The 57671-nt window shown below is 62.0% G+C and carries 47 protein-coding genes and 1 pseudogene (1 of these 48 running past the window's edge); 18 read left to right on the forward strand and 30 right to left on the reverse strand.

The genetic code is table 11. The annotated features are described in order from the left end of the window. Positions 1-110: 110 nt before the first annotated feature. The 12 genes and pseudogenes from ACODSV_RS22935 to ACODSV_RS22990 all read right to left on the reverse strand — a co-directional run bounded on the left by ACODSV_RS22935 (position 111) and on the right by ACODSV_RS22990 (position 16395). Positions 111-2882, reverse strand: a complete 2772-nt coding sequence (locus ACODSV_RS22935) for a hybrid sensor histidine kinase/response regulator (protein WP_024073163.1) — start codon at positions 2880-2882, stop codon at positions 111-113. 102 nt (positions 2883-2984) lie between these two features. After that, positions 2985-4277, reverse strand: coding sequence for a phosphoribosylamine--glycine ligase (gene purD / locus ACODSV_RS22940; protein ID WP_024073164.1), 1293 nt, complete (start codon positions 4275-4277; stop codon positions 2985-2987). 145 nt (positions 4278-4422) lie between these two features. Further along, complete coding sequence (gene purH, locus ACODSV_RS22945) at positions 4423-6030, reverse strand: bifunctional phosphoribosylaminoimidazolecarboxamide formyltransferase/IMP cyclohydrolase (RefSeq protein WP_024073165.1); 1608 nt, start codon at positions 6028-6030, stop codon at positions 4423-4425. Between the two features lie 81 nt (positions 6031-6111). Beyond that, positions 6112-6432, reverse strand: a complete 321-nt coding sequence (gene fis / locus ACODSV_RS22950; protein WP_002555375.1) for a DNA-binding transcriptional regulator Fis — start codon at positions 6430-6432, stop codon at positions 6112-6114. Continuing rightward, positions 6429-7442 (reverse strand): tRNA dihydrouridine synthase DusB, encoded by a 1014-nt coding sequence (dusB, locus tag ACODSV_RS22955; RefSeq protein ID WP_150055889.1) that lies wholly within the window; start codon positions 7440-7442, stop codon positions 6429-6431. The genes fis and dusB overlap by 4 nt, the downstream gene beginning before the upstream one ends. Positions 7443-7627: 185 nt before the next feature. Further along, on the reverse strand, positions 7628-8881 hold the full coding sequence (locus tag ACODSV_RS22960; protein ID WP_150095407.1) for a DUF3426 domain-containing protein: 1254 nt from the start codon (positions 8879-8881) through the stop codon (positions 7628-7630). Positions 8882-8911: 30 nt separating this feature from the next. Next, the gene (gene prmA / locus ACODSV_RS22965; protein WP_024073168.1) at positions 8912-9790 is read right to left on the reverse strand and encodes a 50S ribosomal protein L11 methyltransferase; all 879 of its coding nucleotides are present in this window, start codon (positions 9788-9790) and stop codon (positions 8912-8914) included. A 278-nt stretch (positions 9791-10068) separates the two neighbouring features. Beyond that, complete coding sequence (accC, locus tag ACODSV_RS22970; RefSeq protein WP_024073169.1) at positions 10069-11430, reverse strand: acetyl-CoA carboxylase biotin carboxylase subunit; 1362 nt, start codon at positions 11428-11430, stop codon at positions 10069-10071. Positions 11431-11447: 17 nt separating this feature from the next. Beyond that, positions 11448-11909, reverse strand: coding sequence for an acetyl-CoA carboxylase biotin carboxyl carrier protein (gene accB, locus ACODSV_RS22975; RefSeq protein WP_024073170.1), 462 nt, complete (start codon positions 11907-11909; stop codon positions 11448-11450). 24 nt (positions 11910-11933) lie between these two features. Further along, entirely contained in the window at positions 11934-12389 is a 456-nt protein-coding gene (aroQ, locus tag ACODSV_RS22980; RefSeq protein WP_150056270.1) for a type II 3-dehydroquinate dehydratase, read from the reverse strand. A 321-nt stretch (positions 12390-12710) separates the two neighbouring features. After that, positions 12711-13226: pseudogene (locus ACODSV_RS22985) on the reverse strand (methyl-accepting chemotaxis protein); the annotation flags it as partial. A 1498-nt stretch (positions 13227-14724) separates the two neighbouring features. Further along, positions 14725-16395 (reverse strand): response regulator, encoded by a 1671-nt coding sequence (locus ACODSV_RS22990; protein ID WP_024073173.1) that lies wholly within the window; start codon positions 16393-16395, stop codon positions 14725-14727. Positions 16396-16695: 300 nt separating this feature from the next. Between ACODSV_RS22990 and ACODSV_RS22995 the strand changes: the two genes are divergently transcribed. The 4 genes from ACODSV_RS22995 (at position 16696) to speA (ending at position 20944) form a co-directional block, all read left to right on the forward strand. After that, positions 16696-17763, forward strand: coding sequence for a DUF2333 family protein (locus ACODSV_RS22995; RefSeq protein ID WP_024073174.1), 1068 nt, complete (start codon positions 16696-16698; stop codon positions 17761-17763). Positions 17764-17765: 2 nt separating this feature from the next. After that, positions 17766-18302 (forward strand): NUDIX hydrolase, encoded by a 537-nt coding sequence (locus tag ACODSV_RS23000; RefSeq protein WP_041160831.1) that lies wholly within the window; start codon positions 17766-17768, stop codon positions 18300-18302. Between the two features lie 214 nt (positions 18303-18516). Next, positions 18517-18888 (forward strand): translation initiation factor Sui1, encoded by a 372-nt coding sequence (locus tag ACODSV_RS23005; protein ID WP_017849660.1) that lies wholly within the window; start codon positions 18517-18519, stop codon positions 18886-18888. 142 nt (positions 18889-19030) lie between these two features. Next, complete coding sequence (gene speA / locus ACODSV_RS23010; protein WP_024073176.1) at positions 19031-20944, forward strand: arginine decarboxylase; 1914 nt, start codon at positions 19031-19033, stop codon at positions 20942-20944. Between the two features lie 49 nt (positions 20945-20993). On the opposite strand, the gene ACODSV_RS23015 is transcribed toward speA, so the two are convergent. Both ACODSV_RS23015 and ACODSV_RS23020 read right to left on the reverse strand, forming a co-directional pair. After that, positions 20994-22382: a M91 family zinc metallopeptidase gene (locus ACODSV_RS23015; protein ID WP_190304785.1), complete on the reverse strand. Its 1389-nt coding sequence runs from the start codon at positions 22380-22382 to the stop codon at positions 20994-20996. Positions 22383-22628: 246 nt separating this feature from the next. Continuing rightward, positions 22629-23972: an MATE family efflux transporter gene (locus tag ACODSV_RS23020; RefSeq protein WP_150054460.1), complete on the reverse strand. Its 1344-nt coding sequence runs from the start codon at positions 23970-23972 to the stop codon at positions 22629-22631. Between the two features lie 252 nt (positions 23973-24224). Between ACODSV_RS23020 and ACODSV_RS23025 the strand changes: the two genes are divergently transcribed. After that, the gene (locus ACODSV_RS23025; protein WP_150054459.1) at positions 24225-29126 is read left to right on the forward strand and encodes an alpha-2-macroglobulin family protein; all 4902 of its coding nucleotides are present in this window, start codon (positions 24225-24227) and stop codon (positions 29124-29126) included. A gap of 184 nt (positions 29127-29310) precedes the next feature. Here the strand turns inward: ACODSV_RS23025 and ACODSV_RS23030 are convergent, their stop codons facing one another. Continuing rightward, on the reverse strand, positions 29311-29601 hold the full coding sequence (locus ACODSV_RS23030; RefSeq protein WP_024073180.1) for a hypothetical protein: 291 nt from the start codon (positions 29599-29601) through the stop codon (positions 29311-29313). Positions 29602-29785: 184 nt separating this feature from the next. On the opposite strand from ACODSV_RS23030, the gene pbpC reads away from it, so the two are divergent. From pbpC to ACODSV_RS23055, 5 genes are all read left to right on the forward strand, one after another. Continuing rightward, complete coding sequence (gene pbpC / locus ACODSV_RS23035) at positions 29786-32146, forward strand: peptidoglycan glycosyltransferase PbpC (RefSeq protein ID WP_454844010.1); 2361 nt, start codon at positions 29786-29788, stop codon at positions 32144-32146. A 109-nt stretch (positions 32147-32255) separates the two neighbouring features. Beyond that, entirely contained in the window at positions 32256-32564 is a 309-nt protein-coding gene (locus tag ACODSV_RS23040) for a MazG-like family protein (protein WP_024073182.1), read from the forward strand. Further along, positions 32557-33306, forward strand: coding sequence for a methyltransferase (locus ACODSV_RS23045; protein WP_150054056.1), 750 nt, complete (start codon positions 32557-32559; stop codon positions 33304-33306). The genes ACODSV_RS23040 and ACODSV_RS23045 overlap by 8 nt, the downstream gene beginning before the upstream one ends. A gap of 24 nt (positions 33307-33330) precedes the next feature. Next, positions 33331-33933 carry a DUF4136 domain-containing protein gene (locus ACODSV_RS23050; protein WP_069075183.1) on the forward strand — a complete coding sequence of 201 codons (603 nt, stop codon included), beginning with the start codon at positions 33331-33333 and terminating at the stop codon, positions 33931-33933. A gap of 44 nt (positions 33934-33977) precedes the next feature. Then, positions 33978-34535 carry a DUF4136 domain-containing protein gene (locus ACODSV_RS23055; protein WP_150054055.1) on the forward strand — a complete coding sequence of 186 codons (558 nt, stop codon included), beginning with the start codon at positions 33978-33980 and terminating at the stop codon, positions 34533-34535. Positions 34536-34559: 24 nt separating this feature from the next. On the opposite strand, the gene ACODSV_RS23060 is transcribed toward ACODSV_RS23055, so the two are convergent. Then, on the reverse strand, positions 34560-35408 hold the full coding sequence (locus ACODSV_RS23060) for a MaoC family dehydratase (RefSeq protein WP_150054054.1): 849 nt from the start codon (positions 35406-35408) through the stop codon (positions 34560-34562). Positions 35409-35410: 2 nt separating this feature from the next. Continuing rightward, complete coding sequence (locus ACODSV_RS23065) at positions 35411-36763, reverse strand: 3-oxoacyl-ACP reductase (protein WP_024073187.1); 1353 nt, start codon at positions 36761-36763, stop codon at positions 35411-35413. A gap of 114 nt (positions 36764-36877) precedes the next feature. On the opposite strand from ACODSV_RS23065, the gene ACODSV_RS23070 reads away from it, so the two are divergent. Then, entirely contained in the window at positions 36878-38155 is a 1278-nt protein-coding gene (locus ACODSV_RS23070; protein WP_150095374.1) for an acetyl-CoA C-acetyltransferase, read from the forward strand. 134 nt (positions 38156-38289) lie between these two features. Next, a complete protein-coding gene (locus tag ACODSV_RS23075; RefSeq protein WP_024073189.1) occupies positions 38290-39189 on the forward strand; it encodes a PA4780 family RIO1-like protein kinase in 900 nt (299 codons plus the stop codon). Positions 39190-39369: 180 nt separating this feature from the next. Here the strand turns inward: ACODSV_RS23075 and cueR are convergent, their stop codons facing one another. From cueR to ACODSV_RS23090, 3 genes are all read right to left on the reverse strand, one after another. Further along, positions 39370-39771 carry a Cu(I)-responsive transcriptional regulator gene (gene cueR / locus ACODSV_RS23080; RefSeq protein WP_069077361.1) on the reverse strand — a complete coding sequence of 134 codons (402 nt, stop codon included), beginning with the start codon at positions 39769-39771 and terminating at the stop codon, positions 39370-39372. Between the two features lie 2 nt (positions 39772-39773). Next, positions 39774-41975 carry a heavy metal translocating P-type ATPase gene (locus ACODSV_RS23085; RefSeq protein ID WP_150055520.1) on the reverse strand — a complete coding sequence of 734 codons (2202 nt, stop codon included), beginning with the start codon at positions 41973-41975 and terminating at the stop codon, positions 39774-39776. A gap of 65 nt (positions 41976-42040) precedes the next feature. After that, positions 42041-42421 carry a hypothetical protein gene (locus ACODSV_RS23090; protein ID WP_150055519.1) on the reverse strand — a complete coding sequence of 127 codons (381 nt, stop codon included), beginning with the start codon at positions 42419-42421 and terminating at the stop codon, positions 42041-42043. A 147-nt stretch (positions 42422-42568) separates the two neighbouring features. On the opposite strand from ACODSV_RS23090, the gene ACODSV_RS23095 reads away from it, so the two are divergent. Both ACODSV_RS23095 and ACODSV_RS23100 read left to right on the forward strand, forming a co-directional pair. Next, positions 42569-42766, forward strand: coding sequence for a heavy-metal-associated domain-containing protein (locus ACODSV_RS23095; RefSeq protein ID WP_069075180.1), 198 nt, complete (start codon positions 42569-42571; stop codon positions 42764-42766). Positions 42767-42852: 86 nt separating this feature from the next. Further along, entirely contained in the window at positions 42853-44052 is a 1200-nt protein-coding gene (locus tag ACODSV_RS23100; protein ID WP_150055518.1) for a multidrug effflux MFS transporter, read from the forward strand. An 8-nt stretch (positions 44053-44060) separates the two neighbouring features. Here the strand turns inward: ACODSV_RS23100 and ACODSV_RS23105 are convergent, their stop codons facing one another. The 3 genes from ACODSV_RS23105 to ACODSV_RS23115 all read right to left on the reverse strand — a co-directional run bounded on the left by ACODSV_RS23105 (position 44061) and on the right by ACODSV_RS23115 (position 45837). Next, positions 44061-44243 carry a hypothetical protein gene (locus ACODSV_RS23105; RefSeq protein ID WP_150055517.1) on the reverse strand — a complete coding sequence of 61 codons (183 nt, stop codon included), beginning with the start codon at positions 44241-44243 and terminating at the stop codon, positions 44061-44063. Positions 44244-44388: 145 nt separating this feature from the next. Continuing rightward, a complete protein-coding gene (locus tag ACODSV_RS23110; protein WP_069075179.1) occupies positions 44389-45402 on the reverse strand; it encodes a zinc-binding alcohol dehydrogenase family protein in 1014 nt (337 codons plus the stop codon). A gap of 141 nt (positions 45403-45543) precedes the next feature. Next, positions 45544-45837 carry a putative quinol monooxygenase gene (locus ACODSV_RS23115; RefSeq protein WP_024073197.1) on the reverse strand — a complete coding sequence of 98 codons (294 nt, stop codon included), beginning with the start codon at positions 45835-45837 and terminating at the stop codon, positions 45544-45546. A gap of 117 nt (positions 45838-45954) precedes the next feature. Between ACODSV_RS23115 and ACODSV_RS23120 the strand changes: the two genes are divergently transcribed. From ACODSV_RS23120 to ACODSV_RS23130, 3 genes are all read left to right on the forward strand, one after another. Further along, positions 45955-46881: a LysR family transcriptional regulator gene (locus ACODSV_RS23120; RefSeq protein WP_024073198.1), complete on the forward strand. Its 927-nt coding sequence runs from the start codon at positions 45955-45957 to the stop codon at positions 46879-46881. Positions 46882-47018: 137 nt separating this feature from the next. Next, positions 47019-47714: an ArsR/SmtB family transcription factor gene (locus ACODSV_RS23125; RefSeq protein ID WP_150056072.1), complete on the forward strand. Its 696-nt coding sequence runs from the start codon at positions 47019-47021 to the stop codon at positions 47712-47714. A gap of 116 nt (positions 47715-47830) precedes the next feature. Continuing rightward, positions 47831-49201 (forward strand): MFS transporter, encoded by a 1371-nt coding sequence (locus ACODSV_RS23130; RefSeq protein ID WP_024073200.1) that lies wholly within the window; start codon positions 47831-47833, stop codon positions 49199-49201. A 75-nt stretch (positions 49202-49276) separates the two neighbouring features. On the opposite strand, the gene ACODSV_RS23135 is transcribed toward ACODSV_RS23130, so the two are convergent. Then, positions 49277-50230 carry an adenosine deaminase gene (locus ACODSV_RS23135; RefSeq protein WP_150056073.1) on the reverse strand — a complete coding sequence of 318 codons (954 nt, stop codon included), beginning with the start codon at positions 50228-50230 and terminating at the stop codon, positions 49277-49279. 193 nt (positions 50231-50423) lie between these two features. Here ACODSV_RS23135 and ACODSV_RS23140 point away from each other — a divergent pair, with 193 nt between their 5' ends. Next, positions 50424-51512 carry a calcium:cation antiporter gene (locus ACODSV_RS23140; RefSeq protein WP_024073202.1) on the forward strand — a complete coding sequence of 363 codons (1089 nt, stop codon included), beginning with the start codon at positions 50424-50426 and terminating at the stop codon, positions 51510-51512. A 62-nt stretch (positions 51513-51574) separates the two neighbouring features. On the opposite strand, the gene ACODSV_RS23145 is transcribed toward ACODSV_RS23140, so the two are convergent. The 6 genes from ACODSV_RS23145 to ACODSV_RS23170 all read right to left on the reverse strand — a co-directional run. Further along, positions 51575-52933 (reverse strand): 8-oxoguanine deaminase, encoded by a 1359-nt coding sequence (locus ACODSV_RS23145; protein ID WP_150054562.1) that lies wholly within the window; start codon positions 52931-52933, stop codon positions 51575-51577. A gap of 184 nt (positions 52934-53117) precedes the next feature. Continuing rightward, entirely contained in the window at positions 53118-53804 is a 687-nt protein-coding gene (locus tag ACODSV_RS23150; RefSeq protein WP_150054563.1) for an SDR family oxidoreductase, read from the reverse strand. Between the two features lie 388 nt (positions 53805-54192). Continuing rightward, positions 54193-54774, reverse strand: a complete 582-nt coding sequence (locus ACODSV_RS23155) for an IMPACT family protein (protein ID WP_024073205.1) — start codon at positions 54772-54774, stop codon at positions 54193-54195. Between the two features lie 12 nt (positions 54775-54786). Then, positions 54787-55446, reverse strand: a complete 660-nt coding sequence (locus ACODSV_RS23160) for a TetR/AcrR family transcriptional regulator (RefSeq protein ID WP_024073206.1) — start codon at positions 55444-55446, stop codon at positions 54787-54789. Between the two features lie 87 nt (positions 55447-55533). Then, complete coding sequence (locus tag ACODSV_RS23165; RefSeq protein ID WP_150054564.1) at positions 55534-56928, reverse strand: uracil-xanthine permease family protein; 1395 nt, start codon at positions 56926-56928, stop codon at positions 55534-55536. Between the two features lie 88 nt (positions 56929-57016). After that, on the reverse strand, positions 57017-57671 hold the 3' portion of the coding sequence (locus ACODSV_RS23170) for a LysR family transcriptional regulator (protein WP_024073208.1). The gene runs 266 nt beyond the window's last position; only the last 655 of its 921 coding nucleotides appear in the window; the start codon falls outside the window, past its right edge — the gene reads right to left on this strand; the stop codon is at positions 57017-57019.

Below are 57671 nucleotides of genomic sequence, written 5' to 3' on the forward strand. Positions count from 1 at the left end.
TTGGGGCTGCTGCGCAGCCCAACGCGGGGCAAGCCCGCTCGCCACAACAAGCCCGTTCGCCACAACGAGCGGGCTTGCCACAACAGCGCTATCTGCCGGGTGTTCAGCGTTCAGGACGGGGCGTGTTCCGGGCGTTGTTGACGCTGCGCCACCCAGAACTCCACCAATTCGCGCAGTTGTGACAGCTCTACCGGCTTGGCCATATGCCCGTCCATTCCGGCCTGGCGTGCGCGTTCTTTATGTTCCGAGAGGATGTGCGCCGTGAGAGCGACGATCGGCGTGCGGATGCGTTGGTGGCTGACCTCCCACGCACGCAATTGCTGGGTCGCCGAGAAGCCGTCGAGGATCGGCATTTCACAGTCCATCAATACCAGGTCGTAGCGCTGGGCTTTCATCGCTTCCAGGGCTTCTTCGCCATTGCTGGCGGTGTCCGGGTTGAGGTTGAGCTTACCCAGCATGCCGCGGATCACTTTGGTGGAGATGCTGTTGTCTTCTGCGACCAGGATGCGGAAATCACTGGGCACGGTGACAGGCGCTGGCACGCTCAGGGGCGCGCGGGGCTGTACATTGCCTTTGCTGCGCTGGGTCAGCTCGTCGGCCAGGGTGGTCTTGAGGGTATAGCCGGCCACCGGCTTGGCGAGGATGCGCTTGATCCCGCAATTGCGCGCAATGATCTTGCTCGGCGCGTTGCTGATGCCGGTGAGCATGATCAGCAGGATGTCGTGGTTCAGGCTCGGATCTTCCTTGATTTTCGCCGCCAGTTGCATGCCGGTCATGCCCGGCATGTTCTGGTCGAGCAGCACCACATCGAAGTAATCACGCAGGTGCGCCTTGGTGCGCAGCAGCGCCAGGGCTTCCTTGCCCGACGGCACGGCGCTGACGTTGAGGCCCCAGGCGGTGCATTGCTGCACGAGCACTTTGCGGCAGGTGTCGTTGTCGTCCACCACCAGTACCCGCGCGCCCTTGAGCGGGCCATCGAGGTCGGAGGTCGGGTGCTCCAGGCGTTCCGGGTCCAGCGGCAGGGTCAGCCACAGGGTGCTGCCCTGTTGCGCGCCACTCTTGATACCAAATTCGCCATTCATCAACAGGATCAGTTGGCGTGCGATCACCAGGCCCAGGTGGCCGGTCAAGCGCGTCTCCGACAGGAAGTTCTTGCTGTGCAACTCACTGTGCAGCAACGCGTCGCGCTCGGCGGCTTCCATCGGCAGGCCGCTGTCTTGTACGGCAATGCGCAGGCGCGGCTTGGTGCTGCGTTCGTCCAGTGCCACGACGATCAGCACTTCACCTTCGTCGGTTTTCTGCAGGGCGTTTTCCAGCAGGCTCAGCATCGCCTGGCGCAGGCGTGTCGGGTCGCCGCTGATCACGCGCGGCACTTGGGGCTGGATAAAACTGATCAGCTCGACGTTCTGCTGCTCGGCCTTGGCGCGGAAGATGCTCAGGCAATCTTCGATCAGGGCATTCAGGTCGAACTGCACGTCGTCCAGTTCGATTTGCCCGGATTCGAGCTTGGAGATATCGAGAATCTCGTTGATCAGCGTGAGCAGTTCATTACCGGCGCTGTGAATGGTCTGCACATAGTCGCGCTGCTTCACCGACAGAGGCGTGCCCAACAGCAGTTCGGTCATGCCCAGCACGCCGTTCATGGGGGTACGGATTTCGTGGCTGATTTTCGCCAGGAACTCGGCCTTGGCGGCGATTTCGGCATTGCTGGCGGCCAGGTCGCGGCTGACACTGAAGCGTTTTTCGACAATCGCGCGCTGGCGCTCGCCCAGGGCCAGGCTCATCAGCAGGCCGCTGAGGCAGACAAACCCGAGCAAGGTGATGATCAGGCCTTGGGGTGCTACCAGTGTCAGACCGAGCAGGGCGGGCAGGATGATCAACGTGCCGATGTTGAATACGACCATCGCCGCCACGAACAGCCGCGCCGGGCGGTAGCCTTTTTGCCAGTGGTAGGCCGAGACAAACAGCATGCTCAGGCCCGCCAGCGCTACCAGGACGTAGGTGATGATGTTCAGCGGCAGGGTATTGACGAACAACAGCAACAGGCCACACAGCACGATCAGCAGGATGTCGGCCATCAGCAGCTTGTTCAGCGGGTGCGGGCCCAGGGGCATGAAGAAGCGGTAGGCAAACATCAGCCCGCAGGGTGCAGTCAGCAGAAGGGCGAGGTAGGCGCCTGGCGTCTGGATCGCGTGCCAGTCGGGCAGCCATGGCCCCACCAGGTTGAGCAGCAGCGCCAGGCTGAGCATCAACAAGCCTTCGCACGCAGCCAGCCACAGGCTGCTGCGCGAGCGGTGGTAGGCGAAACGTGTGAGGTTGTGCAGGATCAACATCAACAGGCAGCCGAACAGCAGGCCATAGATCAGCGTCTGGTTCTGGTCGGCGGCGGCCAGGACGGCCGGCTCCAGGGTGATGTAGGGGCGCAGTTCGTGTTCCGAGACCAGGCGCAGGTACACCTCGAGGGGCTTTTGGCTCTGGGGCATCGGCAGCATGAAATCGCTGCTGGGCAACGGGCGTTCCGCCTGGGGCTGGCGGGTGCCGGTGCTCTGTTGTTCGATCAGGGTGTCGCCGTCCAGCACATAGAGGCTCAGGTGTGAGACGTCCGGGGCGAATATGCGCAGCACTTGCTCGTGCTTGCCGGGCTGCAGCTTGAAACGTACCCACAACGCACCGTCCGGCGCGGCGGCGGTAATCCGGTCCAGTTCGATGGGGCTGAATTGATTGGTGTAGCGCGAAGAACGGATGTCGCTCAGTTGCAGGTCGGCCTGTTCATCAAGCAATACCGCCCAGCCACTGCCTTGCGCGGCGGCCTGGGCCGGGAACAAGCAGAGCAGTGTCAGCAGACTGACAGTAAAACCTATGGCGATCCTGAGCCAGCGCACGGCGAAATCCCTTCGTAGGTTGATGCACGGTTAACTATGCGCGGGGAGGCCTGTATACGGCAAGGGCCAGAGGCCCTTGCCTAACCGAACGGATAGCTAGTGTTACTGGTTTTCGCCACGTTCGCGTGCAATGGCGCGATAACCGATGTCCGTGCGGTAGAAACAGCCTTTCCAGTCGATCTTCGCCGCCAGCTTGTAAGCCTGTTGCTGCGCAGCGTCGACACTGGCACCCATCGCGGTAGCGCACAACACACGGCCACCCGCGGTGACAACCTTGCCATCCTTGAGCGCGGTGCCCGCATGGAACACCTTGCCTTCCAGCGTAGCAGCCGCGTCCAGGCCTTCAATCACATCGCCTTTGGCGTAGTCGGCAGGGTAGCCGCCGGCTGCCAGCACGATGCCGACGCTCGGGCGTGGATCCCACTGTGCTTCAACCTTGTCCAGCGCCTGGGCGAGGGCGGCTTCCACCAGCAGCACCAGGCTCGATTGCAGGCGCAGCATCACGGGTTGGGTTTCCGGGTCACCGAAGCGGCAGTTGAACTCGATGACTTTCGGGTTGCCGGCCTTGTCGATCATCAGGCCGGCGTACAGGAAGCCGGTGTACACGTTGCCTTCGTCGGCCATGCCGCGCACGGTTGGCCAGATCACTAGGTCCATGACGCGCTGGTGCACCTCGGCGGTCACCACCGGGGCTGGGGAGTAGGCACCCATGCCGCCGGTGTTCGGGCCGCTGTCGCCGTCGCCGACGCGCTTGTGGTCCTGGCTGGTGGCCATCGGCAGTACGTTCTTGCCGTCGACCATCACGATAAAGCTGGCTTCTTCGCCGTCGAGGAACTCCTCGATGACCACGCGCGAACCGGCATCACCAAACGCGTTGCCGGCGAGCATGTCGCGCACCGCGTCTTCGGCTTCCTGCAAGGTCATGGCGACGATCACGCCTTTACCGGCGGCCAGGCCGTCGGCCTTGATCACGATCGGTGCGCCTTTTTCACGCAGGTAGGCCAGGGCCGGCTCGATCTCGGTGAAGTTCTGGTAGTCGGCGGTCGGGATCTTGTGGCGCGCCAGGAAATCCTTGGTGAAGGCTTTCGAGCCTTCCAGCTGGGCCGCGCCAGCGGTTGGGCCGAAGCAATCCAGGCCGCGGCTGCGGAACAGGTCCACGACACCGGCAACCAATGGCACTTCCGGACCGACGATGGTCAGGGAGACGTTTTTCTCGGCGAAGTCGGCCAGTTGTTCCAGGGCCAGTACGTCGATGGCGACGTTTTCGCACTTGGCTTCGATGGCGGTACCGGCGTTGCCGGGGGCGACGAAGACTTTCTGGACGCGTGGGTCCTGGGCAACTTTCCAGGCCAGGGCGTGTTCACGGCCACCGCTGCCAATGATCAAAACATTCATGTCAAAAACCTCGAATTCTGTAGGCGCCGCAAAAGCGCTTTATGTGGGAGGGGCTTGCCCCCGATGAGGTTTGTCAGTGGGTATATCCATGATTGACACACCGCTATCGGGGGCGAGCCCCCTCCCACATTTCTATTGCGTTGGATCAGTGACGGAAGTGGCGCATGCCGGTGAAGACCATGGCGATGCCGGCTTCATCAGCGGCGGCGATCACTTCGGCGTCACGCATCGAGCCGCCCGGTTGGATCACGGCAGTCACGCCAGCTTTCGCGGCATTGTCCAGACCGTCGCGGAACGGGAAGAACGCATCGGAAGCCATCACTGAACCGGCGACCTGCAACCCGGCGTGTTCGGCCTTGATCGCGGCGATACGCGCCGAGTTCACGCGGCTCATCTGGCCGGCGCCGACACCGATGGTCTGGCGGTTCTTGGCGTAGACGATGGCGTTGGACTTCACATACTTGGCCACTTTCCAGGCGAAGATCAGGTCGTTGATTTCCTGCTCGGTCGGCGCGCGCTTGGTCACTACCTTCAGGTCAGCGCTGCTGATCATGCCAATGTCGCGGCTCTGGACCAGCAAGCCGCCATTGACGCGCTTGTAGTCCCAGGCAGCGGCGCGTTCGGCCGACCACTCGCCGCAGGCCAGCAGGCGCACGTTGGCTTTCGCGGCAACAATGGCGCGGGCTTCTTCGCTGACGGAGGGCGCGATGATCACTTCGACGAACTGACGCTCGACGATGGCCTTGGCGGTCTCGGCGTCCAGTTCACGGTTGAAGGCGATGATGCCGCCGAAGGCCGACTCGGTGTCGGTGGCGTAGGCCAGTTCGTAGGCCTGGCGAATGCCGCCTTCAGCGTCAGGGCTGACGGCCACGCCGCATGGGTTGGCGTGCTTGACGATCACGCAGGCGGGCTTGACGAAGCTCTTCACGCATTCCAGCGCGGCGTCGGTATCGGCCACGTTGTTGTAGGACAGCTCTTTGCCTTGCAGTTGGGTCGCGGTGGCGATGCCCACTTCGGCCGGTTTGGCTTCCACGTAGAACGCCGCGCTCTGGTGCGGGTTCTCGCCGTAGCGCATTTCCTGGGCCTTGATGAACTGGCTGTTGAAGGTGCGCGGGAACTGGCTGCGGCCTTCAGTGCTCAGGGTTTCGGCGGCCTGGTTCACGGTGCCCATGTAGTTGGCGATCATGCCGTCGTAGGCGGCAGTGTGTTCGAACGCCTTGAGCATCAGGTCGAAACGCTGGGCGTAGGTCAGGCCACCGGCCTTCAGGCTTTCCAGCACTTGGGCGTAGTCGCTGGCGTTGACCACGATCGCCACGTCTTTGTGGTTCTTGGCCGCCGAGCGCACCATGGTCGGGCCGCCGATGTCGATGTTCTCGATGGCGGTCGGCAGGTCACAGCCTGGCTTGTTGATGGTGGCTTCGAACGGGTAGAGGTTGACGGCCACCAGGTCGATCGGCTTGATGCCGTGTTCGTTCATGATCGCGTCGTCGACGCCGCGACGGCCGAGGATGCCGCCATGGATTTTCGGGTGCAGGGTCTTGACCCGACCGTCCATCATTTCTGCGAAACCGGTGTAGTCCGCGACTTCTACTGCGGCCACGCCGTTGTCCTGCAGCAGTTTGAAGGTCCCGCCCGTGGAGAGGATTTCCACGCCCAGGGCTTCCAGCCCCCGGGCAAATTCGAGGATCCCGGTCTTGTCGGAAACACTGATCAAGGCGCGGCGGATCGGCAGGCGGGTAGTCTGGTCGGTCATTTCAATTTCCATCAAAAGCAAAGGAGTCAGCAAAAAAGGCGACCGGTTTTACGCGGGCGCCTTTCTGGTTGGATTGAATGCTTACAGCAAATCGTATTGTTTGAGCTTTTTGCGCAAGGTGCCACGGTTGAGGCCCAGCAGCTCACTGGCTTTGGTCTGGTTGCCCTTGACGTAGTTCATCACGCTTTCGAGCAAGGGTGCCTCGACTTCGGAGAGCACCAGGTTGTACACGTCCGTGACGGAAGCGCCCTCAAGGTGGGCGAAATAATTGTGCAGCGCCTTCTCGACACTCCCGCGAAGGGTCTGGCCTTCTTCGCTCGGCGTGTTGAGGTGCTGTTTCAAATTGACGTTGTCGCTCACGGGTGTTGTTCCACTCACTAAAGTCTCGGTCATCATCGTCATGCGGCCACCCCCTTTCCGTCCCCTGTCCCCAGGCTCTTGTAACGTTCGCTGAAGAACTCACGAACGTTGGCGCACTGTGCTTCCGTATCATCCAAACGATTGAAGTGGGCGCGGAACTCCCTGGCGCCCGGCAGGGTTGCGAGATACCAGCCGACATGCTTGCGAGCAATGCGTACTCCCATCACGTCTCCATAGAAGGCGTGCAGGGCGGCCAGATGCTCTAGCAGAATACGTTCCACCTCGATCAACTCCGGTGCCGGCAGGGTTTCGCCCGTACGCAGAAAATGCTCGATCTCACGAAAAATCCATGGTCGCCCCTGGGCGGCCCGGCCAATCAACAGGCCATCGGCACCGGTTGCGTGCAGCACGCGCCGGGCTTTCTCGGCTGAATCGATATCGCCATTGGCAAACACCGGCATCGACACCGCCTGCTTGATCGCGGCAATGGTGTCGTACTCGGCTTCACCGGTGTACAGATCGGCGCGGGTGCGGCCATGTACCGCCAGCGCTGCAATACCCGCCTGTTCGGCGATCTTCGCCACCGTCAGGCCATTCTTGTTGTCCCGGTCCCAGCCGGTACGAATCTTCAGGGTCACCGGCACATCCACTGCGGCGACAACGGCCTGCAGGATCTCGGTAACCAACTGCTCATCCTTCAACAACGCGGAACCGGCGGCCTTGTTGCAAACCTTCTTGGCCGGGCAGCCCATGTTGATATCAATGATCTGCGCACCCAGCTCCACGTTGGCTCGGGCCGCATCCGCCAGCATCTGTGCATCTCCACCGGCGATCTGTACCGAGCGGGGCTCGGGATCACCTTCGTGGATCATGCGCATCCGCGATTTGCGGGTGTTCCACAAGCTCATGTCGCTGGTGACCATTTCCGAGACTACTAGACCCGCGCCCAAACGCTTGCACAGCTGACGAAAGGGCTGGTCGGTGACGCCCGCCATGGGGGCGAGAATCAAGCCATTCTGCAATGTGTATGGGCCGATGCGTACCGCCGACATAGGACTTCCCTGTTGTGGGGCCGGATCATTAGAGTTCGAAAAAGGGTTGGCATGATACCCGCTCTCGATGACTGGATAAAGGCTGAATTGGATAAAATCTGAACAGTTATTTCTTTATCGCCACCGGTTTGGTCGCCGGTGACTCAGTCTGGAATCTGTCGTAAAGCTTCGCTGCGTGAACCGATTCACTCGGGCGAGTGGAAGCTCAGGCTGTAATTCACGGCTTTGTTGCCCGGATCGAGGATGTCCAGGGAGATATGGATCGGCGTCTGGGAGGGCATTTCGCTCACCCCGGCCAGCTCGCCACTCAGGTATTCGGCGGGCTTGAAGCGACGACTGGCGATCAGGCCGCCGTTCAAATCGGCAAAGCGCAGTTCCAGCAGCGGGAATGGCTGGGAAAACGTCGCGCGGTTATAGATGATCGCGTCCACCACCAGCGCCCCGGCGAAGTCCGGATGGCTGCGTACCACCAGGTTGCTGCTCTTGATATGGGCGATATCGACGCGCGACGGCACGGTGCAGCCCAATGTCGGGCATAACTGCTGGAACCATGGGCGGTAGGCGTCCTGGCGGGCCAGGTCGTCGAATTGATAGGCGATGTACTGGCCGGCTAGGCCGGCGGCGGCGATCAGCACCAGCAACAGCCAGATCAGGCGACGGCCCCAACCCGACGGGCGTTTCTGCGCGTAGAGGTGCAGCGGGTCGTCTTCCAGGTCCTGGAGGACATCGTCGTGGGCACCGGTCTCGGCGCGCGGGCGTTTGCGGCGGGGCAGGGGGCGTTCTTCGGGGGCTGCCGTGTCTGCTTCGTCGGTAATGGGGGTGACGGGCGGGTCGAGTTCAGCCGCGTCATGGGTGGCATGCAGCGGTGGTTCGTCATCGATATCGTCCATGCTGAATGACATGGACGGTTCGGTGCGCTGTCGGGGCGCCGTTGCCTTGGCTGGCTCAGGCTCGTCTTCAGCGGCTTGGGTGCGTTCTTCAGGCGGCTCGCTGAACAGGCTGGCGGCCCACTTTTCTTCCTCGGCCTTGACGGTATCGCGGCTGGCGCTGAGGGGCTCTTCTTTTTGCCGGCGGTCGGAGCCGGGTTGGCGACGCTCCGCACCCACCGGCTGGGTGTGCTGAATCTCGCGGCGTTCCAGCTTGGCCAGTTCTTCGTCCAGGTCCAGGTTATCCAGGTCCAGCTCTTCGGCTGTCCACTGCTTCTGGCTGATTGCCCGTGTTGTCTCGGGCGCTGCCTGCGGGGCTGGCTCAAGGGCCGCCGGTGGTTCCACAGCGGCGGCGGGCGCGTGGGCGCGCTGCTCGAGTAACTGGCGAGCGGCGTTGAACACTTGCAGGCACGAGCCGCAGCGCACTACGCCGCGGGCCACGCTCAACTGAGCGTGGTTGACGCGAAAGCGCGTTTGGCAATGCGGACATTGGGTGACGAAACTGTCGGTCATGCGGCCATCCGATTCAGGCAAGCGCTCATTCTAGCGCCGACGCCCGCTGATGCGTACCCAGCCATCACGGTTTGCGATCGGATCCAGCTCGAAATCCTTGGCGTAGGCGGCGGCGACGTCTTCGCCTTGCTCGGCGAGGATGCCCGACAGCGCCAGGCGGCCACCCGGCTTGACCAGGCTCGACAGTTGCGGCGCCAGGGAGACCAGCGGGCCGGCGAGGATATTGGCCACCAGCACATCGGCTTGCACCTGGGGCAAGTGCTCCGGCAGGTACAGTGGGAATTTGCCTTCAGGGATGTTGTTGCGCCCGGCGTTGTCGCGGGAGGCTTCCAGGGCTTGCACGTCGATATCGGTGCCCACGGCTTCCTTGGCGCCCAGCAGCAGGGCGGCAATCGCCAGGATCCCCGAGCCGCAGCCGAAGTCCAGCACGTGGCTGTCGGTCAGGTCCTGGCCGTCCAGCCATTCCAGGCACAGGGCCGTGGTCGGGTGGGTGCCGGTACCGAAAGCCAGGCCCGGGTCGAGCAGCAGGTTGACTGCATCCGGCTCAGGGGCGGCATGCCAGCTTGGCACGATCCACAGGCGCTGGCCGAAACGCATTGGCTGGAAGTTGTCCATCCAGCTGCGTTCCCAGTCCTGGTCTTCGATCACTTCACTGTGGTGCTCTGGCAGCGGGCCACCGGTGAGCAGTTCCATATGGGCGAGGACGGCGGCGGCATCGGTGCCGTCTTCGAACAGGGCGAGCAGATGGGTATGGGACCACAGCGGGGTGGTATTGAGTTCCGGCTCGAAGATCGGTTGGTCTTCGGCGTCCATGAACGTCACCGACACCGCGCCCACTTCGAGGAAAGCGTCTTCGTAGGTTTCGGCTTGTTCTGGGCTGATGGCGAGGCGGACTTGCAGCCAAGGCATGGCGGGCACCTTTGAATAAAAATGAGTGTGCGACGAGCGAGGTCGCGAAAGCGCGCAAGTTTACGCCAGCGAACAGCAGAAGACGACACTACTGACTGCACGCCGGTCAAATGTGGGAGGGGGCTTGCCCCCGATGCAGTGTGTCAGTCTCAGTATCTGTCACTGATCCACTGCTATCGGGGGCAAGCCCCCTCCCACATTTGGACTGTGTACATTTTCAAAGTAGAGGGCCCACAAACAACAAAGCCGCCCGAAGGCGGCTTTGTTGGGTGGAGCACTTACTGGTTGGCCAGCTTGTGTTCCAGGTAGTGAATGTTCACACCACCTTCGCAGAAGCCTTCATCGCGAACCAGGTCCCGATGCAGCGGGATGTTGGTCTTGATGCCGTCGACCACGATTTCGTCCAGGGCGTTGCGCATACGGGCCATGGCCTCGTCGCGGGTGGCGCCCCAGGTGATCAGCTTGCCGATCAACGAGTCGTAGTTGGACGGGACCTTGTAGCCGCTGTACAGGTGCGAGTCGACGCGAACGCCGTTGCCGCCTGGGGCATGGAAGTGCTTGACCAGGCCTGGGCTCGGGATAAAGGTCTTCGGGTCTTCGGCGTTGATCCGGCACTCCAGGGAGTGGCCGTGGATCTTCACGTCGTCCTGGGTGAAGGACAACACGTTGCCGGCGGCGATGCTCAGCATCTCCTTGACGATGTCGATACCGGTGACCATCTCCGAAACCGGGTGCTCTACCTGCACGCGAGTGTTCATCTCGATGAAGTAGAAGCGACCGTTCTCGTAGAGGAACTCGAAGGTACCGGCGCCACGGTAGTTGATGTCGATGCACGCCTTGACACAGCGCGCCAGGACTTCCTGGCGGGCTTTCTCGTCCAGGCCCGGTGCTGGTGCTTCTTCCAGTACCTTCTGGTGACGACGTTGCAGCGAGCAGTCGCGATCACCCAGGTGGATGGCGTGGCCCTGGCCGTCAGACAGAACCTGCACTTCCACGTGACGTGGGTTGGTCAGGTACTTTTCCAGGTAGACCATCGGGTTGCCGAACCAGGCGGCAGCTTCCGAGCGGGTCTGCTTGGCCGCTTCGATCAGTTCTTCTTCCTTGTGCACCACGCGCATGCCGCGACCACCACCGCCACCGGCGGCCTTGATGATCACCGGGTAACCGACTTCGCGACCAATGCGCAGGGCGGTTGCCTCGTCTTCAGGCAGCGGGCCGTCGGAGCCAGGCACGGTGGGTACGCCGGCGGCGATCATGGCGTCCTTGGCCGAGACCTTGTCGCCCATCAGGCGAATGGTTTCGGCTTTCGGGCCGATGAAGGCAAACCCGGATTTTTCCACCTGTTCGGCGAAATCGGCGTTTTCCGCGAGGAAGCCGTAGCCCGGGTGGATGCCATCAGCGCCGGTCACTTCAGCGGCCGCGATGATGTTCGAGACTTTCAGGTACGAGTTCGTGGCCAGTGGCGGGCCGATGCAGATGCTTTCGTCCGCCAGTTTCACGTGCATCAATTCGGTATCGGCCGTCGAGTAAACAGCGACGGTCTTGATGCCCTCTTCCTTACAGGCGCGCAGGATACGCAGCGCGATCTCGCCGCGGTTGGCGATCAGGACTTTTTGCAGTTTCTTCGCAGGTTTCAACATCGAAGGCGCTCCGCGGTTCAAACGATGGTGAACAGCGGCTGGTCGTATTCAACCGGCTGACCGTTTTCTACCAGGATGGATTCGACGACGCCGGCTTTTTCAGCGGTGATGTGGTTCATCATTTTCATCGCTTCCACGATGCAGATGGTGTCGCCCACTTTCACGGTCTGGCCTACTTCAACGAAGGCTGGCGAGGTCGGTGCCGGGGTGCGGTAGAACGTACCGACCATTGGCGACTTGACCACGAAGCCGTTCAGCGCTGGCGCGGCCGGTGCGGCTGGAGCAGCGGCAGCAGCAGGTGCGGCGGCCGGCGCGGCAGCAGGTGCCGGTGCTTGCATTTGTGGTGCGTAGAACTGTTGGGCCGGGGTCTTGCTGTGACGGCTGATCCGTACGGACTCTTCGCCTTCCTTGATTTCCAGCTCGTCGATACCGGATTCTTCCAGCAGTTCGATCAGTTTCTTAACTTTACGGATATCCATGAATCATCAACTCCCAAGGGTCGGTCAGGGGCGCTTGGCCTGTTCTTCAAGCTGTTCCAGGGCGGCCTCCAGGGCCAGTCGGTAACCGCTGGCGCCAAGGCCGCAGATCACTCCTACCGCTACGTCGGAGAAGTAAGAGTGATGGCGGAAAGGTTCGCGTTTGTGCACGTTGGACAAATGCACTTCGATGAATGGGATGCTCACCGCCAGCAACGCGTCACGTAATGCAACGCTTGTATGCGTAAAAGCGGCGGGATTGATCAGGATAAAGTCCACGCCTTCGTCGCGCGCGGCATGGATGCGATCAATCAATTCGTACTCGGCATTGCTTTGCAGGTAGAGCAAATGGTGGCCGGCATCACGGGCCCGTCGTTCCAGATCGAGGTTGATCTGATCGAGGGTCACTGCCCCGTAGACGCCCGGTTCACGGGTGCCGAGCAGGTTCAGGTTGGGTCCGTGAAGAACCAGTAAGGTCGCCATCGGCTGTTCCTTGTTATTGATGTGGGTACGGCAGAACCCGGCGACTATGCCGCAAAGCCTTTGTGACTGTCCAGTTCTATGCAGTAGGCGGCACGATTAGCGAGGATAGCGCAAAATTTATGACTGAGGCCTGGGATCCGGTCATGGGTAATACCGTCTTGAAACCTGTAGCGATCAAATGTGGGAGGGGCGGTGCGACGATTCGACTTGCCCCCGATAGCGGTGGATCAGTCACATAGATGTCGACTGACACTCCGCTATCGGGGGCAAGCCCCCTCCCACATTTGATCTTCATATGATTTTGGATCTTCATGGGGCAGGTCAGACGCGGAACGCCTGGACGGCGGTATTGAGCTGCCCACCCAGCACCAGCAGGTGCTCACCCTGGCTACGCCCCTGGCCGATGCGCAGCAAATTATCCTCACCCAGTTGGTGAATCCGCTCGCTGTTATCGCGAATCTCACTCACCGCGCCACTCTGCTGCGCGGTCACATCGGCGATGCGCACGGCGGTGTCGGAGATGGTCTGGATCGCGCTGACGATTTCATCCAGGGCGCCGTCCGCTGCCTGGGCTTGCTGGGCGGTGGCCTCGGCGTGTTCGACCTGGGCGCGCATGCCCTGCACCGATTGGTGGGCCGCGGTTTGCAGGCCGGTGATCAAGCCCTGGATTTCGGTGGTGGCGCCAGCGGTACGTTGGGCCAGGGTGCGTACTTCGTCGGCGACCACGGCAAAACCACGCCCGGCCTCGCCGGCACGTGCGGCCTCGATGGCGGCGTTGAGTGCCAGCAGGTTGGTCTGGTCGGCAATCGAACGGATCACTGTCAGCACCCCACCGATAGTCGCGGACTCTTCGGCGAGTTTTTCGATCATCTGTGCGTTTTGCTGCACTTCGCCTACCAGCGCATGCAGTCCGGTCAGGCTCAGGCCGATCACCCGCTGGCCTTGCTCGACCGCCTGGCCCGCGCTGCGGCTGGCGCCGGCAGCCTGGCTGGCATCGCCGGCCACCTGCTGGATGGTCGCTTCCAGTTCGCCCAGGGAATCGCGGATCTGCGCGGTATCCCCGGCCTGGCGTTCGGCGCCATCGTGCAGGCCGCTGCTCAACTCGGCCAGGGCCCGGCTGCTGCCGGCCACTTCTTCGGCATTGCCGCGAATGGTGCCCACCAGGTCCACCAGATAGGCGCGCAGCCGGTTCAAGGACGCCTCGATATCGCGCAGTTCGCGGTTGGTCTTGCCCAGGGCAATCGGCTGGCTGAAGTCACCTTCGGCCCATGTCGACAAGGCCGGTGCCAGGTTGGTCAGCACCCGCGCCAAGCGCCGCTGGAGGGTGTCGATCAGCAGCGCGATCAACAGGATCAGGCCAATCATCACCCCTTGCATCAGGCGCACTTCGCCCTGGATCTGCGCATGCTGCGCGCGCACCACCGGTTCCAGGCTGGCGATGGCCTGCTGCACGGCGGTGATTTTCAGGTGGGTGCTGGCGGCCAGGGCGGTGCGTTGCTGGATCTGCTCGCGGGTGCGCTTGAGTTCGGCGGGGTAGCGGGTCAGCAGGCTGTTGAGTTCGCGCTTGAGGTCGACGCCCGTGTCCTGGGCTTCGGTTTTTTCGCTGTTTTCCAGGCCCATCAAAGCGGAAAAGTCATCGGTGTTGGACTCGGTGCTGGCCTTGACGCCAAGCAATGGCAATTGCTCCAGCAGGTCTGCCTGGCTGCGGATATTGCCGACTTCACGCTCCACATCATCGGCCAGCTCCGCGCGACCGCTGCTCACCAGCTTGTCGCGGGCCAGGGACAGCTTGCCCAGGTGTTGGGCGGCGGCTAAAAGCGGCGGCAAGTAGCGTGCGGCGTCCGGCGTATTGACGCCGATGGCGTACCGGCTCAACTGCTCCAGGTTTGCGCCCAGTTCGCGCTCGGCTTGCAGCAACAGGGCTTGTGGGTCGCCGGCCAGTTTGCCAGCGGCGAGCAGGTCGGTTTTGCTGAAGGCATCCAGTTCCACCAGGCTGGGCCGCAGGTTTTGCGCCAGTGCCGTCGGCAGTTCGTCCAGGTGTTTCAGCAGGTTTTCCAGGCTCTGGCTGGCGCTGCTCAAGCGCAGGGCATCGCCACTGGCCAGGTAGTCGTCGATATTGCGCGCGGCCTGGTTCTGGAAGGTCTGCGACAGGCTCAGGTAGCGTTCCATCAGCAAATAGGGGCGCTCAAGCGCTCGTTGCGACCACCACAGCGTCGCCCCAAGGGCCAGGCATACGGCCACCAGCAGGAGGGTATTGAGATTGGTCAGCAGCTTCAGGCGCATGCGTAATTTCAACCGACAGCGAAGATAAGTGCCTGAAGTTATTGCGTTTGCGTTACAGAGTTATGACGGAATCACTGGATTCCGGTGAAAAGATGGCACTTTGCTTTGATGTGCGCGCCGCTTGTACGCGATTGCGCCCGGCGTCCTTGGCGCGGTACAGCGCTTCATCGGCCTGGGCGGCCATCATCAGGCTGTCGGAGCCGTCGCACAGCTCCACCAGCCCGGCGCTGAAGGTGCACCACAAATCCTGTGGCTGGGCCGGGTAGTGAATTTCGGCAAAGCGGCCACGAATTTCATCCAGCACCTTGCAGGCCGATTCCAAGTCGGTGTCGGGCATGACAATCGCAAATTCTTCACCGCCATAGCGGCCGATGTAGTCGGTCTTGCGTAAACGTTGCTTGAGAAACAACGCCAGGCTCTTGATCACCCGGTCGCCCATGGGGTGGCCGTGGCTGTCATTGACTCGCTTGAAGTGGTCGATATCGAGCATGGCGAAGCTCAACGGCTTGTTCTCGCGGCGCGCGCGGAAGCTACAGTCTTCGAGCAATTGCAGGATGTGGGTGTGGTTGTACAGCCCGGTCAGGCTGTCACGCACCATCCGCGCCTTGAGGTTGCGCGCACGGGCGGCGCGGTTGCGCACCGTGGTGATCAGGTGGCGCGGCTTGATCGGCTTGGTGAGGAAGTCGTCGCCGCCTTCGCTCATGGCGTCCAGCTGTTTATCCAAGTCGTCTTCGGCCGACAGGTAGATGATCGGTACGCTGACATAGCGGTCATTGTGGCGAATCACCTTGGCCAGTTCAGTGCCGGTGCAGGCCGGCATATACATGTCGAGGATGATCAGGTCGGGCTGGAAGTCCGCCAGTTCGGCCATGGCCTGGATCGGTTCGATCAAGGTGCGGGTGACGATGCCGGCGCTGTTGAGCAAACGCTCGGTATGCAGGGCCTGAGCCCGCGAGTCGTCGATGATCAACACTTTATAGGGTTCGTACTGGGCGACGCAGGTCAGCACTTCGATCTTTTCCAGCAGGCTCGAGGCTTCCAGCGTGCCGGTGAGGAATTCCTGGCCGCCAGCGCGTACGGCCGCCAGGCGGGTCGGGGTATCGGTTTCGTGCAGGCTGAAAAACAGCAACGGCAGCTTTTGCTCCAGACCTTCCTGGGCTTCGGCGGCCAACTGGAGGCCCAGGCCCGGGCCGCAAAAATCCACGTCCATCACAATCGCCGATGGCAGGCGGTCGGCCATGCATGCGCGGAACGCTGCCACGCTGTCCAGGGACTGGGCGCTCAAACCGAAGAACTCCAGCTGCTTGGCCAGGCGTTCGGCGCGGTCATGATCGGCCAGCATTACGTAGATCGGCTTGCGCATCGGCGGCAGGAAGGTTTGTTCCAGCTGGTCGCCCTGGCGCAGGCCGGTGCGGGACAGGCGTTGCATCAAGCGGTTGAGTTCGGTGATCAGTTGGCTGCTCAGGCGGCCGCGATTTTCGTCCACGGCCTTGAGTGACTCGCCGATATGGTGCGCCAGTTGGCCGTGCTCCGGCTGTTCGAAGCGCTCGGCGAAGCGCAGCAGGCGCAGGTTGGCTTCGCTGAGTTCGGAAAGGTCGGCGCTGGACCATTCGCTGCGTTGCAGGCGCTGCCAGATCTCAAGAATTTGACGTGCCTGATGAATTACCCGCTGGGCAAAATGGTGCTTGAGGCGCTCACGGCTGGGATCTTCTGGCTCGGTCATATCCTGACTACTAGTTAGGGTGCATGCTGAGGTCGAACTGATGGCTCTATGCTAGCACCTCTTTTCCGTTCGATGAGTGTCATACGTCAATTAACTGCATGTCCCTGGTATTCAGTTACCGACCTATTAGTCGCGCAGCGGAAATGGCGTGCATCCTTTATAGTCGGAAGTTCGCCAACCGCCCGTTTGATTAAAAGCGCCGCACGCGCTGGCACGATGGGGTAGGGTTGTGGTCGTAGTTTTTGAACGCACGCCGTCGATTAGAAGTGCATGAACTCAAGTGATTGAAAGGATATCGCCATGCTGGACTGGAAAAACCGTGAAGGCAGCGCAAAGGGCCCGGCCCCTGCGCCCAAGTCGGCTCGCCGCGGCTACCTGGGTAACCTGTTGATGAGCCGGGCCTTGCTCTCCCTGGTTGGCCTGTATTTGGTCGTGACCGGTGCCCTGGGTTGGTACTGGAGCGAAGAACCGGCCTTATTTCCGGTCCAGCAAAATGCGCAAATCGCCGCCGAAAAGGATGGCAAGCAGATGGTGGTGGGCTTTACCACCGTCGAAACCCTGAAGACCGTGGTCGGCACCTTGCTCAATAAGCCGGGTGGCTACATCTCCAACGACCGCTTCCCGCCGGGCCTGTGGATGGACAACATGCCCAGTTGGGAATACGGCGTGCTGGTGCAAGTGCGCGACCTGACCCGCGCCCTGCGTAAAGACTTCGCCCGCTCGCAATCGCAGTCGGCCGAAGACAGCGACCTGGCCAAGGCCGAGCCACGCTTCAATTTCGACAACAAGAGCTGGGTGCTGCCCTCCAGCGAGTCGGAATACCAGGAAGGCATCAACTCCCTGAGCCGCTATGAGGCGCGCCTGTCTGACCCGAACCAGAAGGGCGCGTTGTTCTATGCCCGCGCCGATAACTTGAACAACTGGTTGGGCGACGTCGCCACGCGCCTGGGTTCGTTGTCGCAACGCCTGTCGGCCAGTGTCGGCCGCGTCAAGCTGAACACCGCCCTGAAAACCGAAGCCCTGGCGCCCGGTGAAGTGCCGCAGGTTGATGAAGAAGTGGTGGAAACCCCCTGGATGCAGATCGACAACGTGTTCTACGAGGCCCGTGGCCAGGCCTGGGCCCTGTCCCATCTGCTGCGCGCCATCGAAGTCGATTTTGCCGACGTGCTGGCCAAGAAAAACGCCACCGTCAGCGTCCGCCAGATCATTCGTGAGCTGGAGGCGTCGCAGGAGCCGGTGTGGAGCCCTATGATTCTTAACGGCAGTGGCTTTGGCGTATTGGCCAACCACTCGCTGGTCATGGCTAACTACATTTCCCGGGCCAATGCGGCGGTGATCGATCTGCGCCAGTTACTCAACCAGGGTTGATGATGGACGCGACTCAAAAGGAGGCCGCGCACCGTGCGGCCTCTGATGCCGAACTGATCTGCTGGGTCGACGAGCAGGACAATCTGCTCGGCCACCTCGTCAGGTCCGACCTTCGCCAGCGCGGCCTGATCGGCCGTTGCACTTTTATCTTCCTGTTCAATTCGGCCGATGAGTTGTGTGTGCATCGGCGCACCCTGAGCAAAGCCCTGTACCCCGGATTCTGGGACACGGCAGCGGGGGGCATGGTCGCGGCCGGTGAGTCCTATGCATTGTCGGCGGCTCGCGAGCTGGAGGAAGAGTTGGGCGTCAGCGGGGTAGCGTTGACCGAGCACGACCATTTCTACTTCGAAGATGGCGAGAGCCGCCTCTGGTGCAAATCCTACTCCGCGGTGTGGGATGGCCCGCTGCAATTGCAGCCCGAAGAAGTCATGGAAGCGCGCTTTTTGCCGATTGAAACGGTGCTGCAGGAAGCGGAACAAAAGCCCTACTGCCCGGACGCCCAGGAGGGCTTGCGCCGCTATCTGGCCCTGCGTCGCTAAAGTTGTATAAATTGGCGCCATTTGGCTCTTAGCAAGTCGGCTTTTTGCCGTTACACTGCGCGACTTTTCACCCGAACCGCCATTGTTTCACCCTGGGATCACTGTAGGAGCGTGACCTTGGCGGGTCGGTAGCGCTGCCCCTGCCTGAGTGGGGCTTCGCGGTCGGTAGCGCCTGGCGCGCCGATCAGTCTTTGTCCTCCCAAGAGGATTGCCGGTGGCCAAAAAAGCCGCATCCTTCGCCGCCCTTGGTGGCCTGGTATTTTCCACCGACGCAGGTCGACACTGCCCGGACTGTCGTCAGCCCGTGGACGCGTGTACCTGTAAACAGACCCTGATCCCCGAAGGCGACGGCATTGCCCGCGTGCGCCGCGAGAGCAAAGGCCGTGGCGGCAAGACGGTGACCACCATCACCGGCGTGCCCCTGGCTGAAGACGCGCTCAAGGAGCTGGCTACCACGTTGAAGAAGCGTTGTGGAACCGGTGGCGCGTTGAAAGACGGCGTCATCGAAATCCAGGGCGATCACGTCGAGTTGCTGTTGGCCGAGTTGATCAAGCTCGGTTACAAGGCCAAGAAGTCCGGCGGCTGAAAGCCTCTTCGCAACCTGTGTCTAAACTCTGTCCTGCGAGTGGGGTCTACCTCCCTTACAGGCAAATCGTCATTTTCATTCTTTAGACTGCGCCTGCCTCCACGAGGGGCAGCGCCTTCGCCTTCATTTATAGGGGACTTCGATGTCCGTACGACGCACACGCAAAGACGATGGCAGCCAATGGACAGTTGCGGACAGCCGCAGTGTTTACGGGATTCGCCATTGGGGGGCCGGGTATTTCGCGATCAATGAAGCCGGTCGCGTTGAAGTCCGTCCGAACGGCCCGAACAGCACGCCGGTCGACCTGTACGAGCAAGTGGACGAACTGCGCAAAAGCGGCCTGTCGTTGCCGCTGCTGGTGCGTTTCCCCGACATTCTGCAAGATCGCGTGCGCCAGCTGACCGGTGCTTTCGATTCGAACATCGAACGCCTGGAATACCAGAGCAAATACACCGCGCTGTACCCGATCAAGGTCAACCAGCAGGAAGCGGTGATCGAAAACATTATCGCCACCCAGAATGTGTCCATCGGCCTGGAAGCCGGCTCCAAGCCGGAGCTGCTGGCCGTGCTGGCCCTGGCACCGAAGGGCGGCACCATTGTCTGCAACGGCTATAAAGACCGCGAGTTCATCCGCCTGGCGTTGATGGGCCAGAAGCTCGGCCACAACGTGTTCATCGTGATCGAGAAAGAATCCGAAGTTGAGCTGGTGATCGAAGAAGCCGCCAACCTCAAGGTCAAGCCACAGGTCGGCCTGCGCGTGCGCCTGTCGTCCCTGGCGTCGAGCAAGTGGGCCGACACCGGTGGCGAGAAGTCCAAGTTCGGTTTGTCCGCGGCGCAATTGTTGTCGGTGGTCGAGCGCTTCCGCGTGGCCGGCCTGGACCAGGGCATCCGCCTGCTGCACTTCCACATGGGTTCGCAGATCGCCAACCTGGCCGATTACCAGCACGGCTTCAAGGAGGCCATTCGTTACTACGGCGAACTGCGTAACCTCGGCCTGCCGGTGGACCATATCGACGTGGGCGGTGGCCTGGGCGTGGACTACGACGGTACTCACTCCCGTAACGCCAGCTCCATCAACTACGACATGGACGACTACGCCGGCGTGGTCGTGGGCATGCTCAAGGAATTCTGCGATGCGCAGAGCCTGCCGCACCCGAACATTTTCTCCGAAAGCGGCCGCTCCCTGACCGCCCACCACGCCATGCTGGTGGTGCAAGTCACTGACGTCGAGAAGCACAACGACGACGTACCGGTGATCGAGAACAAGGAAAACCTGCCGGAAACCGTGCAGTGGCTGGTGGACCTGCTCGGCCCGACCGACATCGAGATGGTCACCGAGACTTACTGGCGTGCCACCCACTACATGAGCGACGTGGCCAGCCAATACGCCGACGGCAAGCTGACCCTGGCCGAAAAAGCCTTGGCCGAGCAGTGCTACTTCGCCGTGTGCCGCCGCCTGCACAACTCGCTGAAAGCCCGCCAGCGCTCGCATCGCCAGGTACTGGACGAGCTCAACGACAAGCTGGCCGACAAGTACATCTGCAACTTCTCGGTGTTCCAGAGCCTGCCGGACACTTGGGCCATCGGCCAGGTATTACCGATCCTGCCGCTGCACCGTCTTGACGAAGAACCGTTGCGTCGTGCCGTGCTGCAAGACTTGACCTGCGACTCCGATGGCAAGATCAAGCAATACGTCGACGAGCAGAGCATCGAGACCAGCCTGCCGGTGCACGCCTTGAACGATGGCGAGGACTACCTGCTGGGTATCTTCCTGGTCGGCGCCTACCAGGAAATCCTCGGTGACATGCACAACCTGTTCGGTGACACCGACTCGGTGAACATCTACCAGCGTGAAGACGGTTCGGTGTACAGCGCCGGCATCGAGACCCACGACACCATCGAAGACATGCTGCGCTACGTGCATTTGTCGCCGGAGGAGTTGATGACGCACTACCGTGACAAGTGTGCGAGCGCGAAGATCAGTGCATCTGAGCGCACACAGTTCCTCGATGCCTTGCGCCTGGGGCTGACGCGGTCTTCATACCTGTCTTCCTGACACTCATTGGTCTTTAACGGGGGGATTGGCAGCGTCTGCGGCTATCCTCCTAAACCATGTGTGGGGGCTCATTCTCGTCATATCGATCCCGCAGCGGTACGTTCATTTCTGCGCGCAGGGCGTTTTCGTTGAATGGCCAGGGGTTGGTTGTGGTGGGAGGGGTCAGCGGGTTGTTGTCGTGATCGAAGGGCTGGCTGTTGGTTGGAAGGCCTACGGCTTGATACTCGCTGTTCTCCACTTGCAACTGCTGGCCCTGGTCCATGGCCGGGCTGCCATCTTTGTTAAATATCAGCGAAGTGCCTGGTATGAACCGCCCGGTGGCGCCGTCATAGGCATGACTCATCTCGTGGTACAGCGCAATCAAGGGCGATAGGGTAAAGGCCTTTTCGAAATAATCGGGGTGAAAGGCTATCTTTGCATGTGTGGCAGGCGACCCGGCAACACCATCTTTTATATAGCCAAGCTCAGGTCGGTACTGGAATTTTTCATACTCGCTATCAGGTATGTTGTCTCTGAAGGCATTGGCGAAGTCATAAGCGTTCAGCGCGATGAAGTCGGAGGGCATTATGGTCACCGGCCCGCCATTTTTCTCGGCAAGGCGGTCCATTTCCTGAAACATTTTCTGCCCCACCGGCGACCCCCTGAGTTGCTCGAGATAGTCCTCTACCCGTTCAACGAATTCTGCGGGGCCCTTTATCTTGAAGCCTTGTTTGCCTGCGTTGGTGTATTCGACTGAGGCTGGTGTTACCTGTTCGGGGGCGTGGACCCTATCGGTTTTTTTTGCGTAGATCCGATCCTGAGTGTCGTAGGAATGGACCGAATCCTGGCCCGCCCCGGTATAGAACGTGGTATTGCGGTAGCCAACGAGTTTATCGTCGCCAAGTCCACCGTTTAAGATGCTTTTACCCGTCCCCGCATAGAGTTCGTCGTTACCCAGGTCACCATTGAGGTACACCTGGCGCAGATCTGTCTTTTGTTCGGGGTAGCTGGCGTACAACTTGTCATCGCCTTTGCCGCCCGATATCACGGCATTGCCGGCGCCTGCGATCATGATGTCGTCGCCGTCACCGCCAAACGCCACGACATCGCCGGTTCCCAAACGTATGTAGTCGTTGCCTGTATCGCCGGTTACGCTGCCCATACGTCCATTCGCCACAATAAAATCGTCGCCGTCGCCACCGTGTATGTGCATTTCGATGTTGATCTGCTCGTCGACGTTAATACGGTCATTTCCTCCTGCAGTTTTGATTCTCAGCGAGTGCGCATCGTTATTGGCGGTCAGTGGGAGTTTGTAGTCTTTGCCATTTATACGTGCGTTGAGCTGGTGGTCTGCGCCTACGCTGATCCTCACAATGTCAGCCTGGTCATAGGTGGTAATCAGGACCCTGCAGATGTCCAGGACCTGCTCGCCTTTGGCATTCGTTTCATAGGTAGACATGCTTCGGATCTTGGCGTTTCCATCGTCCGCCAGCACAGCGAAATGCGGAGTCCCGTCCGGTTTCGCCGGTGCTTCGGCGGGGGGAGCAGAGAGGAGGGACGCCGGTGGCGTCGTAAGTATGTTCATTCAGGGGCGACCTTAATTCGGGGGTTGGATGTCTAGCCACGCAGCTATCAAGTGCTCTGTGGTTTTTGTGTCCCGAAAATGTTAAGCCGCTTTGTAACAATCCAATGATGCCTACTGTGCTCAGGGGTGGCTGAGCCATCGGTCCTGATCGTTAAGTCGCCAGGCGATCGCCCATAACGTGAGGCTGCGCAGTGCCATGAACAGCAGAAAAGTGATCCAAAGCCCGTGATTGCCCAACCCCTGCAACGCCCAGGCAACGGGCAACACCAATATCACGGTCAGCAACATCCCGTTGCGCATCTCCCGCGCCCGTGTGGCGCCGATAAACAGGCCATCGAGCAAATAACTCCACACCGCAATCAACGGCAGTACCGCCAGGTAAGGCAAGTAGATGTCGGCGGTTTCGCGCACGCTGGGAATGTCGGTTTGCATGGCGATAAACAGGTGGCCGGCGAAGGTGAACAGCAGGGCGAAACCGACGCTGGCGATCAGCGACCAGCCACAGGCCACCACCAATGAACGCCGCAACGATTGGCGATCGCGGGCGCCGATGGCGTGGCCGCACAGGGCTTCGACCGCGTGGGCCAGGCCGTCCAACGCATGAGCAGTGAGCAGCAGGCCGTTCAGCAGCAGCGCATTGGCCGCCACCGTGGCATCCCCCAGGCGGGCGCCTTGTACCGTGATCATGAAAAACACCGACTGCAACGCCAGGCTGCGGATAAAGATGTCGCGGTTCACCGCCAGCAGCGGGCGCCAGCTTTGCCACCGCTTGAGCGCGGCCCAGGCAATATGCCCAGGATAGGCACGCAGGGCTTTTTGCGTCAGGGCCAGGCCGAGCAGCGCACCGGTCCATTCGGCGATCACCGAGGCGCGGGCGGAGCCGACCACGCCCCAGTCCAGGCCAAGGACGAACCACAGGTTGAGGGCTATGTTGACCAGGTTGGTGGTCAGCAAAATTGCCAACGGCGCCCGCGCGTTCTGCGTGCCGAGGAACCAGCCGACCAGGGCATAGCTGGCCAACGCGGCGGGCAGGCCGAACAGGCGGGTATGGAAGAATTCGCGGGTCAGTTGATTGAGTTCGGGGGAGGGCTGCATCCATTCCAGGGCCAGGTGGCTCAGCGGAATACCCACTGTGCCGAGCAACATCGCCAGGCCCAGCGCCAACAGCAAACCTTGCAACAGGATTTGCCGCAACGCCGCCCCGTCATTGCGCCCGGCGGCCTGGGCGGCGAAACCGGTGGAGCCCATGCGCAGAAAACCCATGGCCCAGGCCAGGAAGGTATACAGGCTGGCCCCGACCGCGACGGCACCCAGTTGGTGGGCATGGGGCAGGTGGCCGATGACCATGCTGTCGACCAGGGCCACCAGCGGTACCGAGATGTTCGACAGAATCATCGGCGCGGCCAGGGCCCAGACCCGGCGATGGGTGGGGCGGTGGCGCCAGTCGGTCAGTAGGGTGGGCATGCAGGCTCCTTGGTGGAGCGGCATTGTAACCGTCCCCTCGACCCGCCGCAGAACCAATGTGGGAGGGGCGGCGAGAGGATTCGACTTGTCCCCTCCCACATTTTGATCTTCCGTGTTTGTGGGATTTGGCTTGCATCGGTGGACGCTCAGAACCAAACCACCCTCCGTCGGTCAATGTGACCAGCGCCACATCGGCTTGGCCGGCGCTGATATATAGTTCACCCCTCGGTTCCCTCTGACTACGAGTGCCCCATGCTTAACAAAGGACTGTTCCTGGCTTGCGCGCTGGCCCTGCTGAGCGCCTGTGATTCTTCCGATAAACCGGTTGCGCCGAGCGCACCTGCGGCGGCAACCAGCGTGGCGCCGAAACCGGCCAAGGCGGCGGTGGATGTGGCGGCGTTGAAGCAGCGCTATGCCGGTCGCGAGTTGAGCGTGGTGGACGTGTCCGAGGTGCAGTTGGACGGGGCCAGCACCTTGTCGGTGAGCTTTTCCATTCCGTTGGATCCGGAGCAGAAGTTTGCCGACAAACTCCATCTGGTAGACAGCAAGTCCGGCAAGGTCGACGGCGCCTGGGAACTGTCGGATAACCTGATGGAATTGCGCCTGCGCCACTTGGAGCCGCAGCGCAAGTTGGTGCTGACGATTGATCCCGGCGTGCGCGCGGTGAATAACAACCTGCTGCCCGCCGAGTACAGTGCTCGCTTGGAAACACGCGACCTGCAAGCCACTGTCGGCTTCGCCAGCCGCGGCACGTTGTTGCCGACGCGCCTGGCCGAGGGCTTGCCGGTGATCGCGTTGAACGTCGACAAGATCGACGTTGAATTTTTCCGTATCAAGCCCGAATCCCTGCCGTCGTTCCTGGCGCAGTGGGGGCGCAACACCAGCCTGCAAAGCTATGAATCGCGTGAACTGCTGCCGATGGCCGACCTGGTCTACGGTGGGCGTTTCGACCTGAACCCTGCCCGCAATACCCGCGAAACCCTGTTGTTGCCGATTGCCGGTCTCAAGCAATTGCAACAGCCGGGGGTTTACCTGGCGGTCATGCGCGCGTCGGGCACCTACAACTACTCGCAACCGGCCACGCTGTTTACCTTGAGTGATATCGGCTTGTCGGTGCACCGCTACGCCAATCGCCTGGATGTGTTTACCCAGGCTCTGGAAGGCGGCAAGGCACTGGATGGCGTGGACCTCGAGGTGCTCGATGCCGACGGCCGTGTGCTAGGCCAGGGCAAGACCGAGAAGGGCGGCCACGCCGAGTTGCCGTTGCCGAAAAAGGCCCAGGTACTGCTGGCCAAGCAGGGCGAGCAGACCAGTCTGTTGCGCCTCGACAGCGCGGCGTTGGACCTGGCGGAGTTCGACATTGGCGGCCAACCCGCACACCCGCTGCAATTCTTTGTGTTTGGCCCGCGTGACCTGTATCGCCCCGGCGAAACCGTGTTGCTCAATGCGCTGTTGCGCGACAAGGACGGCAACGCCGTCAAGCCGCAACCGGTGAGCGTCGAAGTGCGCCGCCCGGATGAGCAGGTCAGCCGCAAATTCGTCTGGGACGCCGACGCCTCCGGCCTCTATCAATATCAACTGCAACTGGCCGGCGAAGCGCCGACCGGGCGCTGGCAATTGGTGTTCGACCTGGGTGACGGCAAGCCGCAGTTGTATGAGTTCCTTGTCGAAGACTTCCTGCCCGAGCGCCTGGCGCTGGAGCTCAAGGGCAGCGACAGCGCGTTGAGCCCGGCCGATAACCCGGTGATCCACGTCAACGGCCGCTATCTGTATGGCGCCCCGGCGTCAGGCAATCGAGTCAGCGGGCAAGTGTATGTAAGGCCGCTGCGCGAAGCGGTGAAGTCGCTGCCCGGCTACCAGTTCGGCTCTGTCACCGAAGAGGAACTGAGCCAGGATTTCGAGCTGGACGAAAGCGTGCTCGACGCCAAGGGCCAGGAAGCGCTGACCCTGGAAAGCAAATGGGCCGAGGCCAAATCGCCGCTGCAACTGATCGTGCAAGCCAGCTTGCAGGAGTCGGGCGGCCGGCCGATTACCCGGCGCCTGGTGCAGCCGATCTGGCCGGCCGAGCAACTGCCGGGCCTGCGCGGGCTGTTTGACGGCAAGGAAACCAATGGCGATGGCCCGGTGGAATTCGAGGTGCTGGTGGCCAACCAGGAGGGCCAGAAACTCGCTGCGCAAAACCTCAAGGTGCGCCTGGTGCGCGAGCGCCGCGACTATTACTGGAACTACTCGGACAGCGACGGCTGGAGCTATCACTACAACGAGAAATTCCTCAACCTCGACGAACAGACCCTCGACATCAAGGCCGGCGACACCGCCAAGGTCAGCTTCCAGGTGGAGTGGGGCCCGTACCGTGTCGAGGTCGAAGACCCGCAGACCGGGCTCGTCAGCAGCCTGCGCTTCTGGGCCGGCTACCAGGCCCAGGACAACACCGAAGGCGGCGCCGTGCGCCCTGACCAAGTCAAGCTGGCGCTGGATAAGCCGGCCTATGGCGACGGCGATACCGCTAACGTCACCGTGACCCCGCCGGCCGCTGGCAAAGGTTACCTGTTGGTGGAATCCAGCGAAGGGCCGTTGTGGTGGCAGGAAATCGATGTCCCCGCCGAGGGCAAAAGCTTCGCGGTGAAGCTGGACCCGAAATGGTCGCGCCATGATCTGTATGTGAGCGCCCTGGTGATTCGTCCCGGCGAGCGCAAGGCCAATATCACCCCCAAACGCGCGGTGGGCCTGCTTCACCTGCCGCTGGATCGCACCCAGCGCAAACTCGGCCTGACCCTCACCGCCCCGGAAAAAATGCGCCCCAAGCAGGCGCTGACGGTGAAAATCGCCGCCAGGAATGCCGACGGCAGCGTGCCCAAACAGGTGCATGTGCTGCTGGCGGCGGTGGACGTGGGCATTCTTAATATCACCGAATACCCCACGCCCGACCCGTACTCCAGCCTGTTCGGTCGCAAGGCCTATGGTGTGGACCAATTTGACATCTATGGCCAGTTGATCGAAGCCGGCCAGGGCCGTCTGGCCAGCCTGGCGTTCGGGGGTGACGCGGCGTTGGCCAAGGGTGGCAAGCGCCCGGACACCAGTGTGACCATCGTCGCCCTCCAGAGCGCGCCAGTGACGTTGAACGAGCAGGGCGAGGGCGAAGTCAGCGTCAATATCCCCGATTTCAACGGTGAGCTGCGCCTGATGGCCCAGGCCTGGAGCGACGACCGCTACGGCATGGCCGAAGGCAAGACCGTGATCGCCGCACCGTTGATTGCCGAATTGTCGGCCCCGCGTTTCCTCGCCGGGGGAGATGAAACCACCCTGGCGCTGGACCTCTCCAACCTGTCGGGCAAGGCGCAGAAGCTTGATGTGCAACTGACCGCCGAAGGGCAGTTGGAATTGGTCAACGCGGGGGCTCAAACCGTCGAGCTCAAGCAAGGCCAGCGCACCACCTTGCGGATCCCGGTGAAAGCCTGGGGCGGCTTGGGGCAAGGCAAGGTCAAGGTCAGCGTGAATGGCCTGGACCTGCCGGGCGAAAATCTGCCGCCGTTCAGTCGTGAATGGACCTTGGGCGTGCGTCCGGCGTACCCGGCGCTGCTCAAGCATTACCGCGCCGTCCTCAAGGATCAGCCGTGGAGCCTGCCGTCGGGCGCGCTGGATCAGTTCGATGCATCGGGGCGCCAGGCATTGCTCAGCCTGTCGAGCCGACCACCGTTGAACCTCGGCGCGCAGATCAGTGCGCTCAAGGCTTACCCTTATGGTTGCCTCGAACAAACCGCCAGCGGCCTTTACCCATCGCTGTATGCCGACGACGCCTTGCTCAAGCGCCTGGGCATCAAGGGCGAGCCGGATGCCGCGCGCAAACGCAAGATCGAACTGGGTATCGAACGCCTGCTGGGCATGCAGCGCTACAACGGCAGCTTCGGTTTGTGGGGCGCCGATGGCGAAGAAGAATATTGGCTGACCGCCTATGTCACCGACTTCCTGCTGCGCGCCCGCGACCAGGGTTTTGCCGTGCCACCCGAAGCGCTGAAAAAAGCCAGTGAGCGTCTGCTGCGCTACGTGCAGGAACGCAACCTGATCGAAGTCGACTACAGCGACAACGCCGACCACACCCGCTTTGCCGTGCAGGCATATGCGGGCATGGTCCTGGCGCGCAGCCAACAGGCGCCATTGGGCGCGTTGCGCAGCATCTTCGAGCGGCGCAGCGATGCACGCTCCGGCTTGCCGCTGGTGCAATTGGCCATCGCCTTGCAGAAAATGGGCGACCAGCCGCGTGCCGATCAGGCGCTGCTGGCCGGCTTGGCGGCGCAACGCAATGCCAATGAGTGGCTGGCCGACTACGGCAGCCCGTTGCGTGACCAGGCGATGATCCTGGCCTTGCTGGAAGAAAATGATCTGGCCAAGGGCAAGCGTGAGGAGCGCTTGTTCACCCTGTCGGATCAACTGGCCGCCAGCCCGTACCTGTCGACCCAGGAGCGTAATTCTTTGTTCCTGGCCGGCCGCCTGGGCTTTGCCCAGCCGGAGGCCAACTGGCAGGTATCGCTCACCGGCAGTGGTGGCGTGCATGAGTTGAACAATCAGCAGTCGACGCTTGAGCTGGATGGCAAACAGTTGTCCAGCGACCTGAGCCTGAGCAATCAGGGCCAGGCGCCGGTGTACCAGCAGTTGACGATTTCCGGTTATCCACAGGTGCCACCGGCCGCAGGCGGCGACAACCTGAGCATCCGCCGTGAATACCTGGGCATGAACGGGCAGCCGCTGAACCTGCGTAATGTGAACAGCGGCGATCTGGTGCTGGTGCATGTGGCGGTGAGCGCCAAGCAACGGGTGCCGGATGCGTTGGTCGTGGACTTGCTGCCCGCGGGCCTGGAGCTGGAGAACCAGAACCTCGCGCAGAGTGCGGCGAGCCTGGAGAACGCCAGCAGCCAGGTGAAGGAATGGCGTGAGTCGATGCAGAACGCGTCGCTCAAACATCAGGAGTTTCGTGATGACCGCTATGTGGCGGCGATCAACCTGGACGGCTCTGGCACCACGCATTTGCTGTATCTGGCGCGGGCGGTGACGCCAGGCACCTACCGCGTGCCGCCGCCGCAGGTGGAGTCGATGTATCGACCGAACTGGCAGGCGGTGGGTGAGACACCGGCGGATCTGGTGATCAAGGGGCGCTGATAGCCCAGCTTGGTATAAGCCCTTTTTGTAGGAGCGAGCTTGCTCGCGAAAAACTCACAGGCGCCGCGTTCATTCAGGACACACGCGTTATCGTTGAGGTTTTTCGCGAGCAAGAACTAGGCGTCCACCCTCGCTCCTACAGAAGCCGATGTACGCTTGCAGGGGAATGGCTGCACGCTCGGGGTTAGTGGACGACCCAGCTGAGCAGCCACAGGCCGAGCATCAACCAGATGACGCCGACGATGATCGAGGCCCGCATAAAGGCGCGCACGGCCGAATACAAAAAGAGCAGGCCGACGATCAAGGTGATGATGCTGATGATCGAGGTGTCCATGCCCAATGCCCGGGACAGGCCTTCGACAAAATCGCCACCGGCGTTGGACAGCATATTGAACAGCCCGCTGAAGAACTCGACGATGTAATGGATGATCAAGCCCAGGGTGTGACCCAGCCATCCGAAAAAGTCTGCTTGCATAGGTGTGTCTCGATGAAGGAGTGGACAAAATTGCCAGGACTGAGCCTTTGGTCGTGCCTGGGGGCGGCTAGTTCCCTGAAGCATAGAGGTTTGCGGGGTTGAATTTGCGATTAATCTCCCATGGGCATGCGCCGACGAATGTGGGAGGGGGCTTGCTCCCGATGGCGGTGGGTCTGTGACCGCTATACCCAATGGCTCGCCGCCCTCGCGCACAAGCCGCCTCCAGCGGGTACTGCGGTGGGTGTTGGGCGCCGTGCTGCTGGTGGTTGCGCTACTGTGGCTGGCTGATCGCATCTGGCCTTTGCCCTTGCCCAAGGATGACCTGGCGCGCGTGGTGCTGGCTGAGGATGGCACGCCATTGTGGCGGTTTGCCGATGCCAATGGGGTGTGGCGCTATCCGGTGCAGACCAGCGAAGTATCGCCGTATTACCTCGATGCGTTACTCACCTATGAAGACCGTTGGTTCTACCAGCACCCCGGTATCAACCCGCTGGCACTGGCGCGCGCCACCTGGCAGAACCTGACCGGCGCGCGGGTAGTATCGGGCGGCAGCACCTTGTCGATGCAGGTCGCGCGCTTGCTGGACCCGCATTCGCGCACCTTCTACGGCAAGCTGCGCCAGCTATGGCGTACGGCGCAGTTGGAATGGCACCTGTCCAAGGAAGAAATTCTCAACCTGTACCTGAACCGCGCGCCGTTTGGCGGCACCTTGCAGGGCGTGGCGGCGGCCAGTTGGGCGTACCTGGGCAAGTCGCCGGCGCAACTGACCCATGCCGAAGCCGCTTTGCTCGCCGTACTGCCCCAGGCGCCAAGCCGCCTGCGCCCGGACCGTCATCCCCAACGCGCCCAGCACGCGCGGGACAAAGTGCTGCGCCGGCTTGCCGAGTTCCAGGTTTGGCCGCCCTCGGCGGTCGATGAAGCCCTTGAAGAACCGCTGCTGCTGGCGCCCCGCCTGGAGCCGAGCCTGGCCCCCTTGCTCGCCCGCCGCCTGAACCGCCCCGACAGCCCGCCGCTGATCCGCACCACCTTGGACGCCACCCTGCAACGTCGCCTTGAAGACCTGCTGCTGGGCTGGCGCGCACGTTTGCCGGAGCACACCTCGGCCGCGATCCTGGTGGTGGAGGAAGAGACCATGGCCGTGCGCGCCTACCTGGGCTCGGTGGATATCAACGACGCCAGGCGCTTTGGCCATGTGGACATGATCAGCGCGTTGCGATCGCCGGGCTCCACTTTGAAACCGTTCCTGTATGGCATGGCCCTGGATGAAGGGTTGATTCATTCCGAATCCCTGTTGCAAGACGTACCCCGGCGTTATGGCGATTACCGGCCGGGCAACTTCTCGATGGGTTTTACCGGTGCGGTGCCGGCAAGCACGGCGCTGTCCAGTTCGCTGAACCTGCCGGCGGTGCAACTGCTGGAAGCCTACGGGCCCAAGCGCTTTGCCGCGCAGATGCGCATCGGCGGTATACCGTTGGCGTTGCCTGCATTGGCCGAGCCGAACCTGGCGCTGATCCTGGGGGGCGCGGGTAGCCGTCTGGAAGACCTGGTCAGTGGCTACAGCGCGTTCGCCCGGGACGGCAGGAGCGCCACGATCCGCTTGCAGCCGGACGATGTGCTGAGGGAGCGGCCAATGCTATCGCCCGGTGCCGCCTGGATTGTACGGCGCATCCTCAGCGGCCAGGCGCGGCCGGACCGCGACCCGCGCGCCGAGCTGGTGCAACGGCCGGTGCTGGCCTGGAAAACCGGCACCAGCTACGGTTTCCGCGATGCCTGGGCGATCGGTGTGGGCCCGCGTTACTTGATCGGCGTGTGGATCGGCCGACCGGACGGCACCCCGGTGCCTGGCCAGTTCGGCTTGGCATCGGCCGCGCCGTTGATGTTGCAGGTGCACGATGTGCTGACTAACCGCGACAGTCAGCGCGGGATCACGGCGCCGGTTAAAGCCGTGCCGGGCAATGTCGGCGTGGCGGCCATCTGTTGGCCGCTGGGCCAGCCCATGAGCCGCAGTGATCCCAATTGCCGGCGCCAGCGCTTCGCCTGGACCCTGGACAACACCACGCCGCCAACCTTGCAGGCGCTGGATCAACCGCTGAGCGTGGGCTTGAAGGAAACCGTGTGGGTCAACGCCAAGGGCTTGCGGGTCGATGCCCATTGCCCAGGGGCGTTCGCCAAAGACATCGCCCTATGGCCCGCGCCGCTGGAGCCCTGGCTACCCAGGGCCGAGCGGCGCGAAGCGCGTATCCCTGCAGCCGACCCGGATTGCCCGCCGCCGGCACTGGCCGCGTCTTCGCCGCTGTCGATTGTCGGCGTGCGCGAGGGCGATCAACTGCGCCTGCCCGCCGCCAGCCAACAGGCCCTGCGCCTGAAAATCTCCGCCTTGGGCGGCAGCGGCCGACGCTGGTGGTTCCTCAATGGCGCGCCGCTGGGCGACAGTGCCAACCAGGACAGCATCAACGCCAGTTTCGAGCAGTTGGGCCGCTACCAGCTCAGCGTGCTTGATGAAGCCGGCCAGACAGCCCGGATCGAGTTCAGTGTCGTCGACTAGGCGCTTATTGGGGGCAAGTGCCCCCGATGGCGTCTTTAAGAACACCCCCCGCTATTCACTTGCCTTCAAGGCCCATCCCCCCGAAGCTATACCCCTTCAGGAGCCTTTCATGAATATCGAACACCTCACCGAACGCTTGCACCGCATCCGCGATACCAATGCCTGGAAGCCGTTCCACAGCCCGAAAAACCTGGCCATGGCGGCCAGCGTCGAAATGGCCGAACTGGTGGAAATCTTCCAGTGGCTCACCGAAGACCAATCCCGCCAGTTGCCAGCCGACAAGCTTGCCCATGCCGGGCAGGAAGTCGGCGATATCGTCCTATACCTGTTGTTGCTGTGCAGCGAACTGGGCCTGGACATGGACCAGGTCGTACGCGCCAAACTGGCCGACAGCGAACGGCGGTTCGCCCATGACTGATCGTCATTTCGACCAGTTGGCCACGCGCTTCGCCGAGAAGATCTACGGCGGTGCCAAGGGCGCGATTCGCCTTGCCGTATTGCAGGCCGACCTCAGCGAAGCCTTGCCGGACCGGCCCCTGCGCGTGCTGGATATCGGCGCCGGCCTGGGGCATATGTCGCTGTGGCTGGCCGAACGCGGCCACCAGGTGACCCTGGCCGAGCCCGCCGAACCCATGCTCGAGGGCGCGCGCCAACGCTTTGCCGACGCCGGGCAGAGCGCGACCTTTATCCAGGCACCCTGGCAAGACCTGCTCGGCCAACTCTCCGAGCCCTATGACCTGGTGCTCTGCCACGCTGTGCTGGAGTGGCTGGCCGAACCCCATGCGATCCTGCCGGTGCTGCACCAGCTGACCGCGCCCGATGGCCTGTTGTCGCTGGCGTTCTATAACCGCGATGCGCTGATTTATCGCAACCTGCTCAAAGGCCACTTCCGCAAGATGCGCAAGAACGACATGGCCGGCGAAAAGCAGAGCCTTACGCCCCAGCAACCCCTGGATCCAAGGGCGTTAGCGGCGCAACTCGAAGGGCTTTGGCAGGTCGAAAGCCAAAGTGGTGTGCGGGTGTTCCACGACTATATGCCGGTGGAATTCCAGGCCCGTGCTGATTTGCAGGACTTGCTGGAAATGGAACTTGCTCACCGTCGTCACCCAAGCTTTGCCGGACTTGGGCGTTATTTGCACTGGATTTGCCGTCCGGTTTAAGCGGCCCAGCCTGCGGAGGTCGAAATGCGTCGTCTCTGTTTAATCGTGTTGTCACTCGGGTTGGGCGCTTGCTCCAGCCCCAATCCCTATGTCGCTGCGTCGGCACCGATGCCACCGGCGCCGGCCCAGGCGGCGAACACCTTCGATGCCAGCGCTTATCCGGCGCCGGTGCGCGACTACGGCGCCTACCGCAACTGGGCGTGGCGCAACGGCCAGTTGCCGGCGGGGACGGCCTGGGCGGACTCGGCGCAGGTGGCCGAGGCGGTCAGTGGAGCTTTGGACCAGCGCGGCTTGCGGCCCCTGCATGACAATCGCCCGCCGGACCTGCTGGTCAGCGCCGACGTGCACCTGGAGAAGCGCCTCAAGCAAGTCCAGGATGACTATGGCTACGGTTACGGTGGTTATAACCGTTATGGCAATGGCTACGGCATGTACAACTCGGTGCCGATCGTGCGCACCTACGAGGTGCAGGTCGTGGTGGTCCGGGTCAATCTGTTCGACGCCCGCAGCGGCCAGCCGGTGTGGAGCGCCAGCGCGGAAACGGGCAGCCAGGGCAGCCTCAGCGAGCGGGGAGACGCGTTGCGCCAGGCCGTGCAAAAGGCAATGAGCGCCTATCCGCCCAGTTAACAGCTATTCTCATTAAAGTGCAGGTCGCGCCTTGGAGAACCACCATGTTCCGTCGTATCGCTACGCTCGCTGTTGTACTGCTGCTGGGCGGTTGCCAGACCAACCAGGTCAATCACGATTTTGACGCCAGTCGAGACTTCGGTGCCTATCGCAACTGGGCCTGGAAAGACCCGGCCCTGCAGTACCGCCCCGATGATCCACGGATCAAAAGTGACCTGACGGAACAACGTATCCGCCAGGCGGTGGGCGAACAACTTGACCAGCGCGGCTTGCGCCCCGCCGCACCAGGCACCAAGGCTGACCTGAACGTACAGGCATACCTGATCGTCGAAGACCGTCAGCAACAGGTCACCACCAACTACGGTGGGGCCTGGGGCGGTCCATGGAACGGTTACTGGGGCGGCCCGATGTACAACGAAACGCGCAACATCACCTACAAGGTGGCGACGATCCAGATCGACCTGCTCGATGGCAAGGACGGCAAGCTTGTGTGGCGGGGCAGTGACGAACAGATGATGGCCAACTCGCCTGAACCCCAGGATCGCAGCAACGCCATCCGCACCACCGTCACCAAGATCCTCTCCAACTACCCCCCGCGCTGACCGATCCGGCGCCGGCACATGTCGTCAGGCAATCGGTCGCCACGTGCCGACCATATGTTCAATATCGCCCGTGCCTTTGAGTAACAACTCGCCACTGGAACCGGCAGCGCTGGTATACAAACGCACCTCACTGGGCAGGCGCACCGGTTTCTTGAACTCGACCTGGATGTCGATATTGGCGGCGGGCAGGTGTTCGGTGAGGGCGGCGAGGGTGCGTGCCTTGTTCCACAGCCCATGTGCAATGGCTTGGGGGAAGCCGAAGAGTTTGGCGGTCAGGGCACTCAAGTGGATCGGGTTGTAGTCGCCGGAAACCCGCGCATAGCGCCGTCCGATATCGGCAGGGGCTTTCCAGTGCGTCAGCTCACTGACTTGGCTGGGCGCTGGCAAGGTGTCGTCTGCCGCTTCGCCTTCGAGTTTTACACCGCGGCAGAGCATGCGGCTTTCCGCTTCCCAGAGCAGGCCGAGGGCGTCTTCGATGCGGGTGACCAGGTCAAAGGTTGCGCCCTTGGCGTGGGGCTTGAGGTTCTGGGTGTGCACGCTGAGGGTCAGGTCACTGATGGCGCCCAGGGGCCGATGGATTAGGATGCGATTGCTCAGATGGATCAAACCCAGCAGTGGGAACGGAAATGCCTTGTCCGTCAGCAGTTGCATCTGCAGGCCGAACGCCAGGATGTGCGGATACGTCGCCGGCAGGATGGGGCTGTCGGCAAAACCGCACACCGTGCGATACGCCGCCACGTGCTGGGGATTGACGTTCACCCGGCAGCGCAAGCCCTGCTCGGGCAAGCGACTGCCGCTGATCTTGCGCTTGAGTGCCGCGCGCCAGTACAGCGGTGGAAGAAACGGCGTGTTGCCCAAGGTTCGCCATTGCATGCTTATGCTCCCAGAAGACTTTGCCCGCACACCCGCAGTGCCTGGCCGCTGACTGCTCCGGAACCCGGCTGGCCGAGCCACGCCACCGCTTCGGCGACGTCCTGGGGCAAGCCACCCTGGCCCAGCGAGCTCATGCGCCGTCCGGCCTCGCGCAGGGCGAAGGGGATATGCGCGGTCATCTGGGTTTCGATAAACCCCGGCGCCACGGCATTGATGCTGATCCCACGTTCCTTCAACAGCGGCGCCCACGCTTCGGCCAGCCCGATCAGCCCGGCCTTGCTCGCGGCATAATTGGTTTGCCCACGGTTGCCGGCGATACCGCTGATGGAGGCCAGCAGCACCACGCGAGCGTTGTCGTGCAGGGTGCCGCTGTCGAGCAGGGCCTTGGTCAGCACCTGCGGCGCATTGAGGTTGACCGCCAGCACGGCGTCCCAGTACTCCGGGGTCATGTTGGCCAGGGTTTTGTCGCGGGTGATACCGGCGTTGTGCACCAGGATGTCGAGGCCCGCCGGCAGGTGTTCGATCAACTGGGCGGCGGCATCTTCGGCGCAGATATCCAGCACGAGGGTGCGCGCACCCAGGCGCGCGGCCAGGGCTTCGAGGTCGGCTTTCGCCTGGGGAACGTCGAGCAGGATCACTTCGGCGCCATCGCGGGCCAGGGTTTCGGCGATGGAAGCGCCAATGCCCCGGGCGGCGCCGGTGACCAGTGCCTTGCGCCCGGCCAGCGGGCGCGTCCAGTCCTCCACCGGTGTGGCGCAGGCTTGCAGGCGAATCACCTGGCCGCAGATATAGGCGCTCTTGGGCGAGAGGAAGAACCGCAGGGCGCCTTCGAGCTGGTCTTCGGCACCGTCGCCGACGTACAGCAGCTGCAACACGCCGCCGTTGCGCAGTTCCTTGGCCAGAGAGCGGCTGAAGCCTTCCACTGCACGCTGTGCGCTGGCGGCGAATGGGTCGCTGAGGCTCTCCGGGGCGCGGCCGAGGATCACCAGGTGGGCGCTGTGATCGAGGTTTTTCAGCAATGGCTGGAAGAACTCGCGCAGTTGCTTGAGCTGGTCGGTGTGCTGCAAGTCGCTGGCATCGAACACCACGGCTTTGATTTTGGGGCCATGCCCGGGAATCCAGGTCGTTGCTTCCAGCGGCTCGGGGCCATAGTGGTAGGTGGCATCGGTGAGTTTGTTGGCAAATGCCAGCACCTTGGCCGCCAGCGCGCCGCCGCCCAGCAACAGTGCGCCTTCGACCGGGCGCAGGCGCCCGGCTTGCCAGCGCTCCAGACGTACCGGTGACGGCAAGCCAATGGCGGCGACCAGGCGATGACCGAGGCTTGAGTTGGCGAAGTCGATATAACGGTCAGACATGGAACGCTCTCCGAAGGCTGGGGTTCAAAGGGTTGACCACCCCGGGGCGGCAGTCGTTCGATTGAGCCTAGGCTAGTCTGAGAGACTTACCCCACAACCGACAGGGAGCTTTCCATGACTCAATTGCGCCGTGTAGCGATCATTGGCGGTAATCGCATTCCTTTCGCCCGCGCCAATGGCCCTTATGCCACGGCGAGCAACCAGGCGATGCTGACCGCGGCCCTGGAGGGCCTGATCGAACGCTACAACCTGCACGGCCTGCGCTTGGGCGAGGTGGCCGCCGGCGCGGTGCTCAAACATTCCCGCGACTTCAACCTGACCCGCGAATGCGTGCTCGGTTCGCGCCTGTCGCCGCAAACCCCGGCCTACGACATCCAGCAGGCCTGCGGCACCGGGCTTGAAGCCGCGTTGCTGGTGGCCAACAAGATCGCTTTGGGCCAGATCGAGTGCGGGATTGCCGGCGGGGTGGACACCACGTCCGATGCTCCCATCGGTGTGAATGAAGGGCTGCGCCAGATTCTGCTGCAAGCCAATCGCAGCAAAACCTTGGCGGATAGACTAAAAGTCCTGTTACAACTTCGTCCCCATCACCTCAAGCCGGAACTGCCGCGCAATGGCGAACCACGCACCGGTTTGTCCATGGGCCAACACTGCGAGTTGATGGCGCAAACCTGGCAGATTCCCCGTGCAGAACAGGACCAGCTGGCCCTGGAAAGCCACCAGAAAATGGCTGCGGCCTATGCCGAGGGCTGGCACAACGATTTGCTGACACCGTTTCTCGGCCTGACCCGTGACAACAATCTGCGCCCCGACTTGACCCTGGAAAAACTCGCTGCGCTCAAGCCTGCCTTCGAACGCAGCGAGAAAGGTACGCTCACTGCCGGCAATTCCACGCCGCTGACCGACGGCGCCTCCCTGGTGCTGCTCGGCAGCGAAGCCTGGGCGCGGGAGCGCGGTTTGCCGATCCTGGCGTACCTGCGCGATGGCGAAGCGGCGGCGGTGGATTTCGTCAACGGTGCCGAGGGCCTGTTGATGGCGCCGGTGTACGCCGTGCCGCGTTTGCTGGCGAGGAACGGCCTGACGCTGCAGGACTTCGATTACTACGAGATTCACGAAGCGTTCGCGGCCCAGGTGTTGTGCACGCTCAAGGCGTGGGAGGATGCGGACTACTGCAAGACACGCCTCGGGCTGGATGCGCCGCTGGGGTCTATCGACCGCAGCCGGCTCAACGTCAAGGGCAGTTCGCTGGCAGCCGGGCACCCGTTTGCTGCCACCGGTGGGCGTATCGTCGCCAACCTGGCCAAGCTGCTGGATGCCGCGGGCAAGGGACGCGGGCTGATTTCGATCTGCGCCGCCGGTGGGCAAGGTGTGACGGCAATCATCGAACGTTGATTGCACCGGAAATTGGCATATTGGATGCATTCTTAAACGGTCAAAGGTCGGTAGCCCCTCCCCGAGGCGAGTGGATTGCCGTATAACGAGTGCCATACGCGTGTTTGGTAATAAAGGACCCACAATAAAAGCTGATGAAGACTCCTAAACGCATTGAACCCCTGATCGAAGACGGTCTGGTCGACGAAGTGCTGCGCCCACTCATGAGTGGTAAAGAAGCAGCTGTTTATGTGGTGCGCTGCGGCAACGAATTGCGTTGCGCCAAGGTTTACAAGGAGGCGAATAAACGAAGTTTTCGTCAGGCGTCCGAATACCAGGAAGGCCGCAAGGTCCGCAACAGCCGGCAGGCCCGGGCCATGGCCAAGGGTTCCAAGTTCGGTAAGAAAGAAACCGAGGACGCCTGGCAGAACGCTGAAGTCGCGGCGTTGTTCCGCCTGGCCGGTGCCGGCGTTCGCGTGCCCAAGCCCTACGACTTCCTCGAAGGCGTGCTGTTGATGGAACTGGTGGCCGACGAGTACGGCGATGCGGCGCCGCGTCTGAATGATGTGGTGCTGGAGCCGGACCAGGCGCGCGAATACCACGCCTTCCTGATTTCCCAGATCGTGCTGATGCTGTGTACCGGCCTGGTGCACGGTGACCTGTCCGAGTTCAACGTACTGCTCACACCTACGGGGCCGGTGATCATCGACCTGCCCCAGGCGGTGGATGCGGCGGGCAACAACCACGCGTTCAACATGCTGGAGCGGGATGTGGGCAACATGGCGTCCTACTTCGGGCGTTTTGCGCCGGAGTTGAAGAAGACCAAGTACGCCAAGGAAATGTGGGCGTTGTATGAAGCCGGCACTTTGCACCCGGCCAGCATCTTGACCGGCGAGTTCGACGAACCGGAAGAGCTGGCGGATGTCGGCGGCGTGATCCGCGAAATCGAAGCAGCACGGCTGGATGAAGAGCGACGCCAGGCGATTCGGGCGGCGGATGATGCGCCGCCAGGCAAAGCGTCGGAAGAGCCTCCGCCGCCGCCTTGGATGCAGTGATCCCCACGCTGTTGTCGATCTAAAAGTGAGGAAGTGATCTTCAAGCAATTGGAGATCTAAAAATGTGGGAGGGGGCTTGCCCCCGATGGCACCGTGTCAGTCGATACTTGTATTGACTGGTCCACTGCTATCGGGGGCAAGCCCCCTCCCACATTGGTTTTGTGTACACCTTTTACTCCTTCAGGCGCAGCAACTGCCCGACGCCAACTCCTTGAGAATCGGACAATCCGGCCGGTGATCCCCCTGGCAGTGCTCCACCAGGTCCTGCAACGTATCGCGCAGTTGCCCCAGCTCGCGAATCTTCTGGTTCAACTCCTCGATATGCTGGCGCGCCAAGGCTTTCACGTCGGCGCTGGCCCGGTGCCGGTCTTGCCACAGGGCCAGCAACTTGCCGACTTCCTCCAGGGAAAACCCCAGGTCCCGCGAACGCTTGATAAACGCCAGGGTGTGCAACTCGTCGGGGCCGTACACGCGGTAGCCGCTGTCGGTGCGATGGGCGGCTTTCAGCAGGCCGATGGATTCGTAGTAGCGAATCATCTTCGCGCTCAAGCCACTTGAGCGCGCCGCTTGGCCGATGTTCATGCTCATGGGTGCGGGTCCTCCAGATCCTTGGGTTTCCAGGTTTTCAACAGCAGGGCATTGCTTACCACGCTGACGCTGGACAGCGCCATCGCCGCGCCGGCCAGTACCGGGTTGAGCAGACCGAACGCCGCCAGGGGAATGCCGATCAAGTTATACACAAAGGCCCAGAACAGGTTCTGGCGGATTTTCGCGTAGGTCTTGCGGCTGATCTCCAGCGCGGCCGGTACCAGGCGTGGATCGCCACGCATCAGGGTGATGCCGGCTGCGTGCATGGCCACGTCGGTGCCGCCCCCCATGGCGATACCGATATCAGCGGCGGCCAGCGCCGGGGCGTCGTTGATGCCATCGCCGACCATCGCCACCACGCCGGTTTTTTTCAGTTTGGCCACGGTGGCGGCTTTATCGGCGGGGAGCACTTCGGCATGCACATCGTCGATCCCCAGCGCTTGGGCGACCACCTGGGCACTGCCACGATTGTCGCCGGTGAGCAAATGGCTGCTGATGTGTCGCGCCTTGAGTTGTGTCACCGCCTCCAGAGCGCCGGGCTTGAGGGTGTCACCGAAGGCGAAGAGCCCCAGTACACGCGGTTGCGCGCCTTGTTCGATCAACCAGGACAAGGTACGGCCTTCGGCTTCCCAATGCTTGGCGGAGGCGGCCAGGTCGCCTGCCTCCAAACCGCTTTCCTCCAGCAGGCGCCGGTTGCCCAGGGCCAGTAACCGGCCGTCGAGGGTGCCGGCAATGCCGCGCCCGGTCAGGGATTGGCTGGCGCTGACATCCTCGACCTTCAAGCCTTGCTCGTTGCACGCATCCAGCACGGCCTTGGCCAGGGGGTGTTCGCTGCCGCGTTGCAGGGCGCCGGCCTGTTGCAGCAACAGGGATTGGTGGCCGTCGACCGCCGCCAGGTGCGCGATTTTTGGCGTACCGGAGGTGAGGGTGCCGGTCTTGTCGAATACCACGGCGCTCACGGCATGGGCACGCTCCAAGGCTTCGGCGTCCTTGATCAGGATGCCGTGGCGCGCGGCGACGCCGGTGCCCGCCATGATCGCGGTCGGTGTTGCCAGGCCCAGGGCACATGGGCAGGCGATCACCAGCACCGCGACCGCATTGATGATCGCTGTCTCCAGTGAGGCGCCATACAGCCACCAGCCCAGCAGCGTGATCAACGCCAGTACCAGCACGGTCGGGACGAAGACCTGGCTGACTTTATCCACCAGTTTCTGGATCGGTGCCTTGGCGGCCTGGGCGTCCTCCACCAGGCGGATGATCCGCGCCAGTACGCTCTCTGCGCCGAGGGCCAGGGTACGTACCAGCAAGCGTCCTTCGCCGTTGATGGCGCCGCCGGTGACCTTGTCCCCCGGTTGTTTTGGTACCGGCAGGCTTTCGCCGCTGATCAGGGCTTCATCGGCGTGGCTCTGGCCCTCCACCACTTCACCGTCCACCGGGAAGCGTTCGCCGGGTTTGACCAGCACCAGGTCATTGAGGGTCAGCGCGCTGATGGCGACGTCTTCTTCCTGGCCCTCACGCACCCGGATCGCCCGCTCCGGGCGCAGGGCTTCGAGCGCACGGATGGCGCTGGCGGTCTGGCGTTTGGCGCGGCTTTCCAGGTATTTGCCGAGCAGCACCAGGGCGATCACCACCGCCGAGGCTTCGAAATACAGATGGGGCATGCTGCCGGCCGGGGCAGTGAGCCACTCATACAGGCTCAGGCCGTAACCGGCGCTGGTGCCGATGGCCACCAACAGGTCCATATTGCCGGCGCCGGCACGCACGGCTTTCCACGCGGCGATATAAAAACGTGCACCAAAGATGAACTGCACCGGCGTGGCCAGGGCGAACTGCACCCAGGCCGGGAGCATCCAGTGCAGGCCGAAGGGTTGCACCAGCATCGGCACCACCAGGGGCAACGCCAGCACAATAGCCAGCGTCAGCGACCAGCGTTCGCGGTGCAGGCGCTGGGCCTGATCGGCGTCGGTCTTGGTTTCGGTTTGCGGCAGGGAGGCGGTGTAGCCGGCCTTGTCGACGGCGGCGATCAGCACGGCGGGGTCCATCTGGCCGAGTACTTCGACATGGGCGCGCTCGTTGGCCAGGTTGACGCTGACACGTTGCACTCCCGGTACCTTGCCCAACGCGCGCTCGACACGCCCAGCGCAGCTGGCGCAGGTCATGCCACCGATGGGCAGGTCAAACGTGGTGGATCCATTCATGGGGCAGTCCTCCTAAGACGTTGCCCCTAGGATCAACCTTGACCTGTGGGGAAGGTCAAGTGCCTTTAATACTCCAGTGCCGTGGGCTGGAGGTACATGCCCTCGGGGCCCTGGGCGATGCGCAGCTTGCGTACGTCACCGGCCTTAAGCGTGATGTTCTGCGCGGGTGGCGCCAGCAGGCCAGGCAGGCAACCGGGCGATTGGCCCGGCAGCAACTTCAGGCGCAACGACACATTGCCGGTGGGCAGGTTGAATGAGGTGGACTGTTCCTGAAACAAGCGCCCGGCCAACTGGTCCTGGATGTACAGGCCGATCTCGCAGTTGGTCGGTACTTCCAGGCGTTCGCGGGAAATGATCAGCACTGCATAGTCTTCGGCGGCACTGGCCATGGGCGCAGCGGCAGACAGGCTCATCAGGCCGGCAAGGGCAAAAAACGACCAGCGCATGGCGAATGCTCCGTGGTTCACATCAAAGATAAGTGAAGCTTGGCCGAGGCCGCGCCCGAATACCAGCCCGGCTGATATTTTCAAAACTTGACCTTGCTATCGTGGCAAGGTTGAGACTGGGTCCAACCTCATTCAAGGAGTCATGTCATGCAAATATTCAACGTTCAAGGAATGACCTGCGGCCATTGCGTTCGGGCGGTGACCCAGGCGGTGCAGGGTCAAGACCCGGCGGCCAGTGTGAAGGTCGATCTGGCGGCCAAGAAGGTTGAGGTTGAAAGCCGCCTGCCTGCCGAGCAGATCATCAGCCTGATCGGCGAAGAGGGTTACACGGCCACGCTCGCCTGATTTTCTGATAGTTAGCGAGCTAACGTAATGTTCAAGGCACTCAAGCGCGGCTAGACTGTCGGGCTGCCGACTCACTTGGGTGCCCGATGAACCTGCGAATAATCCTGATTTTGGGTGCCTTGAGCGCCTTTGCGCCGCTGGCGATCGACTTCTACCTGCCCGGTTTTCCGGCGATGGCCACGGCTTTCGCCACCGATGAAAAACATATCCAGCTGACCCTGGCGGTGTATTTCGGGGGGCTGGCGATCGGTCAATTGATCTATGGTCCGCTGGCGGACCGCTTTGGCCGACGTGTGCCGCTGCTCAGCGGCGTGACCCTGTTCACCCTGGCATCCTTTGCCTGTGCCTATGCACCTTCCCTCGAATGGCTGATCGGCGCACGTTTCGTGCAGGCCCTCGGCGGATGTGCGGGCATGGTGATTTCGCGAGCGGTGGTCAGCGATAAATGTGATGCCGTGGGCTCGGCCAAGGTGTATTCGCAATTGATGCTGGTGACCGGCCTGGCGCCGATTCTCGCGCCGCTGGCGGGTGGGGTGATGGTGGGGGTGTGGGGTTGGCAGTCGATTTTCCTGGCCCTGTCGGTGTTCAGCGTGATGGCGGCCATCGCTGTGGCGTTCGGCCTGCCGGAAACCTTCCCGGCCCATCAGCCGCGCCAGCCTTTGTCCGGGTCGCTGCGCCGTTATGGCGCGCTGCTGTCAGACCCGGTTTACCTGGGTTACGCGTTGACCGGGGGGATTTCGATTGCCGGCATGTTTGCCTATATCGCCGGATCGCCGTTCGTATTCATCAAACTCTATGGCGTGCCTGCCGAGCATTACGGCTGGCTGTTCGGCTCCAACGCCGCGGGCTTCATCCTGGTTGCCCAGGTTAACGCGCGCTTGCTGGCCAAGCGCGGCCCGGCGTTTTTGTTGTCGCGCACGGTGTGGGTCTACGTCCTGGCCGCGTTGACCTTGCTCGGTATTGCCGCGTTGCGTACGCAGGCCTTGTGGCCATTGCTGGTGCCGCTGTTTATCTGCATCGCTAGCCTGGGCTGTATTTTGCCCAACACCTCGGCGTGTGCGATGAGCGGGCAGGGCGCTCGTGCCGGGAGCGCCTCGGCGTTGCTCGGCTGCATTCAGTTCGGTGTGGCAGCGGGTGCCGCGTCGTTGGTGGGCGTGCTGCATGACGGCACGGCAATGCCGATGGCCATGGTCATCAGCTTGTGCGGTGTATTGGCCGTGACGATTGCGATGTCGACCCAGCGCCTGCAACGGGCAAGGGCCGTGCAGGCGCAGGCGCAGGACTGAGGTACGGATCAGCCAGCGGCGGAGCGTTGCTGGCCGAGCGGAAAGCGATGGGGGGCCTGGATGCGGGCTTGCAGGGTGTCGGCAAAGGCGCGGGCCTCGGCTTCACTGCGGAAGGTGATAGCGTCGCCGTCGAGACGAACCTGCCATTTATTGCCCGGGGATTTTGCTAACGCTTTTATCAGGATCTTCATTGCTGACTTCCTCACGTAAAAGAATCGTGGCAAAGGCGGCCAATATAAACCCGAACACGTTCACAAATATGACAAAAGTCAACTCTCTGACTAGCGGTGTCGTCCGTTCCTCGCAGGAAGAACGGGCGACACCGACAGACCGGTCTTAGAACCCTTCCAGCACGATCTTGCCCTTGGCCTTGCCGCTTTCCAGCAGCGCATGGGCGCGGCGCAGGTTCTCGGCGTTGATCACACCGAAGTGCTCGCCCACCGTGGTTTTCAGGGTGCCGTCATCGATCAGCGCGGCCACGCGGTTGAGCAGGTTGTGCTGCTCGATCATGTCCGGCGTCTCGAACATTGAGCGGGTGTACATGAATTCCCAGTGCAGCGACAGGCTCTTGCGCTTGAGCTTGCTCACGTCCAGCGCCTTGGGGTCGTCGATCAGTGCCAGCTTGCCCTGGGGCTGCAAGGCTTCCACCAGTTGATCCAGATGATGGTCGGTCTGGGTCAGGCTGGCGACGTGGGTGACTTGCGGGTGGCCGGCTGCTTTCAGCGCTTCGCTCAGGGGTTGGCTATGGTCGATCACCAGGTCGGCGCCGAGGGCCTTGGTCCACGCTTGGGTTTGCGGGCGTGACGCGGTGCCGATGACTTTCAATGCGGTGAGCTGGCTGGCCAACTGAGTCAGGATCGAACCTACGCCGCCGGCCGCGCCGACGATCAGCAGGCTCTGGCCTTCGTCTTCTTTACCTTCACGCACTTGCAGGCGTTCGAACAACAGTTCCCAGGCGGTGATGGCGGTCAGCGGCAGCGCAGCGGCCTCGGCATAACCCAGGCTCTTGGGCATATGGCCGACGATGCGCTCGTCCACGGTGTGCAGCTCGCTGTTGCCGCCCGGGCGAACCAGGGAGCCGGCGTAGAACACCTTGTCGCCGGCCTTGAACAGCGTCACGTCGCTGCCGACCGCCTTGACCACGCCGGCCACGTCCCAACCGAGCACTTTGGCGGCGCCGTTTTCCGGGGCGACGTTCTGGCGCACCTTGGTGTCCACCGGGTTGACCGAGATGGCTTTGACCTCCACCAGCAGCTCGCGCGGGCCGGCGATGGGCGCCGGCAGCTCGATGTCTTGCAGGGACTTGGGGTCGTTGATTGGCAGTGAGGCGTAGTAGGCAATGGCTTTCATGGGGGCTCCAGAAGTTGGGGATTGACTGTAGGAGTGAGCCTGCTCGCGGAAAACGCATAGGCGCCGTGCTGAACCAGAAGCGCTGCGTCATCGTTTACGATTTTCGCGAGCACGCTCGCTCCTACAAAAAAAGCAGAGTGATCAGGCGAGAAATTTCAGGCGCTTGAGTTCGAAGTGCTCGAGCACATCAGCGGCCTTGGCGCGGAAGCTCTGGATATGGGCGCTTTGGTCGTGGGCGGCGAGCGCTGCATCGTTGCTCCAGCGTTCGAGCATGTAGAAGGTCTCGGGGTGTTGCAGGTCCTGATGCAGGTCGTACTGCTCGCACCCGGCTTCCAGGCGGGTCGGTGCCAACAGGCCACGCAGCAGGGGTTCCAGGGTGTCTTGTTGGCCGGGTTTGGCGATCAGCGTGGCGATGACGTTAAAGGCAGCGGACATATTCGACTCCTGACACGGGATGAATGAGATGCACCGATCATTGGCTATTTCAGGCGAAGATAAAAGCGGCTAAAACAGCAGTCTGTTTCAATAATATTTTGATAATGGATGGGTTGAATGCTGCGTTTCGATGATTTGCAGTTGTTTGTTCGGGCGGCGGACTTGGGCAGTTTGTCGGCGGCGGCGCGGGTCATGGACCTGTCGCCCGCGGTGGCCAGTGCCGCCTTGAAGCGAATTGAACAACAACTGGGCGCGCGGTTGCTGGCGCGCTCCACCCGCAGCCTGCGCCTGACCGCCGAAGGGGAAGGCTTCCTGGAATATGCACGTGCGGCGCTGGGGTCGTTGGATGAAGGGCGCCGCTTGCTCGCCAGCGGCCAGGACCATGTCAGCGGAGTATTGCAGCTGTCAGCCCCGTCGGATTTTGGTCGCAACCAGCTGTTGCCGTGGCTCGATGAGTTCCAGCGTGAGTACCCGCAGTTGACGGTGCGCCTGTTGCTGGGCGATCGGATCGCCGACCTGTTCCGTCAACCGGTGGACATCGCCCTACGCTACGGCGAGCCGGAGGACTCCAGCCTGATCGCGTTGCCTGTCGCACCGGACAATCTGCGTGTGCTGTGTGCGGCGCCCAGCTACCTCGCGCGGATGGGGGCGCCGCGTCACCTGGAGCAACTGGCCCAGCACAATTGCCTGTTGTACATGCTCGGCAGTCGCGTCCATGACCATTGGAGTTTCCACGACGGCAAACGCGAGGTCAGCCTGACGGTCAGCGGTGACCGCTTCAGTGATGACGCTGATGTGGTGCGACGTTGGGCGGTGGCGGGTGTAGGCATTGCCTACAAGTCCTGGCTGGATGTGAGCACCGATGTACTGGCTGGGCGCTTGCGCGTGATCCTGCCGGAGCTGCGCGGCGAACGTACGCCGCTCAATCTGCTGTGCGCGCACCGCGCGCAGTTGAGCAAGCCCATCAACCTGCTGCGGGAAATGCTCGTGTCCCGCTGTGCGAAATTGACAGCACAAAGGTTGGAGCTATTGACCTCTGGGTAATTGCCTCCAGCAAAGCAGGAAACTTCACTCAGGTCCTGTCCTGTTCTGAGCTGCCGGACGCCGCGGAACCGGCTGTTTGCGCACCTATACTTTGGCGCCAACCGCAGCAGACATATGATTTAACAGGGAGTGAAACGATGGAACAGGCACCTTGCATCAGTCAGATCGCCAGCTTGCTCGCCGAGCCCAAACGCACCGCAATGCTCTGGGCGTTGATGGACGGATCGACCAAGTCTGCGGATGAGTTGGCGACACTCGCCGGGCTGTCACCGGCGTCGGCCAATGCGCACCTGGCGCGCCTGGCCGGCAGCGGCTTGCTGCGGGTCGAGGCGCGTCGTGGCAAGCGGCTGTTTCGCGTGGCCGCCGCCGATGTCACCACCGCCATTGATGCCTTGGCCAGTACCACCATGGCCAGTGCGGTGCGTACTACGCCGAACGCATTACCGGTGGCACTGGTGGCGCCACCGCTGTTGCGCCGCGCACGGTTGTGCCATGGCCACCTGGGCGGTGAACTGGCGGCGGCGTTGTATCAACGGATGCTGGCGGCAGGGTGGATCGAGCGTCACGAGCAGCGTATCGAGGTGACCGTTAAAGGCGCGCAGCACCTGGCGGGTCTGGGCATTTTCACCCAGGCCCTGGCGTCTCCGCTGGTCTGCGACTGTTTCGACTGGAGCCAGCAGCAACCCCACCTTGGGGGCGCGTTGGGGGCGGGGCTGTTGCAACTGTTCATGCAGTCGAACTGGATCAACGCGCTCAATGATTCCCTGACGTTGCTGGTGAGCGATACCGGCTTGGTGGAAATCACCCGTTTGGCTGCCTCCCACCGGCACTAGTTTCGGTTTGCGCGGTAGCAGGGTCGTTCAGAGTTTCGGTCAGGTCGCATCCAGCAATAATCGGGAAAAACGATGCCGCACACTCGCTGAGGGGATTTCCACACAGGGGGTGCGGCATGGGTAAGCAAGGCTATAGCGCGGCAGAGCGATTGGAACGGTTGCCCATCAGTGGCTACCACCGAGTCATCTTTATCATCATCGCCCTGGCGTTTTTCTTCGACTCCATGGACCTGGCGATGATGACTTTCCTTCTAGGCTCGATCAAAGCCGAGTTCGGCCTGAGCACGGCACAGGCCGGCTTGCTCGCCAGTTCGAGTTTCTTCGGCATGGTGGTGGGCGCTTCGTTGTCCGGGATGCTTGCGGATCGTTTCGGGCGCAAGCCGGTATTCCAGTGGAGCATCGTGTTGTGGGGCATTGCCAGCTACCTGTGTTCCACCGCGCAGACGGTGGAGACGCTGACGTTGTTTCGCATCCTGCTGGGCATAGGCATGGGCATGGAGTTTCCCATCGCGCAGTCGATGCTCTCGGAGCTGATTCCGGCCAAACGGCGCGGGCGCTATATCGCCTTGATGGATGGGTTCTGGCCGTTGGGCTTTGTGGCGGCGGGCGTGCTGAGTTATTTCTTGTTGCCGGTGATTGGCTGGCGCGACATCTTCCTGGTGCTGGCCGTGCCAGCGGTCTTCGTGTTGGCGATCCGGTTTTTTATCCCGGAGTCACCGCGCTGGCTGGAGCAGGCCGGGCGAACTGAGGCGGCAGACAAGGTGCTGTTGGGCATCGAGCAAAAGGTGCGTGACTCCCTGGGCCGTGCTGACTTGCCGCAGCCCATCCGCCTGCCACGGGTGGAGAGCGCGCCGGGGAATTTTTTCTCGGCGTTTCAGCAATTGTGGTCGGCGCAGTACCGCCAGCGCACGATGATGATCTGGAGCGTGTGGTTCTTTGCCTTGCTCGGCTTCTACGGGTTGACCTCGTGGTTGAGTGCGCTGTTGCAGCAGTCGGGTTTTGCCGTGACCCAGTCGGTGTACTACACCGTGATCATTTCCCTGGGCGGGATCCCCGGCTTCTTGATGGCGGCTTGGCTAGTGGAGCGTTGGGGGCGCAAGCCGGTGTGCGTCGTGACATTGCTGGGTGGCGGGGTGATGGCGTTCCTGTATGGGCAGAGCGCGGTGTTTGGCGGCAACGTTGGCCTGCTGATTACGTCAGGACTGTTGATGCAGTTCTTCCTGTTTGGCATGTGGGCGGTGTTGTACACCTACACGCCGGAACTGTATCCCACCTCGGCGCGCGCGACGGGCTCCGGGTTTGCATCGGCAATTGGCCGGGTCGGGTCGTTGCTGGGGCCGTTGGTGACGGGGTTGGTATTCCCGATCACCGGCCAGGGCGGGGTGTTTGCCTTGGGGGCGCTGTGTTTTGCGGTGGCCGCGCTGGTGGTATGGGTGTTCGGGATGGAAACGAAGGGCAAGACGCTTGAGGAACTCGCCGAAATCTAAAGCGCAACACGCAACCACTGTGGGAGGAGCGGTGCCCCTCCCACATCCAGCCTGCATTCATCCAGTGAGTGCGGGTTACGGTTTGACCAGTCGCGCATCCAGGCTGTTTTGTGCCAGGCGTTTGGCCTGGTCCTGGGTCATGCCCAGGGCGGTGTACAGCGCGTGGAAGTTCTCGGTGACATAGCCGCCGAAGTACGCCGGGTCGTCCGAGTTCACCGTCACCTTCACGCCACGTTCGAGCATCTCGAGGATGTTGTGCTGGGCCATGTCGTCGAACACGCAGAGCTTGGTGTTGGACAGCGGGCATACGGTCAGCGGGATCTGCTCGTCGATGATGCGCTGCATCAGGCGTTCGTCTTCGATGGCGCGCACGCCATGGTCGATGCGCTGGATTTTCAGCAAGTCGATGGCTTCCCAGATGTACTCCGGCGGGCCTTCTTCGCCGGCGTGGGCTACCGTGAGGAAGCCTTCGTGGCGAGCGCGGTCGAACACGCGCTGGAACTTGCTCGGTGGGTGGCCCATTTCCGAACTGTCCAGGCCGACGGCCACGAACGCATCGCGGAACGGCAGGGCCTGGTCGAGGGTTTTCTCGGCTTCGGCTTCGCTCAAGTGGCGCAGGAAGCTGAGGATCAAACCACTGGTGATGCCCAATTGTTGCTCGCCATCTTTAAGCGCGGCGGCGATGCCGTTGAGCACCACTTCGAACGGCACACCACGGTCGGTGTGGGTCTGCGGGTCGAAGAAAGGTTCGGTGTGAATCACGTTCTGCGCCTTGCAACGCAGCAGGTAGGCCCAGGTCAGGTCGTAGAAATCCTGGGACGTGCGCAACACGTCGGCGCCCTTGTAATACAGGTCGAGAAACTCTTGCAGGTTGTTGAAGGCATAGGCCTTGCGCAGGGTTTCGACGTCGTTCCATGGCAGCGCAATCTTGTTGCGCTCGGCCAGGGCGAACAGCAACTCCGGCTCCAGCGAGCCTTCCAGGTGCAGGTGCAATTCAGCCTTGGGCAGGGCGTTGAGCCAATCGTACATTTCTAAAATCTCATCAGGTGCAATGGCGGCATTCTACAGGCCATGGCTGAAATAATCGGCAAAACCTGACCAGCAGGAGAGTATTGGTTTGATTCACGCAAGGGCGACGTGAACTAAGGTGTAACGAAACGTTAGCGGCTTGGCGCAGTCTGTACCCCATCAATGACTGATCTGCCGCACTAAAAGGCCCGGAATGCTCACATCCCTCAAGCAAGAAAAATTCATGCTGCTGGCGCTGATTGCCGCCATCGCCGCCTATCCGCTGGAGCACTGGATGCTCCACAGCGGGCAAATGGTAGCGCTGCTGGCCGGCCTGGTGCTGATCGGCTTTATCGTGGTCGCCTCCATGCGCGTTGCCCACCATGCCGAGCAACTGGCGGAAAAGGTGGGCGACCCCTACGGCACCATGATCCTGACCCTGGCCGCCGTGCTGGTGGAAGTGGTGATCCTGGCGATCATGATGAGTAACGAACCGTCCCCCACGCTGGTGCGCGACACCATCTATTCGGCGGTGATGCTCGACATCAACGGCATCCTCGGCCTGGCCGCGCTGATGGGCGGGATCAAGCACGGCGAACAGTCCTACAACGATGATTCGGCGCGGACCTACAGCGTGATGATCCTCACTGCCATGGGCGTGTCGATGGTGGTGCCGGAGTTTATCCCTGAGGCGGACTGGAAAATTTACTCTGCATTCACCATCGGCGCGATGGTGGTGCTGTACACCTTGTTCCTGCGCATGCAGGTGGGCCCGCACAGTTACTTCTTCAGCTACAGCTACCCGGAAAAGCGTCGCAAGCAATTGCCGGAGGAAGAGGCGCCGCCGGTGAACCTGGCGTTCTCCATCGGCACCCTGGTGTTTGGCGTGATTGTGATCGGTGCGCTGGCCGAGGTGATGTCCAAGACGCTCGACCTCGGCCTGGAAGGCACGGGCGCTCCGCCGGTGGTCACGGCGATCGTGGTCGCCGCTATCTCGGCGGCACCGGAAATTCTGACGGCGTTGCGGGCCGCGTTGGCCAACCGCATGCAGTCGGTGGTGAATATTGCGCTGGGGGCATCGTTGTCGACGGTGATCCTGACGGTGCCCGTGATGGAGGCCATGGCGCTCTACACCGGGCAGCCGTTCCAGATGGCGATGACGCCGGTGCAAACGGTGATGGTGCTGATCACGCTGATCGTCAGCGCGATCAACCTCAACGATGGCGAAACCAACGCCATCGAAGGGATGACCCATTTTGTGTTGTTTGCGACGTTTATCATGTTGTCGATGTTGGGCTTGTAAGCACCGCGCAATCCAATGTGGGAGGGAGCAAGCTCCCTCCCACATTCTGACCCGTGTTTGACTTAGGTTCCGGCGATTAGCCGCCGCGCCGCCTGGCTGTGATCGGCGATCAAGCCTTTCAGGTCCAGGCCTTCGACCTGTCCGTCGATCACCCGCCATTTGCCGGCGATCATTACCCGGTCCGCGCGGTCGGCGCCGCACAACAGCAGCGCTGAAATCGGATCGTGGCTGCCGGAGAAGCGCAGCTCATCCAGTTTGAACAGCGCGAGGTCGGCCTGTTTGCCCACGGCCAATTCACCGATGTCCGTACGGCCCAGCAGGTGTGCCGACCCTTTTGTCGCCCAGCCCAGCACGCCCTCGGGTGTGATTTTTTGCGCGCCGTATCGCAGGCGCTGGATGTACAGCGCCTGGCGAGTTTCGAGGATCATGTTCGAGGCATCGTTGGAGGCCGAGCCGTCCACGCCCAGGCCGATGGGCACGCCGGCCGCGAGCAGGTCGAGGGTCGGGCAAATACCGGAAGCCAGGCGCATGTTCGAACTTGGGCAGTGGCAGACCCCGGTGCCGGCGGCACCCAGGCGCGCGATTTCGTCCGGGTTGAAATGAATGCCATGTGCCAGCCACGTGCGCGGCCCGAGCCAGCCGACGCTGTCGAGGTAATCCACGGTGCGCAGGCCGAAGCGCTGCAGGCAGAAATCTTCCTCGTCGAGGGTTTCCGCCAGGTGAGTGTGCAGGCGTACATCGAGGCTCTCGGCCAGTTCGGCGCTGGCGCGCATGATTTCCGGGGTGACGGAAAACGGTGAGCAGGGCGCGAGGGCGATCTGGATCTGCGCGCCCTCGCCGCGTTCGTGGTACTGGCGGATCAGGCGTTGGCTGTCGTCCAGGATGACAGAGCCTTCTTGCACCGTCTGTTGCGGCGGCAGGCCACCGTCGGCTTCGCCCAGGCTCATGGAACCGCGGGTGAGCATGGCGCGCATACCCAGTTCGCGCACCGTTTCGACTTGCACGTCGATGGCATTTTCCAGGCCGTCGGGGAACAGGTAGTGGTGGTCAGCCGCCGTGGTGCAGCCTGAAAGCAGTAACTCCGCCAGCGCAACTTTGGACGCGAGGGCGAGCTTTTCCGGGGTCAGTCGCGCCCATACCGGATACAAGGTCTTCAGCCATGGAAACAGCGGCTGGTTGACCACCGGCGCCCAGGCACGGGTCAGGGTTTGATAGAAGTGATGATGGGTGTTGATCAACCCTGGAAGAACCACATGCTCGCGGGCATCGAATACTTGTGCACAGGGCTGCGCAGGTGCTTGCCCTATGCCCAGCACTTCGGTGATCACACCGTCTTGCAGCACCAGGCCGCCACGGGCATCGAGGCCATTGGCAGTGAAAATCGCGCGGGGGTTTTTTAACCAGGTACGGGTCGCAGGCATTGGCCGGCTCCTCTGAATGATGGGTTCAGGTTTGCCAGCTCAGTGTTGCCCTGTCTGCTGATCCAGGGTCGCCGGGGAGGGCGAGGTGGGTAGATTACGTGTAGTTCTGGATCTGGTCTAGCTGTAGGAAAGCGCGGCTTTCGAGTTCATCGCGAGCCAGCGCGCTCCCACCTTTGATCGCGGCTTACCAAGGAATGGTGTGGCCCCGGTAGTCCACAAAGTGATGGCCGCCTTTGCCGGTGTAGGCATTCACCTGATCGACCAGGCCACGTACGCTGGTGGCGACATCGATGTGCGCGTTTTCGCCGCCCATGTCGGTTTTTACCCAGCCTGGGTGCAGGGACAGCACGGTCAATTTTTGATCGCCGAGTTGGGTGATAAAGCTGTTGGTCATCGAGTTGAGTGCGGCCTTGCTGGCTTTGTACAACGCCAGGTCCGAACCATCGGGAATGGTGACGCTGCCCAGCACCGAACTCATGAAGGCCAGCACACCACTGTCCTTGCGGATCTGTCCGACAAAGCGCTGGGCCAGGTTGATCGGCGCCACGGCGTTAGTGAAAAACAGCTGGCCGACTTCCGCCAGGGTGGCGTGGCCGGGCTCCTGGTTGGCGGGGCCCTTGACGCCGGCGTTGACGAACAGCAGGTCGAAGGTGCGGTCCTTGAGGCGCTGGCTCAGGGCAATCACGGCTTGCTGGTCGTCCATGTCGAGTTTCTCGATCTGAACCGGGCCAACGGCTTTCAGTGCATCGGCCTTGTTCGGGTCACGCACGGTGGCGGTCACGTTCCAACCGTCCTGGAGCAGTTGCTGGACCAGGCCAAGACCCAGCCCGCGAGAGGCGCCGATGATCAGTGCGGTTTTTGGCGTAGACATGAAGAGCTTCCTTTTCAGACGCGATTCAGGGAATTCAGCGCACCACCTTACCGCAGGCGTCGAAAAAAAGGAGCGGGCCTTGCTGATCAAAAAACGTACAGTTTGCGCCGAGCATTGCACGGCGTGCGACCTGTGTACTCTTGCACGGGTTATCCACAGCTTGCTCCACAGTTATTGTGCGCAAGCCACGGCTGTGGATATAAGCGCTGCGCTCCTTTGTTCTAAAGGCCATAAGCAGCCTAACTGACTGTTTTGGAGTGAGATTGGCTTGGGGACCGGCTAGCTTGAACAAAAACTGATCAATGCCCGCAAACCCTTGTGACAGAGGGGTTACAGACGAATGTGCTCAGCTTATCCACAGGCAGGTGCACAGTAGATGTGGGCAGTTTCAGCGTTGCAGCAGGATGCGCCCACGGCTTAAGTCGGCGAGCTGGATTTGCAGGGTCTCGATCTGCAGTTCGCCCAGGGCCAGTTGCAATTCCACGCCATTGGCGGTGAAGGTTTCCTCCACGACCAAGCCGCCGAGTTCGGCGACGCGCAGCTTGACCAGGTTCAGTTCGGAGAATCCGCAGGCGCAACTGAGCGGTACCCGGCTGATCAATTCAATACGTTCGGCCGTTTGCAGGCATTTATTCGCGCCGCCGCCGTAGGCACGGGCCAATCCACCAGTGCCCAACTGGATGCCGCCATACCAACGAATCACCAGCACCACGACCTGATCAAAACCTTGGGCTTCAATCGCCGCCAGGATCGGCCGGCCCGCCGTACCGCCGGGTTCGCCGTCGTCGTTGCTGCGGTACTGATCGGCCAGCTTCCAGGCCCAGCAGTTGTGTGTGGCGTTCAGGTCGCTGTGCTGCTCGATAAACCCTTGGGCTTCTTGTGGGCTGGTGATCGGTGCTGCGAGTGTGATGAAGCGGCTTTTGCGTATTTCTTCACGAAATTCGCAAAGGCCGGTAAGCGTGAAAGGCATAAGTTTCGTCGTCTAGAAGGCAGGCTTGATGCCACAGCCTTTGAGAATGATGTGGATCAGGTTGGTGCCGGCGTCTTCCATATCCTGCTTGGTCAGTTTGGTGCGACCGGTGACGCGGCAGATCTGGGTGGCGAAGTCGGCGTAGTGCTGGGTGCTGCCCCACAGCAGGAAGATCAGGTGCACGGGGTCGATGGGGTCCATCTTGCCGGCGTCGATCCAGGCCTGGAATACCGCGGCCCGGCCGCTGAACCAGGCGCGGTAGTCCTGGCTGAAATATTCGGTCAGGCATTCGCCGCCGCTGATGATCTCCATGGCGAAGATGCGTGAGGCCTGCGGCTGGCGCCGCGAGAATTCCATCTTGGTGCGGATGTAGCGCGTGAGTGCCACCGCGGGGTCGTCCTCGGCGGTCAGCGCGTTGAAGGTGCTGTCCCACAGTTCGAGGATATTGCTGAGCACCGCGATATACAGGCCCAGCTTGTTGGTGAAGTAGTAGTGCAAGTTGGCTTTCGGCAACCCGGCACTGGCAGCAATGGTGTTCATGCTGGTGCCCTTGTAGCCATGGCGCGCGAATTCATCTTCAGCCGCTTGAAGAATCGCTTGTTCGTTCTTTTGCCGAATACGGCTGGCGGGCTTCCCGGCGGGGTTGCTGTGGGCAGGAACTTCGAGGCTCATGGAGGTTTCCGTGCTGATCGATAGAGACGACGTGTGCACAGATAACCCACCCTCAAGCCTCAGACAAGTCCTGATGCAATAAAAGCGTCAAAGCGGTTCCAGAGTGTCGCTTTCTGGCCCGTGGTTTGCGGCCGCGGTGCCGGCCTTGGCTTCCGGCAGCAGCAGGCACAACACGATGGCCGTCAGCCCGCCGCTGGTGATGGCCGAGTCGAACAGGTTTTGCACCAGGGTTGGCATCAAGTGCAGCAGGTTGGGTTGGGCGGCAATGCCCAGGCCCACGCCAAAGGAGGTGGCGATGATCAGCATACTGCGTCGGTCCAGCGGTGCCTGCGCGAGGATGCGCACGCCGGCTGCTGCCACGCTGCCGAACATCACCAGGGTTGCGCCGCCCAATACCGGCTTGGGGATCTGCTGCAGTACTGCGCCGATCAGTGGAAACAGGCCGAGGCAAAACAGCACGACACCGATGTATAAGCCAACGTAGCGGCTGGCGACGCCGGTGAGTTGGATCACGCCATTGTTCTGGGCAAAGGTCGTGTTGGGGAAGGCACTGAACGTCGCTGCGATCATGCAACTGACGCCGTCCCCCAGCACGCCACCTTTGAGCCGGCTTATATAGGAAGGCCCGCTGATGGGCTGGCGGGCGATCATGCAATTGGCAGTGAGGTCGCCCACGGTTTCGATGCTGCTGATCAGATAAATCAGCGCGATCGGCAGGAAGGCGCTCCAGTCGAAGTTGAAACCAAAACGGAACGGCATCGGCACGCTGATCAAGGGCAGGTCGGGCAGGGCTTGGGGCACCAGCTTGCCGCTGAACCAGGCGGCTATGCTGCCAAGGGCTAGGCCGATGATGATCGCCGAGAGGCGCACCCATGGGGTATTGGAGCGGTTGAGCAGGATAATGGTCAATACCACGAACAGGCCTAGCGCCAGGTTGGTGGGCGCGCCGAAATCGGGGGCGTTGAAGCCGCCGCCCAGGTCGGTGATCCCAACCTTGATCAGGCTGATGCCGATCAGGGTGATGACAATCCCGGTGACCAGCGGCGTGATCACTCGACGCAATTGACCGATAAATCGGCTCAGTACGATCTGGACGGCTGCGCCGAAAAAGCACACACCGAAGATCATCGCCATGATGTCTTCCGGGCTACCGCCGCGTTGCTTCACGAGGAACCCGGCCGACAACACCGCGCCCAGAAACGCAAAGCTGGTGCCTTGCAGGCAGATCATGCCGGCGCCGATGCCAAATGGCCTGCGTGCCTGGATGAATGTGCCGACACCGGACACCATCAGCGCCATGCTGATCAGGTAGGGCAGGTGGGCGGTGAGGCCCAGGGTGGAACCGATGATCAGCGGCGGGGTGATGATGCCGACGAAGGCCGCCAGTACATGTTGCAGGGCGGCCAATATCGCCGCTAAGGGTTTTGGGCGGTCATTGAGGCCGTAGATCAGGTCACTGGGGCTGGAAGATTCTGGTGGCATGGCGGGCAAACTCGAGGCGGACGGTTCTAGGTCCCAGTGCCCTTGCAAAAAGCTGTCCAGTTGCTCAGCTTTTTGTGTGGAGCCCGAATTACCGGGTTGCCGCCAGACTTTCCAGGAAGCTTTCCAGCACCAAATGGGGGCGACGGCCTTTGCGCGTGACCGAAGCCAGGCTCAAATCGTAAAAGCGTGTAGCCGATTTCAGCGCGCGCAGTCGGCCTTGTTGCACCCAGAGGCTGGCGTAGTGGTCGGGCAGGTAGCCGATATAGCGGCCGGTCAGGATCAGGAACGCCATGCCTTCGCGGTCCGAAGCGCTGGCAGTGCAATTGAGTGCCTGGTAGTGGGCCTGGATCTCGGCGGGCAGGCGAAAGGTGGGGGCGATGGCGTCCTGGGTGTTGATACGTTCGTCGTCCAGTTGCTTGTCGTCGGCATAAAACAGGGGATGGCCAACCGCGCAGTAGAGCAGCGAGCGTTCGCTGTACAGCGGTTGGTATTCCAGGCCGGACAATGCACTGGCCTGGGGCACCACACCGACATGCAGGCGCCCGTCGAGTACGCCTTGTTCCACTTCATTGGGCGCGATCATGCGGATCTGGATTTGCACGTCCGGGCCGCGCTCCTTCAACTGCGCCAGGGCGTGAGTGATGCGCATGTGGGGCAGGGTGACCAGGTTGTCGGTGAGGCCAATGATCAACTCGCCGCGCAAATGCTGGTGCAGGCCGTTGACCTCGGTGCGAAAGCTTTCC

Source organism: Pseudomonas sp. FG86, from assembly GCF_057808775.1.

Excerpts from the sequence above, each read along its gene's own strand:
- ACODSV_RS22990 (WP_024073173.1), bottom strand. The coding sequence starts at position 16,395 with ATGACCGAGCCAGAAGATCCCAGCCGTGAGCGCCTCAAGCACCATTTT.
- cueR (WP_069077361.1), bottom strand. The coding sequence starts at position 39,771 with ATGAACATCGGCCAAGCGGCGCGCTCAAGTGGCTTGAGCGCGAAGATG.
- accC (WP_024073169.1), bottom strand. The coding sequence starts at position 11,430 with ATGTTGAAACCTGCGAAGAAACTGCAAAAAGTCCTGATCGCCAACCGC.
- ACODSV_RS23105 (WP_150055517.1), bottom strand. The coding sequence starts at position 44,243 with ATGAAGATCCTGATAAAAGCGTTAGCAAAATCCCCGGGCAATAAATGG.
- accB (WP_024073170.1), bottom strand. The coding sequence starts at position 11,909 with ATGGATATCCGTAAAGTTAAGAAACTGATCGAACTGCTGGAAGAATCC.
- purD (WP_024073164.1), bottom strand. The coding sequence starts at position 4,277 with ATGAATGTTTTGATCATTGGCAGCGGTGGCCGTGAACACGCCCTGGCC.
- ACODSV_RS23125 (WP_150056072.1), top strand. The coding sequence starts at position 47,019 with ATGGAACAGGCACCTTGCATCAGTCAGATCGCCAGCTTGCTCGCCGAG.
- ACODSV_RS23020 (WP_150054460.1), bottom strand. The coding sequence starts at position 23,972 with ATGCCCACCCTACTGACCGACTGGCGCCACCGCCCCACCCATCGCCGG.
- dusB (WP_150055889.1), bottom strand. The coding sequence starts at position 7,442 with ATGTCGGCGGTACGCATCGGCCCATACACATTGCAGAATGGCTTGATT.
- ACODSV_RS23015 (WP_190304785.1), bottom strand. The coding sequence starts at position 22,382 with ATGTCTACCTATGAAACGAATGCCAAAGGCGAGCAGGTCCTGGACATC.
- ACODSV_RS23165 (WP_150054564.1), bottom strand. The coding sequence starts at position 56,928 with ATGCCACCAGAATCTTCCAGCCCCAGTGACCTGATCTACGGCCTCAAT.
- ACODSV_RS22995 (WP_024073174.1), top strand. The coding sequence starts at position 16,696 with ATGCTGGACTGGAAAAACCGTGAAGGCAGCGCAAAGGGCCCGGCCCCT.
- fis (WP_002555375.1), bottom strand. The coding sequence starts at position 6,432 with ATGACGATGATGACCGAGACTTTAGTGAGTGGAACAACACCCGTGAGC.
- ACODSV_RS23090 (WP_150055519.1), bottom strand. The coding sequence starts at position 42,421 with ATGCGCTGGTCGTTTTTTGCCCTTGCCGGCCTGATGAGCCTGTCTGCC.
- ACODSV_RS23030 (WP_024073180.1), bottom strand. The coding sequence starts at position 29,601 with ATGCAAGCAGACTTTTTCGGATGGCTGGGTCACACCCTGGGCTTGATC.
- ACODSV_RS23040 (WP_024073182.1), top strand. The coding sequence starts at position 32,256 with ATGAATATCGAACACCTCACCGAACGCTTGCACCGCATCCGCGATACC.
- ACODSV_RS23065 (WP_024073187.1), bottom strand. The coding sequence starts at position 36,763 with ATGTCTGACCGTTATATCGACTTCGCCAACTCAAGCCTCGGTCATCGC.
- ACODSV_RS23075 (WP_024073189.1), top strand. The coding sequence starts at position 38,290 with ATGAAGACTCCTAAACGCATTGAACCCCTGATCGAAGACGGTCTGGTC.
- ACODSV_RS23045 (WP_150054056.1), top strand. The coding sequence starts at position 32,557 with ATGACTGATCGTCATTTCGACCAGTTGGCCACGCGCTTCGCCGAGAAG.
- ACODSV_RS23110 (WP_069075179.1), bottom strand. The coding sequence starts at position 45,402 with ATGAAAGCCATTGCCTACTACGCCTCACTGCCAATCAACGACCCCAAG.
- ACODSV_RS23100 (WP_150055518.1), top strand. The coding sequence starts at position 42,853 with ATGAACCTGCGAATAATCCTGATTTTGGGTGCCTTGAGCGCCTTTGCG.
- ACODSV_RS23055 (WP_150054055.1), top strand. The coding sequence starts at position 33,978 with ATGTTCCGTCGTATCGCTACGCTCGCTGTTGTACTGCTGCTGGGCGGT.
- ACODSV_RS23145 (WP_150054562.1), bottom strand. The coding sequence starts at position 52,933 with ATGCCTGCGACCCGTACCTGGTTAAAAAACCCCCGCGCGATTTTCACT.
- ACODSV_RS23155 (WP_024073205.1), bottom strand. The coding sequence starts at position 54,774 with ATGCCTTTCACGCTTACCGGCCTTTGCGAATTTCGTGAAGAAATACGC.
- ACODSV_RS23025 (WP_150054459.1), top strand. The coding sequence starts at position 24,225 with ATGCTTAACAAAGGACTGTTCCTGGCTTGCGCGCTGGCCCTGCTGAGC.
- ACODSV_RS23085 (WP_150055520.1), bottom strand. The coding sequence starts at position 41,975 with ATGAATGGATCCACCACGTTTGACCTGCCCATCGGTGGCATGACCTGC.
- purH (WP_024073165.1), bottom strand. The coding sequence starts at position 6,030 with ATGACCGACCAGACTACCCGCCTGCCGATCCGCCGCGCCTTGATCAGT.
- ACODSV_RS23050 (WP_069075183.1), top strand. The coding sequence starts at position 33,331 with ATGCGTCGTCTCTGTTTAATCGTGTTGTCACTCGGGTTGGGCGCTTGC.
- aroQ (WP_150056270.1), bottom strand. The coding sequence starts at position 12,389 with ATGGCGACCTTACTGGTTCTTCACGGACCCAACCTGAACCTGCTCGGC.
- speA (WP_024073176.1), top strand. The coding sequence starts at position 19,031 with ATGTCCGTACGACGCACACGCAAAGACGATGGCAGCCAATGGACAGTT.
- ACODSV_RS23095 (WP_069075180.1), top strand. The coding sequence starts at position 42,569 with ATGCAAATATTCAACGTTCAAGGAATGACCTGCGGCCATTGCGTTCGG.
- ACODSV_RS22960 (WP_150095407.1), bottom strand. The coding sequence starts at position 8,881 with ATGACCGACAGTTTCGTCACCCAATGTCCGCATTGCCAAACGCGCTTT.
- ACODSV_RS23060 (WP_150054054.1), bottom strand. The coding sequence starts at position 35,408 with ATGCAATGGCGAACCTTGGGCAACACGCCGTTTCTTCCACCGCTGTAC.
- ACODSV_RS23115 (WP_024073197.1), bottom strand. The coding sequence starts at position 45,837 with ATGTCCGCTGCCTTTAACGTCATCGCCACGCTGATCGCCAAACCCGGC.
- ACODSV_RS23070 (WP_150095374.1), top strand. The coding sequence starts at position 36,878 with ATGACTCAATTGCGCCGTGTAGCGATCATTGGCGGTAATCGCATTCCT.
- ACODSV_RS23120 (WP_024073198.1), top strand. The coding sequence starts at position 45,955 with ATGCTGCGTTTCGATGATTTGCAGTTGTTTGTTCGGGCGGCGGACTTG.
- ACODSV_RS23160 (WP_024073206.1), bottom strand. The coding sequence starts at position 55,446 with ATGAGCCTCGAAGTTCCTGCCCACAGCAACCCCGCCGGGAAGCCCGCC.
- ACODSV_RS23000 (WP_041160831.1), top strand. The coding sequence starts at position 17,766 with ATGGACGCGACTCAAAAGGAGGCCGCGCACCGTGCGGCCTCTGATGCC.
- ACODSV_RS23135 (WP_150056073.1), bottom strand. The coding sequence starts at position 50,230 with ATGTACGATTGGCTCAACGCCCTGCCCAAGGCTGAATTGCACCTGCAC.
- prmA (WP_024073168.1), bottom strand. The coding sequence starts at position 9,790 with ATGCCTTGGCTGCAAGTCCGCCTCGCCATCAGCCCAGAACAAGCCGAA.
- ACODSV_RS23140 (WP_024073202.1), top strand. The coding sequence starts at position 50,424 with ATGCTCACATCCCTCAAGCAAGAAAAATTCATGCTGCTGGCGCTGATT.
- ACODSV_RS23150 (WP_150054563.1), bottom strand. The coding sequence starts at position 53,804 with ATGTCTACGCCAAAAACCGCACTGATCATCGGCGCCTCTCGCGGGCTG.
- ACODSV_RS23130 (WP_024073200.1), top strand. The coding sequence starts at position 47,831 with ATGGGTAAGCAAGGCTATAGCGCGGCAGAGCGATTGGAACGGTTGCCC.